The sequence below is a fragment of the Scytonema sp. UIC 10036 genome, assembly GCF_009725235.1.
Genome location: NZ_WJFC01000077.1, coordinates 1 through 56,840, shown reverse-complemented (window position 1 = coordinate 56,840; position 56,840 = coordinate 1). Strand labels below are relative to the sequence as shown.

Genomic DNA, 56,840 nt, shown 5'->3' with positions numbered 1-56,840 from the left:
GGGGAGTGAGGGAAGGGAAAGAAGTAACAGATTTTTTCTCGGCTAATTTTGCCATAAAATCTGTGACTAGTTGTTCCTGCGCTTTTTTGTGATTCCCGTTACCGTTACTTTCTTTGGGTACTGTTTCAGGCGGGGTTGTTTGCTTGGACTCAGTTGGAATGACTTCTTGGCTTGCAGGTAATGTCACTTTATGTCCATCTTGCAAAGCTTCTTGAAATGCCATCTTTGTTTTTTCTGACACGTAGTTAATGCCGTTTAAACGTACAGTCAATCCTTTGGTTTTCTTGGTTGCAGGTACGGCTGGTGGCAATTGATAGGGGTCAAGATTTTTTAATGGCATACCGACGACGCGCAATTGCACGACGGCTTCTCTCATTGAGCGATCGCTATTCTTTTGAGCGCTGGGATTTAAGGCTACAGTGATATGAGGGCGATCGCCTAAAATTTCTTGCACTAGCCCTGTTAAAATTTTCCTCGGACCAAATTCAACAAAGCAATATCCTCCTGCTGCATAAATATGTTCTATTTCCTGCTTAAACAGGACTGGATTACTGAGTTGGTTTTCGAGGATTGTTTGAATCGCCTGTGCTTCTTGAGGATATTGCTTTGCAGTGACGTTAGTGTAAACAGGTATTTTTGCGTTTTGGAACTTAACAGACTTAACCGCATTCGCAAAAGCTTTTTGAGCAAAAGCAATTGATGGAGTGTGGAAAGCTGCAGACACGGGTAGAGGGACAGCAGTTAATCCTTGCTCCTGTAACACCAGGTGGACTTTTGCAATTTCCGCAGCCGGACCTGCTAAGACAACTTGACGGGGAGAATTCAGATTGGCAACAGATACCTTTGGATACTGTTTTAAGATGCCTTCTATTTTGCCCACTTCTTCTTTCACCGCCAGCATCGCCCCTGCATCATAATCGGGGTCTTGAGGAGCTGCCATTGCTTGTCCTCTAGCTTTTACGAGGAAGCAGTAATCTTCTTCGCTTAACACTCCTGCAGCCCATAAAGCTGTCAGTTCTCCAAAGCTATGCCCTGCAGCAAAATCTGCTTTGAAACCAGCATTTTGTACAATTTTGTACAGACTAGCGCTTAGCATTCCAATCGCTGGTTGAGCATATTCTGTCCTTTGTAAAGCAGCGACTTGAGCATTCTTTTCCGATTCTTCAAAGGCAGGATGGGGAAAAATTATGCTCGACAGGGTTTGCAAATTATCTTTGAGCAAAAGGCTATCCATGTAGCCAAATAGACGCTGACCTTCCGGGAAATTCATTACCAATTCCCGACCCATGTTCAAGTACTGAGAACCTTGACCGGAGAACAAAGCAACGACTTTTCCTGCAAGATCTATACCTGTTTGACGGTAAAAAATACCTTGAGGATGTTCCCATGATGGAGCAGAAGCTTTGTTCTTGAGTAAGTCAATACTTGTTTGCAATAATTTACAAGCCTCAGCACATGACTCTGCAACAAACCCAATTCTAGCTGCATTCAAAGGAATTGCTTGGGATTTAGATGCTTCTACAAGTTCTGCATAATTTTTTGCCCCCGCCTCCGATTGGAGTTTAGCAAGCATTTCTTCACAGCTTGCTAATAACTGTGTGGGAGTTTGAGCAAACAACAAAATCTCGTTAGCAGTGCTGTGAACTCGATGTGTCCGTTCTTGTAGAGCTTCGTATTCTTCCAAGACAACATGATAGTTAGTTCCGCCAAAGCCAAAAGAACTGATACCCGCACGTCTTGGCGCTTCTCCTTCCACACGAATCCAAGGTCTGGTTTCTGTATTTAAATAGAAGGGCGAGTTTGTAATGTTGAGTTTGGGGTTTGGTTGAGTGATGTTGATTGTGGGGGGTAAAATTTTATGATGCAGTGCTAAAGCAGTCTTAATTAGACTTGCAGCACCAGCAGCCGCTTTAGTATGTCCAATTTGAGACTTAACGGTACCGAGTGCGATGTATTGCTTTTTAGAGTTGTTTTCTCCGAAGAACTCGTTTATAGATGCAAATTCTGTAGGGTCTCCAGCTAAAGTTCCCGTACCGTGTGCTTCAATTAAGGAAACAGTCTCAGGAGCAAAACCAGCATCGTCATAAGCACGCTGCAATGCTTTGACTTGTCCTTCTTGTCGGGGTGCGTAAATGCTCTTAAAGCGTCCATCACTGGAGGTGCCAATTCCTTTAATGACGGCATAAATTTTGTCATTGTCTCGTATGGCATCATCTAGACGCTTGAGAAGAACCATACCAACACCTTCGCCCAACATCATCCCATCTGATTTAGCATCAAAGGGTTTGACGTTATCGCTAGGAGAAACAGCTGGTGTTTTGCTGAAACACATATACGCCATGATAGTGTTGTCAGTGTCTACTCCACCAGTCAGCATCATGTCACAACGGTGTTCTACGAGTTCGCTAATCGCCATTTTTAAAGCAGCGAAGGAACTCGCGCAAGCCGCATCGACAACGCAATTGATACCGCCTAAGTTCAAACGGTTGGCAATTCTACCTGCAACTACGTTCCCTAACATTCCAGGGAAAGCGTTCTCATCCCAGTTTACGTAAGCACTTTTGATTTTCTTGATAATTTTTTGGGTATCCTCATCGGATAAACCGCTACTTTTCAGAACCTTTTCCCAAACCGGATACTCTAACCGTGCAGCGAGCGGTAATCCCAATTGGCTTCCTGCTACACCTAAGATGACTCCAACAGTTTCACGATTAAACTCGCGAGATGCATTGTAGCCAGCATCTTCCATTGCTTCTTTTGCAACAACCAAACTTAAAAGTTGTGCAACGTCAGTGACTTCTAAAATACTAGGGGGTATTCCAAACTCCATTGGATCGAAATCAACGTAAGGAATAAACCCGCCTCGCTTGCAATAGGTTTTTTCTTCTGGTGTTCTGGGGTTCGGATCGTAGTACTCGTCAATATTCCAGTGTGTTGATGGAACATCAGTAATACAGTCTTGTTTGTTAAGAATGTTTTGCCAGTACTCTTGTAGGTTTCTGGATTTAGCAAACACAGAAGCCATTCCCACGATGGCTATAGGGCTATTTTGTAATTTTCTGTTAATTTTATCGATTGACATAGATTGTTCTGGCATCATTTTTTTTTCCTCAATACACCTGTTGACAACCTTTTCAAACTGACTTATTTCGGCTGCTAACTCCGCCAAGGCATTATCAATTGAATGAGCAGACATAGGAAAAATCGTAATGGTTGGTAGCTTGAGTCCTTTAGTGTACGTGCTCTTTATCGGAAGGAATAGTTAACAGTTAACATTATGAATTGTGAATGATAAATTATGAATTATGAATTTTAATTTTCATAATTCATCATTCATAATTCATCATTCATCATTCATAATTTTGCATTAGATCGATAACATTGTTAAAGCTCGTAAAATAGTCATGTAGTGCGATCGCCGCTTGTCCGGTAAATTCAACCCATTCGTCCCGGCACAAATCCTGAGAATCTTGAGAAACTGTTTCCGGACTCAAGAGCGAAAACTTTGGAGTACTTATTAGAACAGAAATGCTGTTTTCTCCAATGCTAGTTTGATTATTTAACTTAACTGCGACCACATAGTTAGTGTTAATGATTACGTTTTGTATTTTGATAAATGCCATAGACAATTTTGACGTTTAAGACAACATATTCTATGGAATTTGTGCAAATTATATTTGACAAATTCGTTACACAAAGCGCACTCCTCTCTCTCCACAAAAGTAAATAACTCAAACCACTGATTGAAGTCTTACTCAGTCTCAGCAATTTCGGTGACTTTTAGTTTTTCGCTCTCTATAAACTAAAAAAAATACCTAATTAGCTAGAACCGTGATAATTACTAAAAACACTAGCACAACCAACAGAGATTGAATAGATTTTTTTAAATGTTTTTATAAAGAATGAATTTGTTGCAGATATGAACTTTTTATAAATTTGTAAAAGTATCGTGCATGACGAAGGCACTCTCCTCGTTACAAGGCTCTGCCTTGTAACGCAGTAATAGAGGCTCTGCCTCAAGTTATTAGAGGCGGAGCCTCTAGAAATGCATTCCCAGGCTCCGCCTGGGAACGAGTTAAGGGAGCTTGGGAACGAGTTAGTAAAGTAGGCATTGCCCACCCTACTGTTGAGTAAGAAAATAGTGGTTTTGTAAATTGAATAACTTTCTGGAAAACTTCTATAAGTTCATAAAAATCAATGTGAATTGAGAGGACGTGATACTGTGCAAGAGCAAGAAATGCGTCCTAGATTCTTGTAAAGACGCTTTCATAAAAGCGTCTCTACAACTAGTGATGCACATAACTTCGTGGCTCTATTCTCCGTGATTCTGTTTTTTGAGCTTGTTTTCCAGTCCATGCTTGCCAGCGTATGATTCCGCGACTCACTAAGTCAGGATTTTCATCTCCAATAAAACAGATACGTCCCATTCTTTCACAGGTAATGAGAATTTCACCTTGTCCCATAAAAGGGGCTATCACAGAGTTCGTTGGATTGGTGTACAAATGCAACAAATAGTTGACTATACCCTCTACTCCGTCAATATTGATTGGTGCCTGTGGTTTTGGTATCGATTCGCGAGAGAAAAGACCTACGTATACGTTACTGAGAATTAATTCATACTGGAAAGGCATTCTCTGACGGCGGTAAAATTCATAAATGTAACCTTCCGATCGCAGTACGGCGACGATTCTAGCCCTATCAACTAGATAATCGTGGTTCCAGGTTGGGGAAAGAGTTGCGATCGCAAGAGCGGCGCGATCGGGAAGCAGGTTTGTGAATTGTTCGCCAGATGTATGGCTGCAACAAGCGATATGCTGACCTAATTTCCATTCCTCACCAACTTTGACGGAAACCTGGTTGGTCATCATTGTGGCTTTCTGAGTTTGCTGCTCGGGTTGAACAGCATCGTGATTGAGAGCTAACTTAGCTTCTCTCTTTGCCTTTGCCATAGCGTTTTTCATGGCTTGTACTTGTATCTCTTGTTGCCTCAACCGCCAGTGTGCGGCACTTCTGGCTTGTCTGAGTGCTTCTTCTTCATCTCCCTTTGATTTAGCAGTTTCTAAAGCCAGTTCTGCTTGTTTTGCAAAGGCTCGTTCTTGACCTGCTGTTCGGGCTATTTTTAGTAGCTCCGTCTTCATGTTAGCAAGTGGCGTTCCCTTGATTTGTTCTTTAACTTCTGGGTGAATATCTCGCGCAATTTGCTTGTCATGCTGCAAACTGCGTTCGCTGTATCCAATTTCTCTTGCTAAATCTGTAGTTGTTTTAGGTACTTGCGAAACTGTTTCGCGTCCCTTGTAAGTGTATTGATTGTCTCCCGGTTTAGCCCTCAGCCCCAATCGGTCTAAAATGCGCTCGCGCTCCAATAACAATTCCGCACGCTCTAGAATTTCTAGTTCATTGCGGATAAAATTCTCGTCAATCTCCGCCAAGCGGCTTTGATCGACATCGTCATAATCCACAACGTTGCACTCGATGTTATCAAGCCCCAATTGCTTGCAAGCTGTCAGACGGTGCAGCCCAGCAATCAAGTTGAGCTTGCTATCCACTGTAATTGGGTTTAATAAACCGTTAGTCTGAATGGAATCCTTCAATTCCTTCACTTTTTCGTCATTTACGGGACGGCGGTTAGAACCATATTTGATCTTGTCTATGGATACTGATTTTATAGGCATAAGCACTGTTCTTGAGTATTGTTAGTAGTCAAAGTACCAACAATAAGACATCCCTAATATATTTCATCAGTGTTCTCAGAAACATGAATTTTGTGATAAGCCTGATGAAAATGTCTTATGAATCGCAACCGTTACTAAGAAGCAGATTCAATATGAAGTTTGGGTTGTAAAGTGCAAAATGAACTTTACAAATTCTTTGAAAACCATAGAATGAAGCTATTAGATCGGGATACAAGTTTCAAGAGCTAAAATTTTGAACTTGTCCTGTATAAATTGCATCTATTCACTTTTAAGGATCTATGCTTCATACTATTTACTGCTCTTAGTGTCAGTTGATTTAGAGTCAATGAAGGCACTTCTCGCCAGAAAGTTCCCCATTGAGGAAGTGAAATGATAAATAAAAATGATTATTGACTGTCAGAAAAGGTTTTTTAAAACTTTCTGTAGTTTAGGAAACATTTTCTCTGATTAAAAAATTTCAAATGTAAAGTTTATATAAAATTAGGAGTCATCGTTGTTGAAAAAATGGAAAAAATACACAGCAACACAGTCGTTTTAAAACATACTCGTTACAGGATCTGTACTTAGAATTATCACTCACAAGGTACGGATAAAAGGTACTTTAATCATATATGGATGTAATGCCTTGTAACTATGTATGGGCGCAAGGCCTTGTAACTATGCACGGGCACAATGCCTTGTAACCATGTACGGGCGCAATGCCTTGCGCCCCTACTAACTACTAACCACTAACTACTAACCACTAACTAAATAAATGAATTCGATTGACAAAAGAAAAGTTTTTTGCGAATATGGTGAACAAGTTTTTGCAATTTATCTCCAGCAGCCCTTCGTTTTGCTCGAGATCGGCTATTTGTAACAGAGTTCCAGATTTCACAAAAAAGTTATCAAGTTACAGCAATATGTCAAGGTTTATCAGTTTACCCAGTTAAGCAATAACTGATGGAATTTGATGAAGAACAGCCACTTATGAGTATTGAGTATTGATAACTATCCGCCAATAACGGAATGTAGACCAGCATAACAGAGAAAAAAATATGGCAGCAGACAAAGAAAGCCAGTTATACACCAAACCCCCATATCGCTGGCGATTCATATTAGCAGCTCTCGTCGCTTCAGCTACCGGATTAGTATTCTATTACAGTTTTGCACGGCGAGAAAATACCCCGACGACTCAAGCACCCAAAACTGTAAAAATTGCTCCTCCTAAAATTGAGGTAACCGCTTTAGGACGTTTACAGCCTCAAGGAAAAGTCACTAAATTGTATCCTCCGAGTTCCCTCAGCGGTGTTCGAGTAGAAAAACTGCTAGTTGAGGAAAGCGATCGCATTCAAACAGGACAAGTAGTCGCTTTGTTAGAAGGTTATGGTCGTGCTAAAGCAGCGTTACAACAATCTTTAGATAAAGTGCAAGTTGCTCAAGCCGAGCTAGCACAGATAAAAGCTGGGGCTAAAACGGGAGATATTGAAGCGCAAAAAGCAACCGTCACCCGTCTGGAATCGCAATTAAAAGGAGAAATTGCCTTACAACAAGCAACTATTGCTCGTTTGCAAGCGCAATTAGACAATGCTCAAACAGAAAATAACCGCTATCAACAGCTTTATAAAGAAGGAGCAATTTCTGCTTCCGCCGCAGATAGCAGGCGCTTGCAGCAACAAACAGTAGAGCAACAACTCAGAGAAGCTAAAGCAACCCTCGATCGTACTGTCAATACCTTAAAAGACCAAATCAAAGAGGCAAAAGCGAGACTAAACAGTATTCAAGAAGTGCGTGAAGTGGACGTTCAGCTAGCAGAAGCCCAAGTTAAAAGTGCTCGTACAAGCGTTCAACAATCAAAAGCAGACCTAGATTTAACAAAACTTGTATCTCCCATAAACGGTCAAGTTTTAAAAGTCCACGCCAAAACAGGAGAAGTCAATAGCAGCGACGGAATCGTTGAGATTGGAAAAACATCTCAAATGTATGTAGAAGCAGAAGTTTATCAGACCGATATTAATAAAGTCCGTGTAGGTCAAAAAGCTACAATTACCAGCACAGCTTTTCCTGGTGCTATACAAGGAACTGTCAGCAGTATTGGTTTGCAAGTTGACAGACAAAATATTTTAAGCGTTAATCCAGCCGCAGAAACAGACCGCAGAGTCATTCCAGTAAAAATCCGTATCGATAATGCAAAAGACAGCCAAAAAGTCGCAGGTTTAACTGGTTTACAAGTAGATGTCGCCATCAAAGTTCAGTAATCAGTGACACTTGACCAATGACAAATGACCACTGACACTTGACCAGTAACTATATTCAAAACTTAAACTATGATTGTCAAAACTCCTTTGGCGTGGCTACAACTTGCTCGAAATAAAATTCGTTCTTTAGTAGCTGTTGCTGGTATCGCCTTTATTGTTATTCTAATGTTCATGCAACTTGGTTTTCAAGATGCTCTTTATTCCAGTGCGACTCAAGTTCACCATCATCTCAACGGGGACTTATTTCTCATTAGTTCTCAATATAAAGCTTTGACAGCCAATCAAAGCTTTTTTCGGACTCGCTTGTATCAGTCCTTAGGATTTGATGGTGTAGAATCAGTTAGCCCCATGTATATAGGATTTGCCAAGTTTAAAAATCCAGATACAGGTCAAAAGTATTCAATATACGTTATTGGTTTTGAACCAGGAAAGCCCGTTTTGAACATACCGGACATCAAAAATAATTTAGATAAAATAAAAATTCCTAATGTTGTCCTCTTCGATCGCAATTCCCGACCAGAATTTGGAAATATTGCTGAAAGATTTAACAAGGAGAAGACCGAACAGATAGTTGAAGTTTATCCCTTTAATTCCATTGCTGGTTCTACAGTAAGAATCGGTGGATTGTTTAGCTTAGGTCCTTCCTTTGGAGTAGATGGTAATTTAATTGTTAGTGACTCAACTTTCTTAAAGATATTTCCCAACAGTCGTCCTGCGGAAATGATAGATATAGGCGCTATCACTCTCAAGCCTGGGGTCAACCCGCAGAAAGTGATGAAAGATTTACAGAAAAATTTACCTAACGATGTTATAGTATTTACCCGTCAAGGATTCATTGATTTTGAAAAAGAATACTGGGCTAATAGAACACCTATAGGTTTTATACTTAACCTTATGTTATCAATGGCTTCAGTTGTCGGCATAGTCATTGTCTATCAAATTCTTTACAGTAATATCTCCAGCCAATTAACAGCTTATGCAACTTTAAAAGCTATAGGTTATACCAATAATTATTTACTAGTTGTTGTTTTTCAGCAAGCTTTAATTTTAGCAGTCCTCAGTTATATACCAGGATGCATTCTTTCTTGGTGGTTATATGATTTTGCTATGGAAGCGACTAAACTACCAATCATGATGAGCTTTCATAATGGAGTGCTCGTCTTAATATCAAATATATTAATGTGTATGATTTCTGGAGCATTAGCTATTAACAAACTACGCTCTACAGATCCAGCAGATATATTTTAGCTAATGGCTAATGGCTAATAGCTAATGGCTTTTGAACAATTAGCAATTAGCAATTAGCAATTAGCAATTACCAACTATCAACTAACAACTAACAACTATCTATGACCAAAACTCTCCTCATTACTGGGATTAGTGGATTCATTGGCTTACGCGCTGCAGAACTAGCCATAGCTCAAGGAACAAAAGTCTGTGGTTTTCAAGATGCTTCTGATAAAACCAAAAAGGCACAAAATTTAGGTGCTAAGGTTACCTATGGTAACATTACCGATCCATCTGTTGCTCAAACGGCTTGTCAAGGAGTCGATGTAGTTTTACATACAGCCGAACTTTCTAAAGAAGGTGGTGCTGTAGATCAATTCCGCAAGATAAATGTTGATGGAACAATCAACATGGCAAAAGCTGCTAAAAGTGCAGGTGTAAAAACTTTCATTCATCTCTCTAGTGTTTTAGTGTATGGCTTTAACTATCCCGATCGCGTGACGGAAGATGGACCGCTTTGTGGAGAAAATAATCCCTATTGTGAAACCAAAATAGAAGCCGAAAAAGCGCTTTTAGAACTCAACGAGCCAGAGAATTTTGGAGTTATTATCATTAGACCGGGAGATGTATACGGACCAGGAAGCATACCTTGGATAGTCCGACCACTTCTGATGATGCGTCAAAGATTATTTGCATATGCAAACGATGGTCGAGGAGTTATTAACCATGTATATGTTGATAACTTAATTGACGCCATTTTTCTTGCCATAGAAAAAGAAACATATGGAGAAATCTTTAACGTCACAGATGGAGAAGAGACTTCATGGAAAGAGTATTTTACTCAATTAGCTGAAGTTGCAGGATTACCTGCACCCTTTTCTTTGCCAAAAGATGAACTCAAATTGTTTCTTAAACTACGTTACCAGGGACAAAAACTTTTCCGCAAACAAGCCGATATTCTTCCAGAAGCGGTAGATTTTATGACACGTCCTTATGCATATTCCATTGATAAAGCACAAACGTTGTTAAGTTATAAACCAATAATTAACTTAGAAGAAGGAATGCGCCGCACTCAGGAGTGGTTGAAAAGAACCGACCTTCAACAAATTATGAATTATGAATTATGAATTATGAATTGAAAGAAAGGAACGAAACCCAACTTCAACAAATTATGAATTGTTAATTCTAAATTATGAATTCAAAATTAGGAATTTTAGAATTCATTGATGATTTATGAAGTAGGTTGGGTTGAGGAACGAAACCCAACATTTAACCGAAGTATTGTGTGTCACTTTTTTCTAACCGACACACACAATACATTTGGCGATTTAAGACTTACTAAATAAATGACATCTTAATCGTTAGAAATCATGAATTGAAATTTTCAATCTTCATAATTCATCCTTCATAATTCATCCTTCATAATTCATCCTTCATAATTCATCCTTCATAATTCATCCTTCATAATTCAACCAAGATGAAAGTGAAAATAGCAAAATACAGTTCTTTGTTGTTTGTGGCTTTAGTCAGTGTAACCCTAATGAGAATGGCAAAAGCAGAGTCCACAGCTACACTTACAGTCATAGTAGATGGAATACGCCACAACAAAGGTCAAGTTTGCCTGCGGATTTTCTCAGGTGAACGAGGGTTTCCTTTTAACAATACTACTGAAGTGCAAAGTGGTTGTACTCAGATTACGGGTAAATCTATTAAAAAGCAATTCTCTGGTTTAAAACCTGGAAAGTATGCTGTTGCTGTAGTTGACGATCAAAATGGAGACAACAAACTCAACAAAGACTTTTTGGGTATTCCCAAAGAAGGTTTTGGCATTTCTAAAAATCCAACTGTTTCAATCCTCACAGGTACACCAAAGTTTAGTGATGCTAGTTTTTCATTAAGTAAAAACACAACCATCAACATCAAAATGAAATATTCTCTCGATCCCTAACAGAGACTGGGGACTGGGGACTGCCTCCCTTTTCTCGTTCCCAGGCGGAGCCTGGGAATGCAGATCTAGAGGCTCTGCCTCGCGAAGCTAGTGAAGATGTAGGGTGACCGGTGCCCACCCTACAAAAATCTGAGACACCAAGTTTTTTGCTAAAACAGATTGGCTAAACATGAAAGAACTGGCAATATTACTGTCAAGAAATTTACTAGGCTGGGCAGCTGTTCAAACGTTTTTTACACTGCTCTTCATATCGTACCTCCGCTCATCCCGCAAAAATTCATTACCAGACGAGCAGCTACCAAAAACAGCAGTGGTTCTCTGCTTGCGTGGAGCCGATCCTTTTTTGCCAAACTGTTTGCAAGCACTATTGAACCAAAACTATCCACAGTATGACATAAAAATTATCATTGATAGTCCGGAAGATCCAGCTTGGGACATAGTGACTGATTCAATTTACACGCAAGCTGCAAACAAAGTTCAAATTAGCCCTTTAAGAGTGCCACGGGACAATTGCAGTCTGAAATGCAGTTCTTTAATACAAGCAGTCTCAGATTTAGATGATTCTTACAAAGTTGTTACTTTCGTAGATGCTGATGCAGTTGTTCATCCAAATTGGTTGCGTGAATTAGTTAGTCCTTTATCTCATCCTAAAATTGGTGCAACAACAGGTAATCGTTGGTACTTACCTACTGGTAGATACTGGGGGTCACTAGTGCGTTATATTTGGAACATATCTGCGGTTCTGCAAATGTCTCTTTATAGGATTGCCTGGGGTGGAAGTTTAGCTATAAAAAGAGAACTGATCCATGAAACTGGGCTGTTAGAGAAATGGGGACAAGCCTACGGTGAAGATACTATGATTCGTAATGTCCTCGCCAAACATGGAAAGCAGGTGAAATTTGTACCCTCTGTGCTGATTCTCAATCGCGAAGAGTGCGATTTACCGAAATTATTTGGATGGCTAAAACGTCAGTTTCTCGCTTCTCGTCTTTATCACCCTTGGTGGTGGGCTGTTGTTGCTGATTCCATTTCCACCATCTTAGTGCCTAATCTACTCTTGGTGATATTTTTGGCAGCATTTTGGACAAAACAATGGATTACTGCTGCGTTTTGCCTTGCTAGTTTTAGTATCTATACAATGACGTTATTGCTGCTCGCGATCGCATTAGAAAAAGAAGTACAGCAAATTCTTCGCCACTACAATCCAGTTACAACAGAGTTATCTGCTGCCACAGTTTTAAAAATGTTAGTAGCTATTCCGTTGACACAATGGGTGTCTGGATTAGCAATGGTCATTGCCCTTGGGATGCGAAGAGTCAATTGGCGCGGCGTGACGTATCGTATCAAAGGACCTTGGGATATTTCTTTAGTTGAATATCATCCTTATCAGTTGTGCGATAAATTTGGCGATAGTAAGGTCTCAATTTGAGAATTACAGCAGCTTTCAAAATTTAGAACCACATTATGCTCTATTCAACTTTGGACAAGTCAAGCACTTGGTTAATCAGAGTTAACAAATGCTCTCCACTGCGATAAATAATGTCAAGATTCTCTTTTTGTTCGGTGGAGAGATTTGCGTCTTGGTTCATCAGTTGGGAAAAGCCGAGAATCGCATTCAGGGGAGTTCGCAATTCATGGCTCATGTTAGCAGGGCAATCAATTCCGTCTGGTCTTCGATAATACCAAGGTAGCGTGCCTCGCTCTGCCGCAACACCTCTTATGTAATTCTTTGCTCGCGAATTTCCTGTTCTAAACGGACATTCTCAATGAGTGTTTTCTCAGCGTGCTTGCGATCGCTTATGTCTTGAAAGGTTGCGATCGCATACTCTACGTTACCCGTCTCATCGAAAATTGGCGTGCTGGTGACTTCTAAAGGGACAATTCCCTCACTGTAGTGCAGAATGTCAATTCAGTCTTTCTAGTAAATGCTCTCCGACGCGCAATGCATTTGCCACAATCGTTAGCGTTGGATTCACTGCGGCACTAGATGGGAAAAAGCTACTATCAACAACATAAAGGTTATTAACATCATGCGTGCGGCAGTTTAAATCAAGCACTGAAGTTTGAGAGTCTTCTCCAAAACGGCAAGTACCACACTGATGAGCAACCTCTTTCAAAGACATTTTCATAGAAAAATATGATGAAAAGGCTCCTGACTGAAAATCTTTCGCAATTGATTTTAAGATTTGATTCCAGCGTTTTATTAATCGATTGAAAGCACGTTCATTGTTATTTGTATACTCAAGAAAGATTTTCTCTCCCTCAACACGCACGCGATTATTGGTGTTCGGCAAGTCCTCCGTGATGAGTAACCAAGCAACAGAATGATTCGCTACAGCCTTAGATAATATACCGGGTACGAAAGGGGGTGCATCAGCCGCAATTCTCTCTTTATTGAGATTACCTAGCAATTGGATGCTACCCATTGGATAAGGAAAATCTTTCTCTCCCCAATAAAAATCATTGATGCCAAGTGTCTTTTGATAAACTGTAGTGTTTTGTTTTGCAGTCAAAGCCAAGGCTACTGCAAATTTATGCGCCATGTAATTACGTCCGACAAGATGGGAACTGTTAGCTAAGCCGTTAGAGTGTTTGTCATTAGCCGATCGCAGTAACAATGCGGCTGAGTTCACTGCACCACAGGCAACAACAACAATATCGCCTGAGAATAAATGGTGTTTGCCACCAATTTCTGCTTCCACTCCAGTCACTTCAAGACCCGATGCACTAGTATACAAACGCAGTACTTTTGCATGAGTTATTAGAGTCAAATTAGAATAGACAATTGCCGGACGTACACCGTCAATATCGGCATCCGCTTTAGCATTGAGGAAACAAGGGAAACCATCACAAGTGTTACAACGAATACAAGAACTCTTAAAGCGGTCAACTTCATTGAGTTTGATGCCAAGAGGTAAATAAAATGGTCGTAATCCCTTATCCTTTAAAGCATCATGAATTTTTTGAATGTAGGGTTCGTGGCTGACAGGTGGGAAAGGATAGTTTTCACTGCTGAGGGGTTCGGTAGGGTCTAAACCTCGTTGACCGTGAACTTTATAGAGTCTCTCTGCTTGGGTATAGTAGGGAGCAAAATCTTGGTACTTCAAAGGCCATTCCGGAGAAATGCCATCTTGATGAATAGTTTTTTCAAAGTCCCCCTTGCGAAATCTGAATAATGCAGCACCATAAAATTTAGTGTTACCGCCAACATAATAATATGTTACTGGACGGAATGATTTGCCATGTTTGTCGTACCACAACTCGGAATTGTAATAACGTTGTTTTTGAAAAATTTGCTTGGCATCCCAATTTTCTTTCTCACGAGGTAAAAAACCACCTCTTTCTAAAACTAAAATTTTCTTTCCACTAGATGCCAGTACATTAGCTAAAGTTCCACCGCCAGCACCTGTGCCAATAATAATTACGTCATAATGATCGCTACTCATTCTTCCTCCATCTTGTAGCTATTAGCCATTAGCCATTAGCCATTAGCTAATAGCCATTCACTATTGATGATTCTCGTTACGCATTTGATTTTCTGCACAGGTTTGATTTAACTTTGTTAAACCAATCCATCGGTAAATGCGATCGCCAAATTTTGGAAAAAGTTGTATGTTTGAAAACAAGAGCCTTGTCAAAATACCATCAATTATGACTTCGCCTTGGTTTTGCTTGATAGCTTGGATGACTGCGAGCGCAACATCGTTTGCCTCAGAAACACGTGCTAAGCTAGGCGCTGACAAGCCAAATTTGAGAAACATTCCTGCTTTTGTATATCCCGGACAAACAACTGAAATCCCAACATTAGTATTCGTTAATTCCTGACGCATGGAGTCTGTCCATACAATCAAGCCAGCTTTACTAGCAGAGTAAATGCTGTTATACGGTGCTCCTTTTTTACCAGAACCAGATGCAATATTTACAACATGACCGCTGTTTCGGTTTATCATATTTGGTAATATCAACCGAGTCAACTCCATTGGCGCTAGTAAGTTAGTTGTTAATATTGAGTGAATATCGTTCAAAGCATAATTTTGGAAAGGTCGGTATTTTTCTATTGCAGCATTGTTAATTAAGATATCAATTGAACCTGCAAGTTCATAAATTCGCTGCACTAAATCTGATAACCCTTCCAAATTGCTGATGTCAAAGGGTATACTTATCCCTCTACCGCCCAATCTTTCGACTTCAGCACATATTTGCTCTAAACTTTCGTGAGAACGAGAAATAGCGACTACAGTTGCTTTCTCTCTTGCCAAAGCACGGGCTATAAATACTCCAATACCACCGGATGCTCCAGTCAAGACCACTGTCTTACCTGCTATTGTTTCCATAACTACCCACCTGTATTTTCTTGAGTTGCTAACAAATGCTTATCTGGCTTATTCGCATTTTTCTGTTCAAAGTAGCGCTCTCGTAGAGGTGCATTACTCCCTGTCCGCTCTAAAATTACCAATCTTTGTAGGGTGGGTACTGCCAATCCTACGTGTTTATAGCAGTTTTCACTTGAATGAAGTACAGATTTATCCGCGTTCGTCTGCGTCGAGGGTGCGGTTCCATAACTTTTTTTATGTATTGCACCCAACTGAAAACGCTATAAATTACATTCCGATGGGAAGAGAGTAAATGAAAGCATATCTAAAAATCTTGCAGCGCTAAAAGAAGTCAGAAATTAATTGCTAGAGTAACCTAATTTAATAATCTATTTGGTAGATATAAAACACTTTTAAGATTTTCTTTTATGTTTCACAAATTTAAAAAAAATCTGTTATTTTTATACCCATATTTTAGTCATTTAGTTACAAGTGATTCAGTTATATTTTCCTGGGAAATATAAAATAGCAAGACATTCAACTGTATCAGCGTTAACAGGAATTTTTTCAATAAAAAACCTGTTTATAGAAAAAAATACAGTACAGTACATAAATTATGAACAATCAACCTCTTCGCATTGCGATTTTTACAAGTTTGTATGCACCATACTTAACAGGAGTCTCTACTGCAGTACACCAAAGAGTGCGTTGGTTGTTACAGCAAGGACACGAAGTGTTTCTCATTCACCCTCAAATTAACGACAAGTATCCCGAATATATTGGCAATCGCCCCATGCCGGGACTAGATGAGTTAAAACCTTTTCCCAATTTTTCGGCTTACGCATTTCCAACACAGCCATTGATATTTTACAAATCTCTTCCCCAACCATTACACTACCGTCATTGGAGCGATACAAAATTATTAGAAGAGTTTCAGCCAGATATTATAGTGGTTGAAGAAGCACCTCAATTGAGAGGTTTTTACTCACTTTATTTACAAGGTTACGGTCGCCCCATTGGATCTGAATACGCAAAACGAACTGGCACACCCATAGTATCTCTTTTTCATACTGATATTATCGCTTATATACGGTATTATTTAGGCGATCGCGGATTCAATTTGATTCGTCCCATCCTACCTTTCTTAGTAAAGCAGTTTAGTGAAGTTTACGATCTCAATTTATTTCCTTCTCGCGAACAGCTTGTAAAGTACCAAAATTTCAAATCTCAACGCAGTGAATACCTTCCCTTTCAAGGAATTGATTGCCAAAAATTTAATCCAACAAACATTTGTTACGACCCTATTCCCGAAGATAGCAGACCAACCCTGCTTTTTGTAGGACGCATCACTGCAGAAAAAAACGTTTTCCAGCTTCTAGAAGCATATCCCATTATCGCTGCTAAAATTCCAAATGTTCATTTAATCGTTGTAGGTAGAGGACCCCAAGAAGAAGAATTTCGCAAGCAAGCAGAAAAGTTTAAATCTGGTGTAACCGTGTGGGGAGAGTCTCACGGTCAGGAACTTTTAGGTTTGTACGCCCGTGCAGATGTATACGTCAATCCCTCAATTACTGAAAACTTTTGTACTGCAAACAACGAAGCACTCGCTTCTGGAACCCCTGTTGTAGCGGCTATGGCAACTTCCACCTCCGAACAAATCATACCCGGTCATAATGGCTTGTTAGCTGAGCCTAACAACCCAATGGATTTAGCACATCAGGTCATTACGATTCTTGAAAATGTCAATCTTAAAGAACAAATGTCACAAAATGCTCGCCTTTCTATACTTGAATTTGATTGGTCAGCATGTATGGAAAGGTTTGAGAAAAAACTTTATGAGGTTGTGGAAAAATCAAAGAAATTAGAAGCCATACCTGTATCTTGATTAGGTATCTTCTGGAGAAAAACTCATACAAGACGATCGCCTAAAAATTGCTCTCTATTTCCGGCGATTTGCCTTCTTGACTATTTTACAACATTTTTCAAATAAATACACCAAGAATACACGGGAGGCAGGTAGCCCCGTAACTTTAGTTCGGGGCAAGGAACTGTAACTTGATTCCTACCCATAGTGACCCATAGCTAGAAAACGTTGACCAGATAGTCATCCTATGCAAATAGGTTAGGACGAAAAGTTAGCGCCAACTTCTAGCCTGAATCCACCAAATAGAATTTGGTGGTGTGGCTCAAAAAAGCGTTTTCTTTTGAGCCACACCCGTGTATAAATAAAAACTCGCTTTTGGGATAGCGAGAAAGGCAGAATTATTATTTAAAGTTTCAGACTATACTTACAACTTAATCAATGCCTCATTCAGGTTAGCCCCATTCAGGTTAGCCCCATTCAGGTTAGCCCCATTCAGGTTAGCCCCATTCAGGTCTGCCCAACTTAGGTCTGCCTTACTCAGGTCTGCCCAACTCAGGTCGGCATTACTCAGGTCTGCTCTTCTGAGGTTTTGTCCACAGAGGTTTTGTCTACAAAGGTTAGCCCCACTGAGGTTAGTCCCACTGAGGTCTGCCCCATTGAGGTTAGCCTCACTGAGGTCTGCCCCGCTGAGGTCTGCCCAACTCAGCTTTGCTCCACTGAGGTTAGCCTCACTGAGGTTAGCCCCACTCAAATCTGCTCTTCTGAGGTTTTGTCTGCTCAGGTCTGCTTTTCTGAGGTCTGCTCTTTTGAGGTTTTGTCCGCTTAAGTCCGATCTTCTAAGGTTTTGTTCGCTCAGGTTAACCCCTCTAAGTTTTGCCCCACTGAGGTTAGCCCCTCTGAGTTTTACCCCACAGAAGTCTGCCCAACTGAGGTCAGCGTCTGTGAGGTTAGCGTCTGTGAGGTTAGCGTCTGTGAGGTTAGCTCCACTAAGGTTAGCCCCTCTAAGGTCTGCCTTACTGAGGTCTGGTTTTACTTGAGGATTTTCCAACCGCCACCTATTCCAAACTTCTACTCCTTGTTTGAGGATTGCGAGACATCGTAGATTATCCATCTGAAATTATTTGGGAAATTTCATATCAAAACACAGATACAAACTAAGTCTTTAGGTTTCCGTATGGTCAGTTAAGTAGTTTACTTCTGACTTTGTCCGGATACTTTTTGAATCTGTTGGGTAAAGTACTCTTCATCATACTTGAGTTGTTGAGCAATTTCTAACCCCTTCTTAAAAGCTTGAAGTGCTTGCGGATAATCTTTACGTTGAATGTAAATTTGTCCAATTTGGTCATAGGCGGTCATTAAACCATAAGAATTGGAAGATAATTGTTCTGCTTGTAACAAAATTTGGCTTGCTTGTAAAGCTTCTTCCACTTGTCCTTGAGAACGGTAAAGCGCAATTAACTTCCGCAAAATCTCTCCAGCACGAACATACTGCTGCAATTCCCAGGCAGTGATATACGCTACTTGATAGTTCCTGAATGCTTCTTGCAGTAAAGCGGGATTTTCTTTTGCCAGGGCTTCGTAATCTGTAGCAATTTCCTGCTTCAAATCTGGTAACTGGGTAAAGTTATTTTCGTTTTGATAGATTTTCGCTAGCTGATTGCGTACTTTCAGGGAGTTTTCTGGTTGTTTCGCTTGCTCGTAGATATACGCTAGCTGTTGTAGATATAATAACTCATTTGTGCGATCGCCTTGAGTTGAAGCCATAGCCAGTAATTTCTCATAGGTTGCGGCAGCTGATGGATAATCAAACCAGCCCATGTGAATTAACCCAATTGTCTTTAGGGTATCAACTTCTGAGGCGGCATCTCCCTGCTGCCGTACTGATGCTAAGATTTGGTCATACACTGCCAACGCTAATTTGGGAGAGCGTACTTGTTGGTAAGCTTGACCTAAAGCTTGTAAAAATTCTAAATCCGCAGTTTTTTGAGTTTGTGACTGTTTTTGAACAGTTTGCAAGCGCTGTGTAATATACTGAACTTCCTGACGGTCATTTGCATTCCATGCGATCGCCCCCACCCGTGACAGTGCTTGCACCTCAGCCAACTGTCCTAAAAAGCGACGCAAGCGCAATTCCCGATTCCAGATTTCAAAGGCTGATATCTTGTCCCCAGCTGCCAGTTTAGCAGCTGCTTGTTGGTTCAATTCCTCAAGAGCAACCTCTAACGTTTGCCGTTCTTCAGAAGTTAGGGGTCGAGTGTCCTTTGGCGAACGGGGACGGAGGGGGTCTGGTGTAGTAATTTCTAGGGGATTGGGAGGGAATTTATCTGGCGGTTGCGGTTTTTTAGTAGCCGCAAATGTCAGCGAGCTAGAGAGAACTAACAATGTAGCAGTCGCAGTTATTGTAACACCTAAGCGCCGGAACATGACTGTTTTACCTTTGGTAGGGGTAGGGGTAGGGGGTAGGGAGTAGGGGTAGGGAGTAGGGGGTAGGGGATTGGTATTTGTAGTACTTCTCCCTTGTCTCCCTTGTCTTCCTTGTCTCCCTTGTCTTCCTTGTCTCCCTCATACCATGTGACTATCTGACGAGAAACAGCAAAAAATTCTCCTGAAAAACGAGTAACTCTAAGTTTTACAATACCTTTATAAGGTTTTGGCTTTCCCAATCCAAAATCCAAAATCTAAAATCCAAAATCAAGTTAATGACCAATTCTACAGATATTGCTACTTTAGCCCGTTTAATGGCAGCTGACTTCAGCAATCAACAACAAGCTTTTGAAAACCCGCCTTTTTTCGCCCATATTCGTGTTTGTATGCGCCCTCTCCCCTTATCCTTATTATCAGGAGTTAGTTTTTTTGTCGAGCAAGCATACGACTATCTGCTTGATGACCCCTACCGCCTGCGGGTGTTGAAGTTGATTCAAGTGGGAGACCATATTGAAATTGAGAACTACAGTGTTAAAGAAGAAAAAAACTTTTATGGCGCATCCCGCAATCTCGAACGCCTGAAAACCCTAACAGCAGATGATTTAGAAAAACTCCCCGGATGCAACATGATTGTAGAATGGACAGGTAAAAGCTTTCAAGGCAAGGTAGAACCGGGAAAAAATTGCATTGTTTATCGTAAAGGACAAAAAACTTACCTTGATAGTGATTTTGAAATAGACGAGCATCAATTTATCAGTCGCGATCGCGGACGCGATCCAGAAACTGACGAGCACATTTGGGGGTCTGTCGCCGGTCCATTTTATTTTGTTCGCTGGGCTAGTTTTGCAGACGAAGTCACAATATAAGAATGATGAATGATGAATTATGAATTATGAATTATGAAAAGTTGGGCTTCATTCATAATTCATAATTCAATTTGCTTTCCTCTACTCTATTCGCGGTATTCGTGCAATTACAAATAACTTATAGCCTTTCTCAGTCTAATGAGGTACACCCCCCTTTCATCCCCCCTTGGTAAGGGGGGACAGAGGGGGGTAATTTTTGTACCTCACTAGGTTGGAATTTGCTGTATCCCATAACAACAGAATACGAAAAGCAGAATTTTTTAATAAATTTAATGATGAAATTAAAACAAATTTCCGCGTTCGAGATGTAATTTTAGGCGGAGGAATTGAATTAATTAAAATCCTTTGTCCACCATTAGGTATCCCGATTGAAATGGGTAAAAGGTGGTTGGAAACTGCCCAGAAACAGAAATAATACGGAGTTACATTCTAACAGATATCACTTGTTTACATTGTGCGAGCAGTTGGCATTTGTGGCGAACGACCAACTTTACAAATACACGCGCATTTAAATCACAGGCGTACTTGAACGACTAGCGGCTGGCGAGAGTGTTGATGCGATTGTACAGGGATTTCGTGGGCGCGTTTCTCAAGCAGCTATTGCCGAAGCCGGACAAATTGTAACAACTCAGTTTCTTGAAAGTTTACCTCCTCTAGAACCAGCAGCACGATCGTTTTTGACGAACAGCTTTAGGGGCGCGATATCATTTCATAATTCATAATTCATAATTCATAATTCAATATCCTGTTGCTGCCAAGTCCAGTTTGTAGGAAAAAGGAACTCTTTCAACCGAAGATTCCCAAGTTCCATTAGGGTAAAGTTTCAGCAAACGAAATCCAGGTGATTTTTCGTCAAGAGAAAACTTTGAGCTCAGGGGCGCAAACTGTATACAGGTTGAGGGAGTACCAAAATAATCCACAGAGTGGCGCTGACAGTGGAATTCCTGATGTATGTGACCAAATAAAACTAACTTGACTTGTGGATGGCGATCGATTATCGCAAATAAATCTTGTGAATTTTGGAGGGTGCTAGTATCCAGCCACTTCGAGTCTACCTTAAACGGTGGGTGGTGTAAGGCTAATAGCGTTGGCTTATGACCTCCCATCGATAACTGGAAATCCAGCCAATGCAAAGTTTTTGCTGAGAGATCACCGTGTACGCATCCAGGTACAGTCGAGTCAAGTAATATAAAATTCCAGCCGCCACGCTCAAAAGACTTCCGTCGAGAAACTAGCCTTAAATTGAGAACTTGTTCCATTGCGATCGCACTGTCATGATTTCCCGGTAACCAGTGGGTGCATATTTCCAGTGGACGCAGCAGATTTTGCACCATTTCATAAGATTCAGGGCTACCGTCACCAGATAAATCTCCGGTTAGCAGTAATAAATCAAGCTCGGAACGCAATTGTTTCAACCGCCCGATAACAGCTTGAAAAGATAGATTCGTAGGAATTCCAAGCAATTGTTCATTTTCATCCGCAAACAGGTGCATATCTGACACTTGTGCGATTGACAAGGGAAAAACTGGATTCATCTTTAGCGATCGCAATTTAAAGGTTATAGTATAATCTCTACGAAGATAACAAATTGTAACTAAAGTTGCTCTCTCCCTTTAAATCATACATAAGTACTATAAGCTCGAAAGAGCAATTCGCTAACTATTTTATAGGCTTTCTGCCACTAATGTCGCCTTTCGTTATATCCGTAAATTCCACAAAAAATTATATACTTTTTTACTAAAAATCTGTGGTGAAGTTGTCAAAGCTCCTACAGTACTACTGTACTTAAAACTTTTTATAAATCGTTTATAGAAAATAGTGGGAGTCGGCGGATAGCTGAATTTCAAGTCTTACCAGGATTAGAAATTTCTTTCCTCAATGAAGCGTTCCGACGCACTCATCAAACAGATCGGAGCCAAGTTCTTGCTTGGTTGTTAACACAGTTCCAGTTGTAAAGCTCTCATTATAAATAATTCGTAACTCATCAATTACGAATTACGAATTACAAATTACACCACTTTGAACAAAGAATGCGACAGATAGTTGGTTGAAATCAAGTCTACACATGACTTTCCCAATCCAAAATCTAAAATCTAAAATTCAAAATGGTATTCCGAGTTCTCTAAGGTTTTTGAGTGGCGATCGCTAATTTTGCTCCTTCTACTTGCCGGACTTTATCCATCACACCCACAACTTGACCGTGATTGACGCCTTCATCTGCATTAATGACAACCATAACCTGCTGTTGTGGCTGGACTTGTTGGCGCACCTCATTTTCCAACTGTTCCAAAACAATCGACTTCTTATCCAAAAATATCTGTCCCGCCTTATTGATAGTTATAGTTAGTTGTGCGGGACGTTCTGCTTGTCCGGTAGCTGCTTTAGGTAAATTGACTGGCAACCCTTCCGATCTGGTTAAAAACAGTGTTGACATAATAAAGAAAGTCAGAATCGCAAATATCACATCTATCATTGGAACGATATTAATTTGCGCTGGGATATCAGGTTCATCTTGCAGACGCATAAGTCTTCCCTCCACGTTCGTAGCGACGGCGATAAAGCAATTCCAATTCTCCACCGTACTCCTGAATTCGTGCAATTTCTCTTTGGTAAAGACCTCGGAAAGTATTGGCAAACAAAAGTGTGAAAATAGCAACAACCAAGCCCGAAGCAGTAGAAACCAACGCTTCACTAATACCTGCCGTCACACCCGCAGTTCTTGAACCTCCCACATCACCAATGTTGAGAGAAGCAAAAGAAACAATCAGCCCCAACACAGTTCCCAAAAGCCCCAAAAGAGGAGCCAGAGAGATGATAGTATCAAAGAGATTCTGAAAGCGCTTAAGTAAAGGAATCTCAGCTTGTGCTTCACTTTCTAAAGCCAAACGAAATTCCTCAGGAGTTGGTTCTTCCAATTCCAAGGCGGTTAGAAAAATGCGTGACATTGGTAAATCTGCATTTTTCCGCAGTTTATCGATTGCACCAACAACATTATCAAGACGGTAAAGGTTCAGAACTTCCCTTACCACGCGGCTTTGACGGGTATTGACCTTTACCCAAAATCGCACCCGCTCGATAATTAATGCCACTGCTAACACAGAAAACGCTAGCAGGGGCCACATCACCACACCACCAGCCACAAACAGATCTTGAATTCCCATGTGCTATCTCTCAAGCCTCTAGATTTTGTCAGACTACCAGATTAGGGGATAAAGCTGATAGAAGTTCTCAATATAAATTAAAAGAAATGAAAATATATGTCAAACGACAATCGGTAATATAGTATGGAATTCATGATTTTGAATCCATAATTTTGGTTAAAAACCTTACAAAGGCTTAATTAGAGACCTATTTTTCTTTATCTTACATGACTGATTATCTTTATTCCTTGATTGACTTTTTTTTCTAAATGTTTTAATCTTCCAGAGTTACTGATAATGGGTGGCAACAAACTATGAGCTTTTCTGGTACGGCTCTAGAGCACAGAGAGAAAGAGTCAAAGGCTCTTAGGACTTTTTTAACTTTTAGTCTTGTTGGATCGTTAGGGCTGCATATCGGTGTCCTAGCTTCTGGTGTAGCGAATCTTGTAATGAGAGTGCAGCCAATGGAAGACGAACCGATTGAATTGATCGTACTCGATTCGCCCAAGCCGATTCCACAAAAGACAAAACCACCGGAACCCCCAAAACAAGTCAAGCTACCAGAACCTCCAAAGCCAGTCAAACCACCGGAACCCCCAAAACCGACGAGATTGCGGTTGCAACCCCAAGCGCCTGTTGTGTCCAAAGTAGTTAAAACACCACAAGGTGGTGGTGGCAAAACCGCTGCACCCGCACCAAAAGCCCCTCCTGTTCCGCAACCAGTGCCACCTCAGCAAACAGTAGTGACTCCAGAAGAAAAGCCTATTCTTCCGCCTCTAAGAGATGAAATAAAAAAACCGCAGCGAATACTGACACAAGTCAAGCCAAACTTAGAACCTCAACCAGAAGTTCCTTTACCTTCCAAACAGGAAGTTCCAGTTACAGAACAGAAAACTGAAAATTTACAACCTCCACTCAGGCGACCCAGAATCATTCCAGAAGTTGCTAAGAATACAGTGCCTGCACCAAGTACATCCAGTGAAAGCAACGATTTTTCCAATCGGACCAGACGTTTGAGAAGTACCGCAGGCACTCCTGGAAGTACTGGAGAAGGTACTGGTGGTGGCAGTGGAGGTGGGATTGGTACTGGTACTGGAAGTGGTACGGGCTCGGGTACTGGAACACAAGTAGCGACAGCTCCAAAACCAAGACCAGCTGTGACAAAATTTGATTTTGTAGATTGTCTAAAATGCGATCTTAAATATCCAGAAAGAGCAGAACGGCGAGGTATAGAAGGTAAGCCCGGTATCACTTTTGATGTCGATGAAAACGGCAATGTTATTAATATCAAACTTACCCGTTCTAGCGGACACAAAGAACTGGATGAAGCATTGGTAAGTCAAGCCAGAGAATTTAAATTAAATGCTGCGGCGGCTGGAAAACAAAACGTACAGTTGATAGCAAATTTTACTAAGTCAGGATCGCGGGAGAATCGAGAAGCCTTGAAGCGTCAACAAGAAAGAGAAGAACGCAGACGACAACAACAAGCAGAAGCCGAGAAGAAACGCGAAGCTGAAGCTACAGCTACAAATGAGACTGAGGCAACCCCCGGACGCAGACGGCGGAGAATGATATCAGATTCTCCCGCTACCCCAACTTCTCCAAGTTTACCCTCCCGAAAGCCAGAAAGTACGGTAACACCAACTTCTCCAGTAATACCCTCCCAACAACCTGAAAGCACGGTTCAGCCTCTAGAACAATCTCCTTCTGCTAGCCCTAGCCCAAGCAATTTGGAGCAAACACCACCTAGTAATGAGAACGATTTACTCGATAGTTTGCGTCGTTCTCAAGAGCAACCTCAACCTTAAGCCCTCGCCTCGTTCCCAGGCTGAGCCTGGGAATGCCTTAAGAGAGGCTCCGCCTCCTATCCTCAGCCAGAGTTGCCAGACAGCAGCCCACCTCAGTGCATTCACAAGCCTTGGCAGCAAATCAAAAGACGAGAGAGACTGTTACCATGAATCTTAAAGTTGGGCAACGGTACAGAAGTAGGCGTGGCGAATGAGCTGGTGGAACTAGGAGTACCCAAACAGGACATTGTGCTAGCATATCATGCCCCATTTATGCGACAGTATGATGGATTCGCAGTAGGGTAAAAATGGTAACAAATGTTCCCCCCAAGCCTCCCTTAAAAGGGGGGCTATGCGTAAGTTCTACCCTCTGCCTTCGCTTATATTCCCAACTTTTCCAACACGGGTTTAGTAGAAACAATATGCCTTTGCAAACCCAGTTCTTTTGGACTGACCCCAACAGCTAAAGCAATTAGCTGAGGCAAATGCAGAACAGGTAAACCTAACTTTTGTCCAATAACCTTTTCCACCTCTGGTTGACGGGAATCCAAGTTAAGGTGACACAAAGGACAAGGTGTAACCATACAATCAGCACCAGCGTCTATGGCTTCTTGGATGTGCATCCCTGCCATTTTAAAAGATTGTTCGGTGGCATAACTTGCAAGCGGCCAACCACAACATTGGGTACGTCCTCTGTAGTATACTGGCGTAGCCTGTAGCGCACGAAACACGTTTTCCATTCCCTCTGGTTGGAAGGGGTCATCGTAGGGCATTGACTTTTGAGCGCGGAGAAGGTAGCAGCCGTAAAAAGCAGCGCACTTCAGTCCTGTTAACTTCTGGGTCACTCGTTTTTTGATTTCCTCTAAACCGTAATCTTTAATTAGGGCGTAAAGGAGATGTTTCACTTCTGTGGAGCCACGGTAGGGGGAACAGCCTTCTTTACAAAGAAAGCCATTCACTTGTTCCAGGTATGTCGGATCGGTGCTTTGGCACTCTTTTAAACGTTCATCTACATGACCGATGACACCCTGGCAAGTGCTACAGTGGGTTAATAGCGGTAAGTTTAACTCTTCTGCAAGAGCAATATTCCGGGCATTAACCGTATCTTCTAGCAGTTGGGAATCTTCCTTAAAAGTTCCAGAGCCGCAGCAAGAAGCTTTTTTTAATTCTACCAGTTCAATATCCAATGCTTTACTAAGGGCAACTGTAGACTGGTGAAGCTCGCGGCAAGCTCCCTGAGCAACACATCCGGGGTAGTAAGCGTATCTCAAAGTATAGGTTAGCATAGTATCTTGGTAACAAAGAGGGCTTTCCCCTCGTCAATCATCCATAACTGTTTTATCATCGCTTTTAGTGCTGGTCGCAAATTTGTAGGTACAGATAAAAAAATGCACATACTCAAACAAAATTTCGTAAGAATTACAAAACAGAGTTTTTTACGAGGTCTATGCGTCCACACTTTCCGATAATATAAATATGCTCAAAATCACATCCCCCAAAATATCGGATTATAGCAACTCGTTGAGGAATTTTATCTATGAGTCAAACGGAAATTTTTGAAAAGGTCAAGAAAATCGTTGCGGATCAGCTAAGTGTTGAGGGCGATACCATTACACCACAATCCAATTTTGCCAACGATTTGGGCGCTGATTCCCTTGATACTGTTGAACTAGTCATGGCTTTGGAAGAAGAGTTCGATATCGAAATTCCAGACGAAGCTGCCGAAAAGATTACAACCGTTCAAGAGGCAGTAGACTACATCAACAACAAAGTTGCTGCATCCGCGTAAAAGAGGGAATGGGGAGTAGGGAAAGACAAGGGAGACAAGGGAGACAAGGAAGAAGTGCTACCCCTACCCCCTACCCCTTACCCGTCCGCTACAATACCTTAAAGATTGATTAAATAAAACGACAATTCGCAATTTTATGACTTCTGCTGCTCCAGTCAAAACTGAGTACGAGGCAATCATTGGTCTGGAAACTCACTGTCAACTCAGCACCGAAACCAAGATTTTCTCCACCAGTTCTACAGCGTTTGGTGGTGACCCCAATACTAACATTGACCCGGTTTGCATGGGTTTGCCCGGAGTTTTACCAGTTCTTAATGAAAAGGTGCTAGAATATGCCGTCAAAGCTGGTTTAGCGCTCAATTGCCAAATAGCCGAATACAGTAAATTCGATCGCAAACAATATTTTTATCCCGATCTCCCTAAAAATTACCAAATTTCTCAGTATGACCTGCCTATAGCCGAACATGGTTGGTTGGAAATTGAGCTTGTTGATAAAGATGGCAATCCCACCCGCAAGCGAATTGGTATTACCCGCTTGCATATGGAAGAAGATGCAGGGAAATTAGTCCATGCAGGAAGCGATCGCCTTTCAGGTTCCGCTTATTCTTTAGTAGATTACAATCGTGCAGGTGTACCGTTAGTGGAGATTGTTTCCGAACCAGATTTGCGTTCCGGACAAGAAGCTGCCGAATATGCCCAAGAGTTGCGCCGAATATTACGCTATCTTGGTGTCAGCGATGGCAATATGCAAGAAGGTTCTCTACGCTGCGATGTCAATATCTCCGTGCGCCCCGTTGGACAAAAGGAGTTTGGCACAAAAGTAGAAATTAAAAACATGAACTCCTTCAATGCCATTCAACGGGCGATCGAATACGAAATTGAACGGCAAATTGCAGCCGTAGAAGCAGGAGAGCGTATTATTCAAGAAACTCGCTTGTGGGAAGAAGGGAGCCAACGCACAATTACTATGCGGGTTAAAGAAGGTTCTAGCGACTACCGCTACTTCCCCGAACCCGATTTAGCTCCCATTGAAGTGACTCCAGAGCAATTAGAGACATGGCGCAACCAACTTCCCGAACTACCAGCACAAAAGCGTCATCGTTATGAAAGCGAACTAGGGCTTTCTGCTTACGATACACGAGTCCTGACAGAAGAACGTGCGGTCTCTGAATTTTTTGAAGCAACCATCAGCGCAGGAGCAAGTCCCAAACAAGCTGCCAACTGGATTACTCAAGATATCGCCGCCTATCTCAACAAAAACAAACTTAACATTACTGAAATTGCCCTGACACCTGCAAATCTTGCTGATGTCATCACTCGTATTGAAACAGGCAAAATCAGCAACGCCATAGCCAAAGAGAACTTACCAGAGTTGCTCAACGGTCGTTCTCCTAACGAATTGTTTAAAGGAAAAGAACTGATTAGCGATCCTAATGTACTGGAAGCCATCATTGATGAAGTCATGGCTGCCAATCCCAAAGAGTTGGAAAAATATCGCAAAGGCAACACCAACCTTAAAGGTTTTTTCGTCGGGCAAGTTCTCAAAAAGACCAATAAACTTGCTGAACCCAAATTGACCAACGAATTGGTTGAGAAGAAGCTTAATGGTTAGTGGTTGGTGGTTGGTGGTTAGTGGTGCAGACGAATTTCTTAACCCTAACAACTCTAAAACCAAAAGGTTAGCCACAACTAACAACTGTACGGGGGCAAGGCAATGCGCCCCTACTAACGACTAACGACTAACGACTAACAACTAACAACTAACCCCATGTTCACAGTAACTTCATAAAAATACACATGAGGGGTCTTACCCCTCAGTGCAAAAATGATATACTGTGATAAGTAGATGCACCCTGATGATCTGGAGAGCTACCCAAGTGGCTCTCTTTTTTTTTACCTATTTTTCTGAATATTTCTTTAGATTTTTTTTAGATTTTAATTGGATAGGGGGTCTTGCCCCTCACCGCAAAAATGATATACTGTGATAAGTAGATGCACCCTGATGATCTGGAGAGCTGCCCAAGTGGCTCTCTTTTTTTTTGCTTATTTTTGCGAGCGTTTATAACAGTGACCAGTGTAGGTAGGGCTAAAGCCCACCAATATTGAACGTGCGGCATAGCCCTACCTACTTACGTTTTGTGTGTTGACTTATGTATGAGAATGTCTAATGTAAAAATTTAAATGAGGGGTGTCACCATTCATCCCAAATGTGTTATAAAATGGTAAACAGATGCACCCTGATGATCTGGAGAGCTACCCAAGTGGCTCTCTTTTTTTTGTCAAGTGTCAGTTGTCAAGTGTCAGTTGTCATTTGTAATTAAGGATGACCAATGGCTAATTGTTAATGGCTAATGGCTAATTGTTAATGGCTAATGGCTAATGGCTAATGACACTTGACCAATGACACTTGACCAATGACCAAAGCTTGATATAATCGCCAATCGAGCGAATATATGGTCATGGGGAAAAAGAAATGGCAGACTGGCAGGAAATTAGTGGCGGTGTCACTGCACCTAGGGGATATCAAGCAGCAGGAATTACAGCAGGTTTGAAGCCATCGGGACTACCAGATTTAGCGTTGATAGTATCAGAGGTAGAAGCTATTGCCGCAGGTGTATTTACCACGAGTCAGGTAAGAGCTGCTTGTGTAGATTACTGCCGTCAGCAATTGCAAGCCAAGCATAGCGCTCGTGCTATCCTCTGTAATGCAGGACAGGCAAATGCTGCAACAGGGAGTCCCGGTTGGTTTGATGCTCTAGAATCTGCAATGGCTCTGGCACAAGCACTTAATATTCCCTCCGACTCGGTGCTTTTAGCTTCCACTGGAGTCATTGGCAAACGCATTCCCATGGAGACTTTAAAAGCTGGAATTCCCAAACTCGTTGCAGCTCTTTCCGCTACAGGTTCCGATGCTGCTGCAGGTGCAATTATTACCACAGACTTAGTGCCAAAATCTATTGCTCTGGAGACAACAATTGGCGATCGCCCTGTCCGAATTGGTGGTATTGCCAAAGGTTCTGGTATGATTCATCCAAACATGGCAACAATGCTAGCCTTTGTCACCTGTGATGCTGCGGTGTCTCCTGTCCTATGGCAGCAAATGTTAAGCCGTGCTGCTGAGAAAAGCTTTAATTCCATCACTGTTGATGGAGATACCAGCACTAACGACAGCTTAATTGCTCTTGCAAATGGTCAATCTCGGACTCCGGCTATTACTGAAATGGGTACAGAAGCAGAAAAATTAGAAGCAATGCTCACAGCAGTGTGTCAGCATTTAGCTAAAGCAATAGCCCGTGACGGTGAAGGCGCAACTTGCCTTGTGGAGGTACAAGTCACGGGAGCGCATGACGAACATAGCGCCCGACAAGTCGCTAAAACCATTGCTGGTTCATCACTTGTCAAGTCCGCTATTTTTGGGCGCGATCCAAATTGGGGACGTATCGCCGCCGCAGCTGGACGTGCTGGAGTTCCTTTTGAGCAAGAAAACCTCAAGATTAAATTAGGAGATTTCTTGCTTATGGAGAACGGTCAACCACAATATTTCGATCGCGCTGCTGCAAGCGAGTACATGAAAAAAGCTGCATCGGGTGCTTATTTAAAAGAAGATACAGTTCTTATCTCAGTTAGTCTTGGCAATGGTACTGGTGTCGGTACTGCTTGGGGCTGCGATCTGAGTTACGACTACGTGAAAATTAACGCCGAGTACACAACTTGAGATGGAATTCATTCACTAGCGCCTGCTTCCAAAACCTGCGCTACAGTCATTTCTAGATCGGGAAAAGTCGTTGAGGTGATGCGTTCGCTCCCCTGAAACACAGATTCTTCGTACAATCCTTCTACCAGAGTAAGCACGGTAACTCTTGCATCACCGGGATCGACGATCCAGTATTCGGGAATCCCTCGTGCTGCATACTCAGAGCGCTTGTAGCGGTAGTCGCGATCTTCGTTTGCTTTACCAGGGGATACGACCTCAACCACTAAAGCGGGGGGTGGCATATCTGGAGTAATTGTTGCTCGTTTGCCACCAATCGCCGCACGTAACTCTTCAGTTAATATCATCAAGTCTGGGAGGCGGACGCGAGTGCGATTCCCTGTTACCACAATTTCCGTATCTTTGTGACAAATGAGATCTAGAGATACCAGAGTGAGAAATTTTGATAGCAAGTAGATAGCAATCAAATTATTTCTTTTCGTTTCTGGTGGCATTTCCACTAATTCTCCATCCACCAGCTCGTATCTGGTCTCTGTCCCATCATCGTAAGCAAGGTATTCTTCAAGGGTCAGTTTTTTGCTAACTGCGGTCATGGCGATCGCCTCACTAGCCGTGTATCTGAAATTTTACGCCCAAGGAAATCATCAAGGCTCCGTATCAGATGAAGCTTCCTCGTTATTAAAAAACAATAGGCGAATGGCGAGTATAGCAAACCCTACAGCAGCGATCGCTTTCAGCAATTTTGTTGGTAAAAACTCTGCCACAGCCCCTCCAGCTAATACTCCTAAAAAGGAAGTCAATAGCAATGCGCCAGCCGTCCCAAAAAATACTGCACGAGTAGATTGACCCCGCCCCGAAAGTGCGATCGCTGCTAGCTGGCTTTTATCCCCCAGTTCTGACAGAAATACTGTTATAAAGCTTAATCCCAAAAGATGCCAATCCATTATTTGTCCTTAGTTAGTTGTTAGTTGTTAGTTGTTAGTTGTTAGTGGTCACTGGTCACTGGTCACTGAATTAAATCCCAAAACAGCATGACGGAGATGAACAGCAGCATGATTCCGGATGCTTTTTCTACAGTTTTAGGAGATAATCGATTAGCCATCCAACTTCCCAAAAGAACACCCAGTAAGCTAGTCATGACAAGCGCACTTGCAGATCCTAAGAAAACTACCCACGGAGATTGTGATTGTGCGCTCATTAATAAGGTTGATAACTGTGTCTTGTCGCCTATTTCTGCCAGGAAGATGGTTACAAAGGTTGTTGTAAAGATAACCATTCCCTTTTGTGGTTTTGGGGATTCGTCAACGACTAAAGATGATTCTACTAGAGCAGTTTTTGAACTGTAATCCTTATCTTGTTTAACTTCTAGTTGGCTTTCAATGTCTGACAGGTGAGAAAGAGTTGGAAGTGCGGAGTCAAGTTTCACGAGTAGTATTTGTGTCACTAATTGGTTTTCATATTTTTCTCATTTTCTCAATCTTTTTTACAAATTGCAACCTATTTTAAATTATTCGGTCGTCACTCTTGACTGAAAGCATAAAAAAGAGTGCAAGGGGGTGTTACTTGTTAGGGATGAATACTCGTAAGTACGGGTTCTTCTTAAATTTGGAGGTTGCGCCTTGGTATGCGATCGCCAGTAAGGGTGCTAGGTGCTGTCTAATCGCCGCAGTCGTATTGCAGAGACTTGTATTCTCTGTAAAATCCACTCTCGCTCAAGCTCTCAAGCCTGTAGCTGATAATAAGCTAGGTGTAGAGAGTTCTGTAGTCACACCAATTGCCAATAATATAAACATTAGAATTGGAAAGTTGACTGTCCGGGATGAGGATAAAATCCCAAAGGCGAAGTGATATTGACAAGCTTTAGGAGACAGGCGAGCAGCGTTAGGATTAGCTGGAGTGGCTGTGCGGGCAGGCGCACGCAGTACTTTGGCAAGTTTATGGTCGGTGGACGACCAGTCTACCGCAGATGTAATGAGCGAGTTCTACCGACAGTTAAAGACTGCGGTAAGTAAAGCCGAAGCAATCCAGCGTGCTCCACTTGCAGTTTTTGCTAAGGATAAAAGTCCATATCATTGGGCACCTTATGTGTTATTAGGGAATTGGTTATGATAAAAATTTAGTTTTATCTCTAAATAAGTGAAAATTAGAGAATAAGAATAAGATAAAGAATTATAGTTAACTAACTAATGGTACTGCTATATGTCTAACATAAGTTCTTTTTGGAACTGGTTGATTGGAATTACAATCACAGGTGCCTATAGTTTTTTTGCGAATAGTATTCAAGCTCAAATTACGCCTGATGAAACTTTACCAAACAATACTATAGTTACACCAATTGGTAACACCTTCAATATTACAGGGGGAACTCAGGCAGGAGCCAATTTATTCCATAGTTTTCAAGAGTTCTCTGTTCCAACCGGAAAGACAGCTTTTTTTAACAATCCTGTTGACATTCAAAACATTATTAGTCGGGTAACAGGTGGATCTGTATCTAACATTGATGGGTTGATTCGCAGTCAAAGTACAGCCAACTTGTTTCTGATAAATCCTAATGGGATTATTTTTGGACCGAATGCACGGTTGGATGTTGGTGGCTCTTTTCTGGCTACAACAGCGAGTCGTCTAAAGTTTGCAGACGGTTTTGAGTTTAGCACTAGCAATACTCAGTCTGTCCCCCTGTTGACTATCAGTGTGCCAACTGGGTTGCAATTCGGTTCCAATTCAGAAAAAATTACACTTAAGGGAGTGGGACACGATATTAATTATGAAGAGATTACTACTAACCCAAATTCATCCATACCCCGTGGCAGAGTGAACACCAAAACTGAGGGATTGCAAGTCAAATCCGGGCGAACTTTAGCACTTGTAGGAGGAAATGTTGTCCTTGAAGGTGGTATTCTCAAAGCTCCATCCGGACGGATTGAAATTGTGAGTGTTGGAAGCAATCAATCCTTCAACCTTCAACAACCTTGGAACTTTAGCCATGAAGAGCTAACCAGTTTAGGTAACATTCAGTTTTCCGATCGCTCTTTCGTAAGTACTACAGGAGATGGAGGAGGGGGAATAGCGATCGCAGGTAGGAACATAAGTCTCACTGAGCAATCGCTTCTACTAGCAGATACCCAAGGTAGTATAGATGGTGAAGCGATCGGTATAAAAGGGGACTCTATAATTCTGAATCAATCTACTCTGAGTTCTAATACTTATGGTACGGGTAAGGGCGGATTCATTAGACTAGATGCCAAAAACATGACGTTTGAAAATAAGACTGAGGTAAGCGCTGCTGCTGAAGAGAGCACAGGGAACGCTGGAGAAATCCAGATTAATGCAGACTATTCGATCTTCATGAATCAAGCAGGTCTTAATACTAAGACTTATAGCCAAGGAAATGCAGGAAGAATCAACATAGTAGCAAATTCTTTGCAGCTAGAAAGTGGAGGGATTAGTAGTTTCGCAGCCTTTGGAAGCACAGGGAATGCAGGAGATATCAAAATCGACGTTGCAGGTGCAATAGTGATGAAAGGTGGAGGTATACAAACCGACACTGTAGGAAAAGGGAACGCCGGAACAATCGACATTCGGGCGAATTCTTTAAGGATGGAAAAAGTGGGTACATATAGCCGTGGTTTCAATCCAGGTCAACCAGGAGAAATCAAAATTAACATTGAAGGCTCTTTGGAACTTTTAAATACAACTATAAATAGTGATACATTTGGAGAGCAAGATGGTGGAAATATCAACATTCGTGCCAATTCTGTCCTCATCCAAAACGGCTCGGAAATTTTCAGTAAGGCAAATGAAAATAGCACAGGGAATGCTGGAGAAATCCAGATTAATGCAAGCTCTTTGATCTTAAAGAATGGAGTAGGTATTAAGACGGATGCCTGGGGTACTGGTAATGCCGGAAAAATTAACATAACTACGAATTCTTTTCATCTTGAAGGTGGAGCGGTCACGAGTACGATGGGGAAAAATAGCTTGGGGGAAGGAGGAGAAATTAATATTCAGGTTACAGGACTCCTAGAGATAAACTCAGCAGGAGTTAGTACTACCTCTGAGGGTGCAGGTAATGGCGGAAAAATAAACATAACAGCTGATTCTGTTCGACTAGAAACGACGGGAATTGATAGCAAAACGGAGACAACGAGTAGTGGTAGAGCTGGAGATATCAACATTGAAGCCAGAAAATCTGTGGAAATCAATACAGCAAGTATCAATACAAACTCGTTAGGTGGAGGGAAAGCCGGACAAATTAGTGTCACAACTGAATCTTTGAAAATTAATAATTTTGAGCCTGGTAATGATTCGGTTGGAATTTTTGCAACCTCCACAGCAGGTAAGGGCGGAGACATTCAATTAAATCTAAAAAACTTACTGTTGTTACGCGATCGGAGTTCGATCTCCACCACGGCGGGAAGAGATGGTGCAGGAGGAGATGGTGGTAATATTACTATCAATGCGCCTAAAGGTTTTGTTGTCGCAGTCCCTAATAAAAATAGCGATATTACCGCCAATGCATTTAGTGGTAGTGGTGGGCGAGTCTCAATAAAAGCTACTGACATTTTTGGAATCGTGCCACTGAGTCGGCAAGACCTTGAGGAGAGATTAGACCCTAATGATTTAGATCCCAGGAAATTACAGACAAACGATATTACAGCTATTTCGCAAACGAACCCAACATTAAGCGGCACTATAGAACTGAACAGACTTGAGGTTGATGCTAATAGTGGTTTGGTTGAGTTGCCAACAATACCAGTTGACACTGAAGTAGCCACTGGTTGCTACAGTCCGAATGGCACCCAAAGCAGTTTTATCATCACCGGTCACGGCGGCTTACCCCCGAACCCTAAAGACGTACTCACGCCTGATGCCGTAGTGGTAAACTGGGTAACTCTCAACCCAAAAATTGGCAACCGTAAGAGTCTATCTATCTCCACAAATCCGACAAAACACACACCAGAACCTATAGTAGAAGCGACTGGATGGGTGTTCAACGCCAAAGGCGAGGTAGTCTTCACTGCTAATGCACCCACTGCAAGGGATAAGGAAATTGTAGGTTGGGTTTCGTTCCTCAACCCAACAAACGTGTTTTCGTGTTTTTAGACTTAACCGACAAGTATTGAGTTCACGTGGAGACTCACGGCAAATTCAGTTCCAATTTGGAAAAAACACCTTTATAAAACTTCATTAAATAAAAATTTAAGTACGGCACTGTAGTGATTTTTGCCAAGAACTGGCAGGCGTGATGGTGGTTGTATCGGCTGTGAAGACAACTTCGCCTTTAGCATTCAACACCCACCCAGTCGCTTCTACTATGGGTTCTAACGTAGAATTTGTTGGTGTGGCAACAGTTAGCATTGACTGTTAGTAAACCTGCATTCCCTGACCCTTCACTGTTGACAATGACTTTAGCCCCACTCAGAACATTGAATTCTCCAGTCTTAACTGTGATGCTTCCCCCCTGTCCAGTAGACTCTGGAACAGTGGAAGCTGAAATTTCTGCCCCGTTCCGAACGGTTAACTGCCCAGTTTCTATCTCTATGTTTCCAGCATCTCCAGTATCTGTAGTCTCAACAAATAAACCGTCGTAATTGTATCTTTATGATTCCAAATCGCTTAACTAAGGTGCATTTTCACGTCTCCCTCCCCTCTTACCGTGGCGTAATGATTTCATGCAATCGCTCTTGTTAATGAATTAATCACACAATCATTTTAACTCCTACACGGAGACTAAATCAACTTATGACAATTTATGAGAATAACTATCTCCATTTTATTTGATTCGGGTATGGGTTGCGATCGCGAAAACCAGCGATCGCAACCCATACTTGAAGATTGATTCTGTCACTAATTCATTTCAGTTTGAATTTATCACTTTTTCAAAAACTTCCAAATTAGCCGAGCCGTATTGAGTTCAAATTTGCTCTTGAATACCAATTTTGATGCCGTGATTTTTTCATCACAGATCTCTGGCAGTAGCGCTTGGCGATTCTCCTTCGGAGACGCTACGCGAACGCAACCCACATTCGCAATTGATTCTGTCACTAATTCAAATTCGGCTTCAGCAACAAGTCTAAAAGCTAGTTCATAGAGTGCTTTTCAATTATTTTTCAAATCTTCATAGTATTAGTTGTGTCCACAATTAAATATCGGAATAATTCTCTTTGATTCTACCAGATACTGAATTAATCACATAATCAAGCTGATGCTGCCCTAGCCGCTAAATCTCCGACCACCCATTCCTGCATATACACGCTTTTTTGTCAAGTTTATTCTTGACAAATTTTAATGCGTTTGCCCTATCTTAACAACTGACACTTAAATAGTAGAAAGTACAACAGGCGATAACAATACACTTTTTTTTGTTCACAACTCCGCTTTTTTTTGATATAGCACTCCTAAATGATTTACAAACACCTCTTCCTTGTCCTCCTTGTCTTCCTTGTCTCCCTTGTCTCCCTTGTTTGGATCTCAAATAGGATTGCTATATCTATTATTGAGTTTGGTTAGGATAATCTCCTAAAAAATAAAAAACATTGCTATATTAGTCAGTGACTCAAGTCGCTAGCTTTTATTATTTGTGGCAACCTAATTGCACGCCGTGCCCACTAAGCAGAATAAAAAAATTGTTAGTTTTTACAAAAAATTGTGGATTGTTATTGGGAGTTAATATTTTTAAGCTACAGCTAGTAATTAGTGCTTGTTCATAACGTTCTAATTTTTTCTAACACTGAATCTCGCCGGTCCAAAACCCAAGTATTATCTGGCTGCAAATCAATTGCTTTGTTGTAATTAACAAGCGCTTGTTCATAACATTTTAATTTTTCAAGCACCCAACCTCGCTGACGCCAAACCCAAGCATCTTTAGACTTTAATTCAATCGACTTATCGAAAGCAGCTAACGCCTCTTCATAACGTTCTAATTTTTCTAACACCCAACCTTGCTGACCCCAAACCCAAGCATCATCTGGCTTCAATTCAATCACCTTATTGAAAGCGGCGCTCTCCTCTTCATAACGTTCTAATTTTTCTAACACCCAAGCTCGCAAAGACCAAAACAAGTGACTGTTAGGGTTCAATTCAATTGCCCGATCGCAAGCGGCGATCGCTTCTTCGTAACGTTCTAATTTTCCTAACACCGTACTTCGCAGTATCCAAGCCCAGGAATCGTTCGGCTTTACTGCGATCGCTTTATCAACAGCAGTTAACGCTTGCTCATACTTTTTGAATTGACTCAGTAGCACAAAACCAAGACAATTCCATATCAACTGTGGCTGACGCATCAGGACAAAAATCCCGAATGCTCCCAACAGCAAAGTACAGTACCACCGATTGAACAACTTGAATCCATCTGCTGCTAGTGTCAATGTAACACCAAACCATTGGGCGATTTCAAAGCCTGATACAGCTAGGACCATACCAAAAGATGGTATCAGCCAGGGCAGTGTGTAAATCCCAATCAGCCCCACGAGCGCAAACTTTCGTATCTTAGCTTGAAGTTTATTGGGTAGCCATGCTTCAATGATGCCATAACCATCTAAAGGTGGAATAGGTATCAAATTAAATAGCACAAAAAAGAATTGTAAACTAATAAAACCAGCCAGGGTAGCTGGAAGCCAGTATGGACAATTCCAAGCCAAACTTACCCGTAAAAATACAACCAGCACTCCGGCGACGAGAAAGCTAGCTAATGGTCCTGCGGCTGAAACCGCACTTTGCCACAAACGATTCCGTAATTGCTGGCGTTCTATATAAACTGCGGCTCCTGGTAAAGGAAACTCACCTATTAGGAAGAACAATCCGGGCAAAATGATACTCACGAGCGGGTTAATGTACTTAAGAGGATTGAGGCTCAAATATCCTTTTTGTTTGACTGATTTATCTCCACCCAAGTAAGCAACAATTGCATGCCCAAACTCATGGAAACTAATTGAGATAATCCAAAGTAGACATAAAATAATAGAGACAAGCAAAGTAATTTGAAATTTTTGTTCTGCACTGTACGAATTGATAGGATTCGTGTCTTTTGCCCGCTCCCGGTTTTTGTAGGCTGCAACTAACTCGGGATTCAGTCGCTTGGCTTGGTTGTAGTCTGTGAATGCACCCCTGAGGTCACCCAATTTAGCACGGGCATGACTGAGGTGAATGTAAATTTTGGCATCATCGGGATTAATACGCAATGCTTGATTGAAATCTTCAACTGCCTGCTTATAGTCTTTTAAGTGAGCGCGGACAAGACCTCGGTTGAAGTATGCCATCTCATTGTTGGCATTTATCCGCAGGGCTTGGTCGTAATCTTCTATTGCCCCCTCATTATCTCCCAATTTGTAACGGACAAGACCTCTGTTATTATAGATATTGGCATAGTTAGAATTGTAGCTAATTGCTTTAGTATAAGCAACGAGTGCGCCTTCATAGTCTCCTTGGTCATACTTATCATTACCTTGGATAAAGAAACGTTTAGCCTTTAATACACTACTGGTGTAAACTGCTTCATCTTCATTATGAGTTGGTGTCTCTACCCTATCACTGGCAATAAGGACAGGATAAGTCTTAATTTCTCGTTTGATAATCAGTTCAGAACCAAGGGATTGACTCTCGCTTGGCACTGTGACTCGTTTGGTAATAGCAATTGCATCTGAGTCAGGTATTGCTGTTAATTGTGGTTGAATAAGCAGGAGTGATACACAGACCAATATTGATACGAAGGCGTAGTAAAACTTCATTTTTAGCAAATTCACTAACTTTACTGATAAATTCCTCAAAAATCAAACTTCAATCGGCAAATCCCACTTCCAACTACTAAAAACTACAAGAGTTGCCTGCTAATTTTCGGATAAATCAAATCAGATTTTTGTCTAATTAACTATTTTTTCTCTCTTGCAGATAGCCCTGACGGTAATCTTTCTTCCTCAAATTTAACGCTTGACCATATGACCACTGTTTCATAAAAGTCACTTTCGCTACATCTATTAGCCTCTGTGAATAAGTATCAATACTGGTCAATTGTGCAACTACATCCTTGTTACAGTCTGCATCTGCAAAACCCGAAAAATTGCGAGTTTTACAGAAATATTGTGCATTGAGCAATACCTTTGCCAACGATCCGTCGTCAACTCAGTGGCAGGACGCTTATAAATCTTATTAGCAGTCTCTTTGCATTATTTTACTTGGGGCAGTTGTTTTACTACAATTTCAAGTTAGCTTTAGTTGCGGTTGCTGTGGCTGTTGTCACCATCGCTGTCACTACATTCTCTGGTTTACTACTTGTCCGCAAAGTTCATCCACTGCTGGAATTACAGGGAAATATTTTTGGACAAACAGTGCAGTTAATTAATGGGATTTCTAAACTGCACGTTGCTGGTGCTGAGGATCGCGCCTTTGCCTGTTGGAGTAAAAACTACAGTCGGCAAGTTAAGCTTGAACTCAGCACGCAGCGAGTTGAAGATCTTGTTGCACTTTTCAATACAGTAATGCCCACACTGACTTCTGGAATACTCTTCTGGTTTACCATCAGACTGCTTGAAGAGGCTCAGACTTCAGGAGGTATCGGGCTATCCCTTGGCACTTTCCTAGCTTTCAACACAGCTTTTGGTAACTTTATTAAAGGAAGTACAGAGCTAAGCAATACAGTGACTATCGCCCATCGACTGAGCACTATCCGCAATGCCCATCGCATTTACGTACTCTCTATGTGCTTCTCTCAATTGAGCTCGTTGCGATTAGGTGCCGACATTCGAAGCATCTCAGAAAAACGTGAATACTTAACCGCATCGGTAGGAGGATTATCCGCCGACACTGCAAGTAACCCAATTTTGAGATCCTCGAAATAAATCACACCCCCAATACGTCCATCAACTTGGAAAGGTCCATGAAATAACCGATACTGTGCAATGTAGATCGGGAAAAAGTTTGTAATCTTTATTGCAGAGCCAAACATTTGCTGACAAGTTTTGTGGAGGACAGCATCTAGGTATTCACTATAGGCAGGCTCACCCAGGTCAGTAAATTTTGGATCGTCCGCAAAATGATCCATATAATATAACCATATATCGGACAAGTCTGCTTCAAAAGTCAGTTTTCGCTTAAGTTCTTGCAATCGGTCGATTTTCATAATGTGGATATTGAGGAGATGGAGCGGGCAGAAAGTACTGTTAAAAATCTACCACAGCCCTCGTAATTTTTCTCTCCTCCGCCGTTTTGCTCTCAACTCTTTGAGCTGCGAACAATCTTACAAACGTTACGTTTAAACTCTAGAAACCAACAGCTTGGTTGAAACGCATTATTTCCAAACTGCGATCGCCATAAACTCCCCCTATTTGCTGGCGACAGCATTCTATGGCAAAATCATTTAATTCTTCCGGTTCTATACCGTACATATCCTGAAACACTTCTGTTTCCACCCGACAGATGCGCGGACGATTGGGGTAGATACGGCATTCCCGATTCTCCTTGTCGTAATTCACACACCACCCGTCGTCACCTACCATACTTAGGTAAAGTTCTATTTCCTCAGGTGATAGAAACTCATGTAAGTCTGGACGCTCTGCTGGATCGAGATAACAGCACGCTCCACATTGCTTCACACATTGCCAAGTTGCCACTGTTCAAACCTTTATTTTTTATTTCTTATACTTTTGTTAAGTTACTTAAAGTCTACCGCCAAATGCCAGATATGATTATTGGCAAGTATTACACCTGTATTTAATCTCTTAGGTCAATTGGGAGGAAAAATGGAAGCATTAGCCAATATTAACTGGGAAGTGATTTTCCAGCTGACATCTGTTGCACTCATTATGTTAGCCGGTCCTGCGGTAATTTTTGTTCTAGCATTTCGCAACGGTAACCTTTAATAGTTGACCCCCGGTTGAAGCACCGGGGCTTTCGCCTTGGCACTCTCAGCATGGTTAGCTTTGAGTCCCCTATAAGTCACTTTAGCAGGACTTGAGACTTTGGAGAGCGCGGATGGGTAGGTGTTGGAAAATTGAGAAAGAATAAAATAGCTTCAGTTCATTGCCATACAAGACTTTTAAGCGATTTGAAGTGCCAACCTATCCGCGATCCTTACAAGATAAGCGTTTCGACATTTTCCTCTTGTCATTACCGCAGGCGATCGTGCTGTCAGCACCCCGCACTCTTCGTGACGGGGCTTCGTGCCTCGGTATTTTAGTTAGTTGACCAGACAAGCTTTAGGAACTAACGAAGTTACAACTAATAAGAATCCCTATTAGGGATTGAAACTTCTAACTTTAGCTCTTGCGATCGCTGCTTCGCAGACGTTACAACTAATAAGAATCCCTATTAGAGATTGAAACTCGACTCCCAAAAAGAATTCAATTAATATCCCCAGTGGAAGTTGCAACTACTCCTTCCCCGCTAAAAGATTACCGATCTGCTTTTCCTCTTTCTTCGTGCTCTTTGTGTCTTTGCGGTTCATTTAAATAGGTAATCTTCGGGCGGAAAGAGAGTAATAAGAATCCCTATTAGGGATTAAAATAGTGCGACTCGTTTTAGAGTAAAAATATAGAAAGATTACATGGATGGTGTGGCAATACTACAAGGGATAGGAATTTTTGTAGGTTGGGTTGAGGAACGAAACCCAACCTACTTACCAATACCACCTTACCCAGAGGCGCGGAGTATAATATCTCGCATCGACTCCACCAAGAGCAAAAAATTTTTTATTCTTAACTACCAAGATTCTTTTTATAATAAATTGATGAACAAAAATTACTGCTATACGCGCCTGGATGATATAGCGTATTTCATCTTGGCGAGGTGCAGTTGGAGAATCAGGGATGCCCATCTTACAACATTTGTATTGATGAGCGCTTTGTACTTCATTGACTTAAAATCTGCTGTAGTCGTTATTAGCCAAATGTAGTGCAAGGAGAGAATATGGCAAGAGTCATGATAGTGGGAGCGGGTGGTGTCGGTAGGGTAGTTGCTCACAAATGTGCCGCACAACCAGAATTTTCTGATATTCTGTTAGCAAGCCGCACGTTGGAAAAGTGCAATCAAATTGCCAAAGATATCAATTCCCCGAAAATAACCACCGCTGCTTTAGATGCAGATGTTGTAAGTAATACGGTTAAACTCATTCAAGAATTTCGCCCCGAAATTCTTATTAATGTAGCGCTTCCTTATCAAGATTTAGTCTTGATGGATGCTTGTCTTGAAACAAAAGTCAATTATCTCGATACGGCTAACTATGAACCTCCTGATATAGCCAAATTTGAATATAGTTGGCAATGGGCGTATCAAGAAGGGTTCAAAAATGCTGGAATTACAGCCATTCTTGGTTGTGGATTCGATCCTGGCATGACAGGAATTTATACAGCCTATGCTTTCAAACACTATTTTGATGAGATCCACTATTTAGATATTATCGATTGTAATGCAGGCAGTCATGGACAAGCTTTTGCAACCAATTTTAATCCAGAAATTAATATTCGTGAAATTACTCAAAATGGTCGCTATTATGAAAATGGGCAATGGGTAGAAGTGCCTGCTCTTTCCGTTCATCGCCCAATTTCTTACCCAGAAATAGGGTTTCGAGAGTCTTATCTCTTGTACCATGAAGAGTTAGAATCTTTAGTAAAAAATTTTCCTACAATTAAAAGAGCCCGTTTCTGGATGACATTTTCAGAAAACTATATTACTCATTTGCGCGTTTTAGAGGCTGTAGGGATGACACGAATCGATCCTGTTAATTATGAAGGGACACAAGTCATCCCCCTCAAATTTCTAAAAGCAGTTTTACCGGAACCTTCTTCTCTAGCGGAGAACTATACAGGACAAACTTCTATTGGTTGTCATATTCGCGGGTTAAAAGATGGAAAAGAACGTCAATATTACATCTATAATAATAGCGATCATGCTGCATCCTATAAAGAGGTAGGTTCTCAGGCAATTTCCTATACGACAGGTGTTCCGGCAGTAGTTGGTGCATTAATGTTAGTAAAAGGACTATGGAAAAAGCCTGGAGTTTTTAATGTAGAAGAGTTCGATCCAGATCCCTTTATGGAATTGGTAGCAAAACTGGGTTTACCCTGGCATGAAGTCATCGATGGAGACTCACCCTTTGAGGTATAGTTTATAATGACCCAAACTAGCGATTTATTCAAAAATATCCCTTCGCCCTGTTTTGTGTTGGAAGAGGCACTTTTAGAACGAAATCTGGCTATTTTTGAAAGAGTGCAACGGGAAGCCCCTATCAATGTATTGCTGGCATTAAAGGGGTTTTCTCTGTTTCATAGTTTCCCCATGATTCGTAAAACGCTTCAGGGTATATCAGCAAGTTCACTATGGGAGGCGCAATTGGGGGCGGAGGAATTTGGCAAGGAAGTTCATGTCTATTCCCCTGTTTATCGAAATGAAGATTTACCGCAGATTTTACCCTTAGCTTCTCATATAACCTTTAATTCAATAACGCAGTGGGAAAGATTTGCACCTACTATTGCGAAATCATCGTCTCATCTATCGATAGGCTTGCGGATTAACCCTGAATATTCTCCAGTGAAAACCGCGCTGTATAATCCATGTGTGCCTCATACACGTCTTGGGGTTTCACAAAATCAGCTGGGAGATACTCTACCAAAAGGAATTGAAGGGTTTCTGTCTCACAATTTATGTGAAAGCGATTCTTATGCGTTGGAGAAAACCTTATTACAAATAGAGCAGTTATTTGGGCGTTTTCTACCTCAATTAAAATGGCTAAATCTTGGCGGGGGTCATTTGATGACTTGTAAAGATTACAATGTGGCTCACGCGATTGAGGTGATTAAGGCTTTTCACGATCGCTACCCCCATATTAAGTTAATTATGGAACCAGGTGCAGCGATCGCTTGGGAAACTGGGTTTTTACTGAGTACAGTGCAAGATTTAATTCCTACTCCTGCACTGATTCATGTTATGTTAGACATCTCTTTTACTGCTCATACACCAGATTGTTTGGAGATGCCCTATAAACCCGTAATTCGAGGAGCACACGAGCCTCAAGACAGCGAAAAAGTATATCGCATGGGGGGATCGAGTTGTTTAGCAGGAGATTTTCTTGGAGATTATGCTTTTGCTGAAGATTTATCAATCGGCGATCGCTTAATTTTTGAAGATATGATGCACTATACAATGGTGAAAACTTCCATGTTTAATGGAGTAGTGCATCCTTCCATTGGCACGATCAAAAAAGATGGTAGTTTCGTTTTATGGCGACAGTTTTCCTATCAGGATTATCGTGCTAGATTGGGATAAGTTGCTACGCTTTAGCCCTACCCACGCATATTTCAAAAATCAAATCGGAAATCAATACTGCGTGGGTAGAGAGATTCTCTGCAAAAACTTGGCAATAAACGTCAATATTCAATATCACCAAGTTTTTGTATATATACCAAAAACGGTTTAGAACCTTACTTTCTGAAAATTGTCAAAAACTCGTAGGGGCGCAATGCCTTGCGCCCCTACAAAACCATTTGGAAAAAGAACAGTTGTTAACCGTTGACAGTGTAGATGGAATGACTTTCAATTAAACTACTCAAACCGCGCCAACAAATCTTCGCGTGACAAGCTCGACAACTGCAATAGTAAAAGTGCATACTCAGTGGCGGGTAAGTTCGATATTGGCTGAACAATTGCTGCTAACTGTGAGTCCAACTCCCCAAAACGCGCTAAAAGGAAGTTTTCCACAATTTCACGCCGCTCCTGCTCCTTACCGATCTCCTTACCGATCTCCTTACCGATCTCCTTACCGATCTCCTTACCGATCTCCTTACCGATCTCCACACCCCGAAGTTCAGTCTTTTGTTCCCATTCTAAGTAAGCTTGTGATAAGTTCATAATTAATTCCCTTTCTTCGGCATCAATAGAGCTACTTACTTCTATACTAACTTTCCAAGTTGCGAGCATCTTGACAACAGCACTGCGTCTGGTGTCTTCTTTGGGTAAAGCGATGACTTCGGCGATCGCTTGTTGCTGAATTAGCCCTTTGCCTAAAATTCTCAACCACAGAGTTTCTGGAGTAGGGGGTAACTTATCAATTGCAATAATCCCAGTTAAAAACACTTTTGAGGGAAAGTAAATACCTCTTAGCCAAGTTTCATCCTCCCTCGCCATCAATTTATTGAGTAAGTTATCCGAGCAACTCGCAGCAATAATCCATAATCTTGGGAGTTCATCAGGCGCAATTGTTTCTTCATCTCGATTCGCTTGACGGTGCAAATCCGCTTCGAGGTGAATTAACTTTCCCAAACAACTGCGAATTTCTCTTTCTGTTGGTTGTTTGCGAAACGGTTCTAGTAAACACGGTGTTGCTGCTATTCGTGCTAAAATGCCTAATTCTGGCGAAGCAGTTGTCTCCGGAGTTGATGGCGTAAACCAAATATCCACAAACCTCGGTTCCCCTGGAATTTCATAATTTATTCTCACCTCACCTAAGGGAGATAAAAATTCTTCAAAATACTGTTTTGAAAATTGGTCAAATGGGTTTTTAGTCATTGAACTTACGTCACGTCCCGTTAGCTTTTGTCTACTTTGGAGAAATAATTCCTCACGACTGAGAAGCTCCAAAGAAACATTGTAAAAGGATGTGACAAATTCTCAGAAATTTTCGGGTCTCGATTGAATCTGGTACCGTTGATGTTGTGTCCTATTCTGCTCTGAAAACCGCTAATTTAGATGGGGATGCCTTCAGTAAGATCGTGAAACCCAAGCAATTCCTGTAAATGTTGGGTTTCGTTCCTCAAACGCCAGTAAAGGTGCGGAGGGAAACCCTCCTATGGCGCATTCGCGCCACGCACACGGTTCAGGGCTGGCTCCCCAACCTACGTGTTTTCGGATTTTTACGCTTAACCGACAAGTATTGAATTCACAAGGCTTTTAGCTATTTATCGCGGAGCGACTGACAATGCTTGAAAAGCTGCTTGAATGAGACAAGCGTATTGGGGCTGAGAAATATCAACTTCTCTAGCCTCTTGACGACTTGTTCCGAGTAAACCAATGGATTGTCCTAATGGAACAGCTAAGATGACTTTTTCAGGATACATAATTCTTAACTCAGGTAAAGCAGAGTTGTCATAAATACCGCAGTCGTAGTAACGCTCGTTGTACTCAAAAGAAGTTCTTGCTGGAGTGGTTTGAGCGACTGAATAATGGTTTTGACTGGGGAGTCTCACACCAAGCAGTTCCAACTCAATGTTTATCTGACCGTTAAACTCATTTTCTCTCAGTTTATAAGCAATATCGACTTGTGACGGTAGGGGAAAATAGTCGCGCCATCGCCAAGCGATCGCTTTAATTCTGTAGGAACGCTCGTTAATAGTCTGACTGAGTGTCAATTTAACGTGATTTTTGCCAACAATTTCCTGCTCAACAACACGGACATTCGGTGTCCAAAGTATGGGATCTGGGTTGTCAATCCCGCAGGGTTCCAAAACATTCATCTGTTGGTAGAAATAGCGATCGATCTGGTTGAAATTGACTAGCGTATCAATTTTGACCAAAGGTTTGAGGTGGCGTTGTTCGAGGCACTGATTGGCAAACTCGCTAAGACGCGATCGCAAAGCATTTAGATTTTCCGACACTAGAGAGAAACCACCCGCCGCCTTATGTCCCCCAAACTTACCCAACAAGTCACGACAATAATCTAACGCTTCAAATACGTGAAATTCAGGTATTCCCCGCGCCGAACCACGGATATGCTCTTCCCCTTCATAAGTGCCAATAAAGACTGGAGCACCATAGCGTTCCACCAAGCGAGAAGCAACAATACCAATAACTCCATGATGCCACTCAGGTTGTACAAGAACCAGCACGCGATCTTCTGGAAGAGAGGTAAGATATTCTGCTTCCACAAGTGCGATCGCCTCTTTCTCAATTTCCTCGCACAGTTCTTGACGCCGACGATTGATATCCTCGCATTGCATTGCTCTTTCCAACGCTATGCCCATATCGTCAGTTGTCAGCAACTCAATCACAATTTCGGGATCGGCGAGACGACCAATAGCATTAATTCGCGGTCCCAGGCGAAAACCAATATCCTCTGGCTTGAGGGATTTTGGATTTTGGATTTGGATTTTGGATTTTGGATTGAGGATTGGGTAGACAAGGGAGAGGGGGGAGACAAGGAAGAGGGAAGAAAGTTCTACCTGTCCCCCTTGTCCCCTTGTCCCCTTGTCCCCTTGTCCCCCCTCTCCCCTAACCCTGTTCCCCTCACCTGCACTCCAGACATCTGAATAAGCGCTTGCACTCCAGTCAGTTTGGATTTGCGGTAACTGCTGCCAAACCATTTTCACCCAATGGCGATTCACTCCTGTCAAAGGTGCTAAATCCGCAATGGTTCCTAGTGTAAACAGTTCCAGGAGTGGATCGAGTATGCTGCTCTGCGCTTTTCCCAATTGATGTGCCAGGGATACCGCTAAAATATAGGCAACTCCAACCCCAGCCACACCTCGGTATGGTGAGGATTCATTTATAAGTTTGGGATTGAGAATGGCATCAGCTGGTGGTAATTGCTGGGGAATATCATGATGGTCGGTGACAATAACTTTTAAACCCAGTTCTCTTGCTCTAGCAATTGGTTCAAATGCTGAAATACCATTATCTACAGTTAAAACCAAGCTGACACCTTCGCTATGAAATTCTTCAATGATGCGTTTGTTGATACCATATCCCTCATGCATTCGACTGGGAATGGCATAATTGACTCGAGCACCCAACCATCGGAGACTGCGTAAAAGTAATGCAGTGCTTGTCATACCATCAGCATCATAATCCCCGCAAATCGCAATTTTTTCTTGAGAGGCAATGGCTTGTTGCAATAACTCCAGAGAGACAGCCAAGTCGGGAAAGTCATCTAAGGGTGAAGGGAGTGCCAAGGACTCCAGATTTAAAAAAGCTTGTGCTTGTTCTGGTGTTTCAATTCCTCGATTTATAAGAAGTTGGTTAATAAGAGGAGGTAAATTCGTAATTGCTGCGAGCTTTTGTGCTAAGTCATTTTTCTGAGGGTAAATTTGCCATCGCTGTGATGGTAGTTTTTGCCCGAGACGAGAGAATTGAGGAGTGGATCGATCTAGCACAATAAAAAATTATGAATTATGAATAATAAATTATAAAATAATTCATAATTCATAATTCATAATTCATAATTTAAAGAATATTAACGCGCCCATCATCGCGAATATACACGGAGCGATCGCCAGGAGATTGCCAACTAGGACGAAGTTCGACTCGCAGCGTACCAAAATTTGGTTTGGAGACAATAGCTTTCAAAGGTCGTCCGGTGTCATCCCAAAATACAACAGATATGTTAGGTTCCGTACCATCCCCCTGCTCTAAGCGTATTTGCTGTCTCGCTCGTACAGAAATTTGACCAACACCATACGGCTTTTCTACTTTAATTATCCTTGGTGTAGCATTAAACACTTCCACCCGCACGTGCTGACCGGGTGTAAATTCAATTGAACTCCGACCGCAGTTTGAGGCACAAGTTCCAGCAAATGTCACAGTGTTGTGGTTAGTTCCTCCCAAGAAAAGAGCCATTCCTAGTAAAGTTACAGATAAAAATTTAGACATAGAATTAGATTGATGCAGCTTGGTAAAAGTATGTAGGTTTTGATACCTAAGCCTAACATCACAATCTGTATTTTGAGTAGTGCTTGTATGACACTTTTGTTACTGAAGAAGGGCAGAGGGTAGAAGGTAGAGGATAACACTTATCCCGGAACAGCAGGCACTTCTCGGAGCAAGTCGGGTTCGTTATGTACAAACGTAATTTGCAATGTCCCTACTAGCTGTTTCTCTTTCAACTTCCAGTCATTAGGAGGCATGAGTTGCTCGAGGCTCTCTTGGCTTAAATGCAAACCTGTCTCTTGCAGAGATGCAGCAAGTCTGTCCAAATTGGCGCTCGACACCTCAAAGTTGATGCAGATTAAGATGTTCGAGTACAGGTGGAAGTCAGTTATCCAAGCTCCTGCTTGGTTAATCGCCTCACTCACACGAGCAGTCATCTGAATCCGTTCTGCTTTGGTAAATCCATCCAGGCGTAGAAACTTTTGCTCAAACACAAACTAACCTCCCAAGTGAATCAGCTCCAAATATAGGGGAATGACGAGAGAGCCGTCTTCATCCTGTAAGCTCACCCACTTGGGTGATATGAGGACAGCACTCAATAAAGTAGTAAGCTACTCTTTGACAACATCCTGTTCTAAAACTAGCACCAATCTTAGTTTATCTGTTTTACTGACATAGCACATTGTTGAAAAGTCTCCTCAGCTTAAATATGTTTTAATATCTTCAATTCTATGGTTTTTATCTTTTTGACATTTATATAACTCCTCGTAGAATTTGATATCTACTTCCCGCCAACTTATCCAACCAGTATTTGAATATTTATTATCTGTAAAACTATAAGCTACTAATTTAGGATTGTTATTGACTGAAATTATACAAAAATCGTCCTGAGGGCTAACTATGTTCTCAATATTGTCTTGATAAACCATAATTTTAAATGGAGAACGGTCGCTTAAAGCCAATTTATGTTCATCATCAAGTGAATCGTAAAACTCCTGAAACTCATCTTGTTGATATTCTATTAAATATCTTTCATGTACTTCAATTTGAACGAAATCATTCAATTTATTATTTTTTATTAAATTCCTGAGAAAATGCAGGGTACAAATTGCATGAACCATAACATGAGGCTGTCTGTATAGCTCGGTTAAAGTTTCGACTTCTGAAAAAACAATCTTTCCTTGTTTTAAATATAAACTGCTCTTTATTATTTTTTTGAGGCTATCTATTTCTGTAAGAAATGAAGGGAGATTTTGGCGCTTGGTATAATTAGTATCTAAAACAGCTACTAATTCTTTCTCATCGCTTATAAGTACATGTTCGCGTAATTGCTCTTTAATAAGACTTAAATATTTTTCATATTCTTTTTCCCAATATATAGACTTTATATCTAGTACCTCTTCAATGGCTGCGCTATTATTAGTATTCCATTTTGCCACAAAAAAACCTATTTTTTGAGTTTTTCCTGATTGAGATTCTAAGACAACTTTCCAAGTTTCAATACATCTATATTGAGGCTTGCTCTGGCTCATATTAAGATTGTATTCATTAATAAACTCATACTTAGTACTCGCTTCTTTTTGTCGTGTATAATTTTGATTATTACTAACACCGAATTGTAGATTCTGTATATTAAAAGACCATTTTGCTTCCATTGATTGTGCGCTTTGATTTATTTCTTTAGTTTCTCCTTGAACAGTAAATTTTATTTCTCCTTCATCTTTGCTAGCATAATGTTTACTGTCTAGTTGCAACTTGATTTTTAATAAATCATTGGTTTGAAATTTAGAGATTCTTAATATAATATTTTTGATTTTTAACTCATATATAGAATATAGGCATAAAGCCATGATAAAGCTGATGCCTAATAAATATATCCAAGGATTGTCATTTTCTTTTAAATTAAACCCATACTTTATAGATTGTTCTGATAAATTTAGTAAATTTCCTTTTTGTAAAATGTGGCTACTTTTATCAAAAAACAAATCTATACATAAAATATATTCTTCATTTTTATTAGAAAGTTTAAACTTATACCATAATGTTCTAATCACGTTAGGCTTGGTTTCATCATTTATATCTATATAGACACCAGTCAGCCCTAAATCATTACTAAAATCATCTTTGGCTCTAAAATTTGAAACGTAATAGTTATCTTGTTGAGTAGTTCTAAACCAAGGTCTTATTTTAAAGTTTATATCTTGTTTATAAGCTTCATTAGTAAATGGATAAGACATCATAAAACCTGTTTTTATATTAGTAATATAAATGTTATTAATTCTTAAATCGGGGATTATATCCGAATATCTATCATCACCTGTTAAATATTTGACGACAACTTTACTGAAATTCTGTAAATTTTGTATATCATTTTGATTTCCTGTTGTTTTACTATCCAAACTAGGTTTAATTTTACTTGTCATCATATAAGTAAAATTTTGAAAAATTTTATTATCAGCGTTACGCTTTTTTTCTTGCTCTCTATCAGTTGGATTGCTATTATTATCTTGGGTGGAATTAAAATTATTTAAACCTGTATAATCATAGTAAACTTCAACAGTCTCTCCTGTCTTTTCTATCTTCCATTGAACAGAACCTTGCTTTGGTGAATTCTGTCCAAGAATGATTTTTTCTTTTATGTCACTAGGAAGTTTTTTGCTTTCAGGTTTTTTAAAATATGTTTGATAATCTTCTTTTAATTTATGTTGTGCTTTTTTTATAAATGAAGAAAAATTATTTGTATCTTGAGTTTCTCTATTTGGATTTTGCTCCTCTTGTGGATCGAGGTTTTCATACCATAAAGTTAGTAGTTTGTATTCTTCTATTTCCCTATAATTTTTGACAATATATCCAAAGCTTACAAGAATTACAATTGATACTATATAAAGGGAAAAAAATGGTATGGCAATTTTCAAGAACTTATTTTTTAAATGAAGCATAATATATGGCTCTAAAAACAATGACTAAAGTTAAGTAAGCTCTAACAGCCTACAGCCCAACAGACGTCAAGATTATGGTTCTAGATGCAGCAAGATTCTGGATACAACAGAACAAGTTCTAAGACAGTTTCATCAAAATTTTTCCTGTCACCCGGACGACAATTTGTCCGGATTTAGAAGCATTAGCTAGCAGTTAAGTGCCTAAAACCCTGATTATTAAGTGAGGCTATTGTTAATGATTCCTGGTTGGGAAACGATAACTAGACTGGGGAATTGACTTAATTCATTATTCTATCGTTCCCAAAATAATCCCTTCTTAATTAATCCCGAACCAATACTTGTCGGTTAAGCGTAAAAATACGAAAACACGTAGGTTGGGGAGCCACTCGCGTGCTCTGGTTCCCAGAGTTGAGCGATGTGGCGTTTGAGGAACGAAACCCAACATGAATTTTTGCCTATGTTGGTTTTCTCCACGGGTTTGCCTAACGAGTATTGATAAATTTTATTATCAGTCATCACCCAAACTTGATATAAAGTCTAGTTAGCTTTTTTAGAAAGATGGACAGTACATTCTTGATGGAAGTCATTGAGCAAACACCAGATTCTCTCAAGTTAGGGCGGAAGGTATCTAGATGGTTGCGAATAATTTTTGTTTTGGTGGCAGGAATAGGGCTACTATTTTTAATTGCAGGTTGGAGACTAGAGCCAACTGATGGCAATTCTATAGTTTCTCCGACTTATTCTCACATACCTCAGATGTTTAAGGGCATACTTATAGCGATCGGCAGCGTTTGCGTTATTGCTAGTCTTTTGATGAAAGTAATGATTTGTCCATTGATTACCTGTACTTTTGATAAAACTAGCGGTAATCTGATAATAGAGTACTCAGCCACAAATATTGTTCATCAGCCAGTTGCAGAGATTGTAGACGCTTTTGTGGAGGCATGGGATGATACCTACCGCGTTAACCTGTTCCTAGCTTCTAATGAGAGCTTACCTCTCACATATATATACAGTTCTGGTCAGAGAGATAAGCAGCAATTAGTTAAGAGTATTCGCAGATTTTTGGCTTTGGAGGATGCGAATTCAACTAACAGTTAAAAGTTCAAAAAGTATATAGCGGTTCTCACGTGAATGAAGTACATCTTATCTGTGTTCATCTGCGTTCATCTGCGGTTCTTTAATTATTTGGGTGTATTGCAACCAAATGAAAACCGCTAGATTTTAAATTTTTAAATGATACAGAAAAGGTGCGAGGCTCAGCCTCAGCTGCCTGCATTCCCAGGCGGAGCCTGGGAACGAGAGAAGGGTGCGAGGCTGAGCCTCGCTCTATGCATTCCCAGGCTCCGCCTGGGAACGAGAGAAGGCTCCAGTCGCCAGTTGCCAGTCCCTAGTCAACTGAACTTAACTTATCTCGCAGTTCTGACCAGCGAACGCCTGCTAAACTTGGTAAAACAACATGGGCTTCACCAACTCGTTCCGCAGGACCAAGCCCTACTGCTAACATCCCTGCTGCAAGTGCAGCTTCAATTCCTGATGCTGCATCTTCCACAACGACGCATTGTTGTGGTTCAAGCCCTAACTCGCGGGCGGCAAACAGAAATAAATCGGGTGCTGGTTTGGGTTGTTGCACGCTGTAACCATCGGCGATGACATCAATGCGATCGCCAATTCCCAATTTCTCAATCACTGTCCGCGCATTTTTACTAGCCGAGCCAAGGGCTATTTTAATACCTGCAGCCCTTAATTCATCTAACAAAGCCAGCGCACCGGGCAACAAATCTGCTTTTGTTATATTATGGATTGAATCCACGTAGTAGCGATTTTTGCGCTCCATCATTTCCTGAAGTTGCTCTTCAGAGTATTGTCGCCTGTTGGCAATAATCTTTAACAGCGAATCTCGACGCGAGACTCCCCGCAGTTCTTCGTTTGCTTCTCGATTAAAGGGTAACCCTTCATCATCTGCTAGCTTTTGCCAACCTAAATAATGGTATTCTGCCGTATCTGTCAAAACACCATCCAAATCAAAGATGACTCCTCGAATATCGCGCATAATCTCTTTTTCATCAGAACGTAAGTCAAACTCGTGCCATTTGCCGTGCCACATCAGTTTAAATTTTAGACGTTTCCAGCCGTAGGGCAGGTGTGGTGTCGATGTCGGTGCATCTCCTGCTAATTGCACGCCACCAAAACCCAATATTACGGCTTGCCAAACTCCACCAGCACTTGCACCGTGGATTCCTTCATGGGCGTTACCTCGAACATCTTCTATATCTACTAACGCCGCTTGCATAAACCGTTCGTATGCTTCTTTTTTGTTACCTATGTCTGAGGCTAAGATGGCGTGAATAGCAGGTCCCAAGGATGAACCGTAAGTAATGTCAGTACGGGGTGCGTAGTAGTCCCAGTTCTTCTGTAATATTTCTGGAGTGTATGGAAATTCTTTTGACTGGCGCATTAAGTAGAGAAGCATCAACACGTCTGGCTGCTTCAGTACCTGACGCTTGTTAGCGCCTTCAATGGTTAAGATAGTTTGCATTGATTTGGTACGCGGTTCGTAATCAGCCAAGTTGATATCTTCTAACTTAAAGAATCCCTCGTACTGCTCGATTAAGTTTGTTGATGGATCGAAAGGAATCCATATATTGGTAATGATATCTCGCCAACGGGAAAACCTTCCGGCTGTCAGTTGCAGTTTTTGGGTGAGTTCGTTGGCTTGCTCTGGGTAAGTGTTACGCAACCATTCATGTATAAAGAGTGCTTTTTCCAAGTGCCACTGCACCATCCGGTTTGTAAAAGCGTTGTTGTCTGAGTGTTCGTGGTACTCATCCGCGCCAATCACTTCCCGAATTTCATACCGCTCGTACTTGGTGTTATACTCTACCCGGCTTCCCCAAAATACAGCCGTATCTAGAATAATCTCAGCACCATAGTCCCGCATCCATTCGTGGTCGTTTGTTGCTTGCCAGTAATACCATACGGCATAAACAACATCGGCACTGATATGGATTTCGCGATCGCGACACCAAATCCTGATATCTTCTCCGTAAAAATCATTAGGAGGCAACCAACGAGGTGTCACTTCATCACCTGTATCAGCGCTTTCCCAGGAATACATTGCCCCTTTATACCCGTAGTGAATCGCCTTACGCCGTGCCCCATTTAAGGTATGGTAACGATAGGATAGCAAATTCCGAGCCAGTGCGGGTTGCGTATATATGAAAAAGGGAAGGATAAAAATTTCAGTATCCCAGAACACATGACCCCGATAGCCAAAACCCGAAAGAGTTTTTGCAGCAATACTGACCTTATCATCGTGCTGTGCGGCACATATCAGCAATTGAAAGAGATTGTAACGAACAGCTAATTGAGCTTTGGTATCACCTTCTATAACAATGTCGCTTTTCTCCCAAGCTTCTTGCCATGCTTGTTCGTGAGCATTCAACAATTCTTCATAAGCAGGTAACTGAGCGAGTTTGTCACAAGCGGCTTCTAAGGGTTTTTCTTTATCTCGTGAAGTAAAAAGAGTCACTAACTTATCCACCGTCACTGTTGTTCCCACCCCAGCTTGAAACGTAGTCGTAAAGGTGGGGTAACCGGGTGGATTGCTCACTTGTACCGGAGCATCAATTCCCGATACTGTTACACCAGACGCTACCCCCAGTTCTATACCGGTACTGCGAGTGCGGAGTTGCAGCCAAGATCCTTTATCAGTTTTTCCCTGATCTAGTAATTCCCAGTGATTAAAACCCTGATTTTCAGGATAACCATTGATGCTCGCTTGAACTTCAATAACACCTTCAAAATCTACAGGTGTCACCTGACATCGCAATACCAGCACGTGTTCGTCCGCCAGACTGGCAAAACGCTCAAAATAAAGGTCTACAGTTTTCCCTCTTGGACTGCGCCACCGTACCTTGCGACTGAGAACACCGCGACGCAAATCGAGCTGTCGTTCATAGCTCAAGATTTCACCCCGTTCCAACCGGAAGCGATCGCCATCAACAATGACAACTAGAGGTATCCAATCCGGACAATTTGCGAGTTCAGTGTAAACAATCGGAACATTATCGAAAACCCCGTGAATAAAAGTCGCTGGTTGAGCGTGGGTATAACCTTCTTCAAAAGTTCCTCGCGTTCCCAAATAACCGTTACCAATTGTAAAAACGGTTTCTCTATGGTGAACTTTACTGGGGTTGAACTGGTTTTCGACGAGTATCCAGTCCTTATAAATGAATTGCTGAGAATAATTTTGTGTATCCATTGGCAAGTTGTTAGTTGTTAGTTGTTAGTTGTTAGTTGTTAGTTGTTGGTGGTTAGGGGTTAGGGGTTAGGGG

At 41.3% G+C, this 56,840-nt stretch carries 46 protein-coding genes and 3 pseudogenes; 21 read left to right on the top strand and 28 right to left on the bottom strand.

The features are described 5' to 3' along the window. From F7734_RS30585 to F7734_RS30575, 3 genes are all read right to left on the bottom strand, one after another. Positions 1–3,196, bottom strand: a 3,196-nt coding sequence (locus F7734_RS30585; protein ID WP_243147176.1) for a type I polyketide synthase, incomplete at its 3' end; no start/stop codon positions are given. 154 nt (positions 3,197–3,350) lie between these two features. Next, positions 3,351–3,623 (bottom strand): hypothetical protein, encoded by a 273-nt coding sequence (locus F7734_RS30580; protein ID WP_155748334.1) that lies wholly within the window; start codon positions 3,621–3,623, stop codon positions 3,351–3,353. Between the two features lie 663 nt (positions 3,624–4,286). After that, positions 4,287–5,672, bottom strand: coding sequence for a ParB N-terminal domain-containing protein (locus F7734_RS30575; protein ID WP_155748333.1), 1,386 nt, complete (start codon positions 5,670–5,672; stop codon positions 4,287–4,289). A 1,058-nt stretch (positions 5,673–6,730) separates the two neighbouring features. Here F7734_RS30575 and F7734_RS30570 point away from each other — a divergent pair. From F7734_RS30570 to F7734_RS30550, 5 genes are all read left to right on the top strand, one after another. Further along, positions 6,731–7,930 carry an ABC exporter membrane fusion protein gene (locus F7734_RS30570; RefSeq protein WP_155748332.1) on the top strand — a complete coding sequence of 400 codons (1,200 nt, stop codon included), beginning with the start codon at positions 6,731–6,733 and terminating at the stop codon, positions 7,928–7,930. Positions 7,931–7,999: 69 nt separating this feature from the next. Further along, complete coding sequence (gene devC, locus F7734_RS30565; protein ID WP_155748331.1) at positions 8,000–9,178, top strand: ABC transporter permease DevC; 1,179 nt, start codon at positions 8,000–8,002, stop codon at positions 9,176–9,178. Between the two features lie 101 nt (positions 9,179–9,279). Next, positions 9,280–10,284 carry an NAD-dependent epimerase/dehydratase family protein gene (locus F7734_RS30560; RefSeq protein WP_155748330.1) on the top strand — a complete coding sequence of 335 codons (1,005 nt, stop codon included), beginning with the start codon at positions 9,280–9,282 and terminating at the stop codon, positions 10,282–10,284. Between the two features lie 350 nt (positions 10,285–10,634). Beyond that, positions 10,635–11,105 carry a DUF2141 domain-containing protein gene (locus F7734_RS30555; RefSeq protein WP_155748329.1) on the top strand — a complete coding sequence of 157 codons (471 nt, stop codon included), beginning with the start codon at positions 10,635–10,637 and terminating at the stop codon, positions 11,103–11,105. A 169-nt stretch (positions 11,106–11,274) separates the two neighbouring features. Then, a complete protein-coding gene (locus tag F7734_RS30550; RefSeq protein WP_155748328.1) occupies positions 11,275–12,534 on the top strand; it encodes a glycosyltransferase family 2 protein in 1,260 nt (419 codons plus the stop codon). 40 nt (positions 12,535–12,574) lie between these two features. Here F7734_RS30550 and F7734_RS30545 read toward each other — a convergent pair whose 3' ends face one another. From F7734_RS30545 to F7734_RS30525, 5 genes are all read right to left on the bottom strand, one after another. Continuing rightward, positions 12,575–12,748 carry a histidine kinase dimerization/phospho-acceptor domain-containing protein gene (locus F7734_RS30545; RefSeq protein WP_207714250.1) on the bottom strand — a complete coding sequence of 58 codons (174 nt, stop codon included), beginning with the start codon at positions 12,746–12,748 and terminating at the stop codon, positions 12,575–12,577. 74 nt (positions 12,749–12,822) lie between these two features. After that, the gene (locus tag F7734_RS30540; RefSeq protein ID WP_347566310.1) at positions 12,823–12,987 is read right to left on the bottom strand and encodes a PAS domain S-box protein; all 165 of its coding nucleotides are present in this window, start codon (positions 12,985–12,987) and stop codon (positions 12,823–12,825) included. A 22-nt stretch (positions 12,988–13,009) separates the two neighbouring features. Further along, the gene (locus F7734_RS30535) at positions 13,010–14,551 is read right to left on the bottom strand and encodes a GMC family oxidoreductase (RefSeq protein ID WP_155748327.1); all 1,542 of its coding nucleotides are present in this window, start codon (positions 14,549–14,551) and stop codon (positions 13,010–13,012) included. Positions 14,552–14,611: 60 nt separating this feature from the next. Further along, positions 14,612–15,439: an SDR family NAD(P)-dependent oxidoreductase gene (locus F7734_RS30530; protein WP_155748326.1), complete on the bottom strand. Its 828-nt coding sequence runs from the start codon at positions 15,437–15,439 to the stop codon at positions 14,612–14,614. A gap of 2 nt (positions 15,440–15,441) precedes the next feature. Next, a complete protein-coding gene (locus F7734_RS30525) occupies positions 15,442–15,585 on the bottom strand; it encodes a hypothetical protein (protein ID WP_155748325.1) in 144 nt (47 codons plus the stop codon). A gap of 449 nt (positions 15,586–16,034) precedes the next feature. On the opposite strand from F7734_RS30525, the gene F7734_RS30520 reads away from it, so the two are divergent. Continuing rightward, on the top strand, positions 16,035–17,303 hold the full coding sequence (locus F7734_RS30520; RefSeq protein WP_155748324.1) for a glycosyltransferase: 1,269 nt from the start codon (positions 16,035–16,037) through the stop codon (positions 17,301–17,303). Between the two features lie 403 nt (positions 17,304–17,706). On the opposite strand, the gene F7734_RS30515 is transcribed toward F7734_RS30520, so the two are convergent. From F7734_RS30515 to F7734_RS30505, 3 genes are all read right to left on the bottom strand, one after another. Next, positions 17,707–18,393 carry a pentapeptide repeat-containing protein gene (locus F7734_RS30515; RefSeq protein WP_155748323.1) on the bottom strand — a complete coding sequence of 229 codons (687 nt, stop codon included), beginning with the start codon at positions 18,391–18,393 and terminating at the stop codon, positions 17,707–17,709. 80 nt (positions 18,394–18,473) lie between these two features. Then, the gene (locus F7734_RS30510; protein WP_155748322.1) at positions 18,474–19,706 is read right to left on the bottom strand and encodes a tetratricopeptide repeat protein; all 1,233 of its coding nucleotides are present in this window, start codon (positions 19,704–19,706) and stop codon (positions 18,474–18,476) included. After that, complete coding sequence (locus F7734_RS30505) at positions 19,691–19,957, bottom strand: hypothetical protein (protein ID WP_155748321.1); 267 nt, start codon at positions 19,955–19,957, stop codon at positions 19,691–19,693. The genes F7734_RS30510 and F7734_RS30505 overlap by 16 nt, the downstream gene beginning before the upstream one ends. Positions 19,958–19,981: 24 nt before the next feature. Here F7734_RS30505 and F7734_RS30500 point away from each other — a divergent pair, with 24 nt between their 5' ends. Then, the gene (locus F7734_RS30500; protein WP_155748320.1) at positions 19,982–20,572 is read left to right on the top strand and encodes a chromophore lyase CpcT/CpeT; all 591 of its coding nucleotides are present in this window, start codon (positions 19,982–19,984) and stop codon (positions 20,570–20,572) included. 211 nt (positions 20,573–20,783) lie between these two features. After that, positions 20,784–20,987 carry a hypothetical protein gene (locus tag F7734_RS30495; protein ID WP_207714249.1) on the top strand — a complete coding sequence of 68 codons (204 nt, stop codon included), beginning with the start codon at positions 20,784–20,786 and terminating at the stop codon, positions 20,985–20,987. 322 nt (positions 20,988–21,309) lie between these two features. On the opposite strand, the gene cpdA is transcribed toward F7734_RS30495, so the two are convergent. The 3 genes from cpdA to F7734_RS30480 all read right to left on the bottom strand — a co-directional run bounded on the left by cpdA (position 21,310) and on the right by F7734_RS30480 (position 23,733). After that, complete coding sequence (gene cpdA, locus F7734_RS30490) at positions 21,310–22,107, bottom strand: 3',5'-cyclic-AMP phosphodiesterase (protein ID WP_155748319.1); 798 nt, start codon at positions 22,105–22,107, stop codon at positions 21,310–21,312. A gap of 587 nt (positions 22,108–22,694) precedes the next feature. After that, positions 22,695–23,096 carry a biopolymer transporter ExbD gene (locus tag F7734_RS30485; RefSeq protein ID WP_155748318.1) on the bottom strand — a complete coding sequence of 134 codons (402 nt, stop codon included), beginning with the start codon at positions 23,094–23,096 and terminating at the stop codon, positions 22,695–22,697. Beyond that, on the bottom strand, positions 23,080–23,733 hold the full coding sequence (locus tag F7734_RS30480) for a MotA/TolQ/ExbB proton channel family protein (RefSeq protein WP_155748317.1): 654 nt from the start codon (positions 23,731–23,733) through the stop codon (positions 23,080–23,082). Before F7734_RS30480 ends, F7734_RS30485 begins: the two co-directional genes overlap by 17 nt. Positions 23,734–24,026: 293 nt before the next feature. On the opposite strand from F7734_RS30480, the gene F7734_RS30475 reads away from it, so the two are divergent. Beyond that, a complete protein-coding gene (locus F7734_RS30475; RefSeq protein WP_155748316.1) occupies positions 24,027–25,520 on the top strand; it encodes an energy transducer TonB in 1,494 nt (497 codons plus the stop codon). A gap of 165 nt (positions 25,521–25,685) precedes the next feature. Next, a pseudogene (locus F7734_RS30470) lies at positions 25,686–25,805 on the top strand (element excision factor XisI family protein); the annotation flags it as partial. A gap of 74 nt (positions 25,806–25,879) precedes the next feature. Here F7734_RS30470 and F7734_RS30465 read toward each other — a convergent pair. Then, positions 25,880–26,785 (bottom strand): CoB--CoM heterodisulfide reductase iron-sulfur subunit B family protein, encoded by a 906-nt coding sequence (locus F7734_RS30465; protein WP_155748315.1) that lies wholly within the window; start codon positions 26,783–26,785, stop codon positions 25,880–25,882. Between the two features lie 251 nt (positions 26,786–27,036). Between F7734_RS30465 and acpP the strand changes: the two genes are divergently transcribed. The 3 genes from acpP to argJ all read left to right on the top strand — a co-directional run bounded on the left by acpP (position 27,037) and on the right by argJ (position 31,003). Beyond that, on the top strand, positions 27,037–27,288 hold the full coding sequence (gene acpP, locus F7734_RS30460; RefSeq protein ID WP_038091387.1) for an acyl carrier protein: 252 nt from the start codon (positions 27,037–27,039) through the stop codon (positions 27,286–27,288). 136 nt (positions 27,289–27,424) lie between these two features. After that, on the top strand, positions 27,425–28,900 hold the full coding sequence (gatB, locus tag F7734_RS30455) for an Asp-tRNA(Asn)/Glu-tRNA(Gln) amidotransferase subunit GatB (protein WP_155748314.1): 1,476 nt from the start codon (positions 27,425–27,427) through the stop codon (positions 28,898–28,900). An 861-nt stretch (positions 28,901–29,761) separates the two neighbouring features. After that, a complete protein-coding gene (gene argJ / locus F7734_RS30450; protein WP_155748313.1) occupies positions 29,762–31,003 on the top strand; it encodes a bifunctional ornithine acetyltransferase/N-acetylglutamate synthase in 1,242 nt (413 codons plus the stop codon). 8 nt (positions 31,004–31,011) lie between these two features. Here argJ and F7734_RS30445 read toward each other — a convergent pair whose 3' ends face one another. The 3 genes from F7734_RS30445 to F7734_RS30435 form a co-directional block, all read right to left on the bottom strand. Beyond that, the gene (locus F7734_RS30445; RefSeq protein ID WP_155748312.1) at positions 31,012–31,593 is read right to left on the bottom strand and encodes a Uma2 family endonuclease; all 582 of its coding nucleotides are present in this window, start codon (positions 31,591–31,593) and stop codon (positions 31,012–31,014) included. A gap of 51 nt (positions 31,594–31,644) precedes the next feature. Next, positions 31,645–31,944 carry a TMEM165/GDT1 family protein gene (locus tag F7734_RS30440; protein ID WP_155748311.1) on the bottom strand — a complete coding sequence of 100 codons (300 nt, stop codon included), beginning with the start codon at positions 31,942–31,944 and terminating at the stop codon, positions 31,645–31,647. Positions 31,945–32,006: 62 nt separating this feature from the next. Next, a complete protein-coding gene (locus tag F7734_RS30435; protein WP_166482249.1) occupies positions 32,007–32,426 on the bottom strand; it encodes a TMEM165/GDT1 family protein in 420 nt (139 codons plus the stop codon). Between the two features lie 146 nt (positions 32,427–32,572). Between F7734_RS30435 and F7734_RS30430 the strand changes: the two genes are divergently transcribed. From F7734_RS30430 to F7734_RS30420, 3 genes and pseudogenes are all read left to right on the top strand, one after another. Next, entirely contained in the window at positions 32,573–32,848 is a 276-nt protein-coding gene (locus F7734_RS30430; protein WP_155748310.1) for a hypothetical protein, read from the top strand. Between the two features lie 9 nt (positions 32,849–32,857). After that, positions 32,858–33,109, top strand: a pseudogene (locus F7734_RS30425) (CHAT domain-containing protein); the annotation flags it as partial. 90 nt (positions 33,110–33,199) lie between these two features. After that, positions 33,200–36,103: a filamentous hemagglutinin N-terminal domain-containing protein gene (locus tag F7734_RS30420; RefSeq protein WP_155748309.1), complete on the top strand. Its 2,904-nt coding sequence runs from the start codon at positions 33,200–33,202 to the stop codon at positions 36,101–36,103. 96 nt (positions 36,104–36,199) lie between these two features. On the opposite strand, the gene F7734_RS30415 is transcribed toward F7734_RS30420, so the two are convergent. The 3 genes from F7734_RS30415 to F7734_RS60915 form a co-directional block, all read right to left on the bottom strand. Further along, positions 36,200–36,358 (bottom strand): hypothetical protein, encoded by a 159-nt coding sequence (locus F7734_RS30415; protein ID WP_155748308.1) that lies wholly within the window; start codon positions 36,356–36,358, stop codon positions 36,200–36,202. Between the two features lie 1,346 nt (positions 36,359–37,704). Further along, complete coding sequence (locus F7734_RS30410) at positions 37,705–39,726, bottom strand: tetratricopeptide repeat protein (RefSeq protein ID WP_155748307.1); 2,022 nt, start codon at positions 39,724–39,726, stop codon at positions 37,705–37,707. Positions 39,727–39,862: 136 nt separating this feature from the next. Then, on the bottom strand, positions 39,863–40,102 hold the full coding sequence (locus F7734_RS60915) for a hypothetical protein (protein WP_166482248.1): 240 nt from the start codon (positions 40,100–40,102) through the stop codon (positions 39,863–39,865). A 2-nt stretch (positions 40,103–40,104) separates the two neighbouring features. On the opposite strand from F7734_RS60915, the pseudogene F7734_RS30405 reads away from it, so the two are divergent. Continuing rightward, positions 40,105–40,638 (top strand): annotated as a pseudogene (locus F7734_RS30405) (NHLP bacteriocin export ABC transporter permease/ATPase subunit); the annotation flags it as partial. A gap of 615 nt (positions 40,639–41,253) precedes the next feature. Here F7734_RS30405 and F7734_RS30395 read toward each other — a convergent pair. Beyond that, positions 41,254–41,604, bottom strand: a complete 351-nt coding sequence (locus F7734_RS30395) for a YkgJ family cysteine cluster protein (protein WP_166482247.1) — start codon at positions 41,602–41,604, stop codon at positions 41,254–41,256. Between the two features lie 129 nt (positions 41,605–41,733). Between F7734_RS30395 and F7734_RS30390 the strand changes: the two genes are divergently transcribed. The 3 genes from F7734_RS30390 (at position 41,734) to nspC (ending at position 45,253) form a co-directional block, all read left to right on the top strand. Next, on the top strand, positions 41,734–41,853 hold the full coding sequence (locus tag F7734_RS30390; protein WP_017740085.1) for a photosystem II reaction center protein Ycf12: 120 nt from the start codon (positions 41,734–41,736) through the stop codon (positions 41,851–41,853). Between the two features lie 1,045 nt (positions 41,854–42,898). Then, positions 42,899–44,095, top strand: a complete 1,197-nt coding sequence (locus tag F7734_RS30385) for a saccharopine dehydrogenase family protein (protein ID WP_155748305.1) — start codon at positions 42,899–42,901, stop codon at positions 44,093–44,095. 6 nt (positions 44,096–44,101) lie between these two features. Further along, positions 44,102–45,253, top strand: a complete 1,152-nt coding sequence (nspC, locus tag F7734_RS30380; protein ID WP_155748304.1) for a carboxynorspermidine decarboxylase — start codon at positions 44,102–44,104, stop codon at positions 45,251–45,253. Between the two features lie 276 nt (positions 45,254–45,529). On the opposite strand, the gene F7734_RS30375 is transcribed toward nspC, so the two are convergent. The 5 genes from F7734_RS30375 to F7734_RS30355 form a co-directional block, all read right to left on the bottom strand. Then, positions 45,530–46,492, bottom strand: a complete 963-nt coding sequence (locus F7734_RS30375; RefSeq protein WP_155748303.1) for a hypothetical protein — start codon at positions 46,490–46,492, stop codon at positions 45,530–45,532. A 389-nt stretch (positions 46,493–46,881) separates the two neighbouring features. Beyond that, positions 46,882–49,071 carry a DHH family phosphoesterase gene (locus tag F7734_RS30370; protein WP_347566309.1) on the bottom strand — a complete coding sequence of 730 codons (2,190 nt, stop codon included), beginning with the start codon at positions 49,069–49,071 and terminating at the stop codon, positions 46,882–46,884. A 70-nt stretch (positions 49,072–49,141) separates the two neighbouring features. Beyond that, positions 49,142–49,567 carry a hypothetical protein gene (locus tag F7734_RS30365; protein WP_155748302.1) on the bottom strand — a complete coding sequence of 142 codons (426 nt, stop codon included), beginning with the start codon at positions 49,565–49,567 and terminating at the stop codon, positions 49,142–49,144. Between the two features lie 140 nt (positions 49,568–49,707). Beyond that, on the bottom strand, positions 49,708–50,058 hold the full coding sequence (locus tag F7734_RS30360; RefSeq protein WP_155748301.1) for a hypothetical protein: 351 nt from the start codon (positions 50,056–50,058) through the stop codon (positions 49,708–49,710). 204 nt (positions 50,059–50,262) lie between these two features. Further along, the gene (locus F7734_RS30355; protein ID WP_155748300.1) at positions 50,263–52,503 is read right to left on the bottom strand and encodes a hypothetical protein; all 2,241 of its coding nucleotides are present in this window, start codon (positions 52,501–52,503) and stop codon (positions 50,263–50,265) included. A 558-nt stretch (positions 52,504–53,061) separates the two neighbouring features. Here F7734_RS30355 and F7734_RS30350 point away from each other — a divergent pair. Then, positions 53,062–53,604: a hypothetical protein gene (locus tag F7734_RS30350; protein WP_155748299.1), complete on the top strand. Its 543-nt coding sequence runs from the start codon at positions 53,062–53,064 to the stop codon at positions 53,602–53,604. Between the two features lie 289 nt (positions 53,605–53,893). Here the strand turns inward: F7734_RS30350 and pgmB are convergent, their stop codons facing one another. Continuing rightward, a complete protein-coding gene (gene pgmB, locus F7734_RS30345) occupies positions 53,894–56,767 on the bottom strand; it encodes a beta-phosphoglucomutase (protein ID WP_155748298.1) in 2,874 nt (957 codons plus the stop codon). Positions 56,768–56,840: the final 73 nt, after the last annotated feature.

Excerpts from the sequence above, each read along its gene's own strand:
- nspC (WP_155748304.1), top strand. The coding sequence starts at position 44,102 with ATGACCCAAACTAGCGATTTATTCAAAAATATCCCTTCGCCCTGTTTT.
- cpdA (WP_155748319.1), bottom strand. The coding sequence starts at position 22,107 with ATGAATCCAGTTTTTCCCTTGTCAATCGCACAAGTGTCAGATATGCAC.
- F7734_RS30510 (WP_155748322.1), bottom strand. The coding sequence starts at position 19,706 with ATGTTCCGGCGCTTAGGTGTTACAATAACTGCGACTGCTACATTGTTA.
- argJ (WP_155748313.1), top strand. The coding sequence starts at position 29,762 with ATGGCAGACTGGCAGGAAATTAGTGGCGGTGTCACTGCACCTAGGGGA.
- F7734_RS30515 (WP_155748323.1), bottom strand. The coding sequence starts at position 18,393 with ATGGATAATCTACGATGTCTCGCAATCCTCAAACAAGGAGTAGAAGTT.
- F7734_RS30500 (WP_155748320.1), top strand. The coding sequence starts at position 19,982 with ATGACCAATTCTACAGATATTGCTACTTTAGCCCGTTTAATGGCAGCT.
- F7734_RS30385 (WP_155748305.1), top strand. The coding sequence starts at position 42,899 with ATGGCAAGAGTCATGATAGTGGGAGCGGGTGGTGTCGGTAGGGTAGTT.
- F7734_RS30555 (WP_155748329.1), top strand. The coding sequence starts at position 10,635 with ATGAAAGTGAAAATAGCAAAATACAGTTCTTTGTTGTTTGTGGCTTTA.
- F7734_RS30410 (WP_155748307.1), bottom strand. The coding sequence starts at position 39,726 with ATGAAGTTTTACTACGCCTTCGTATCAATATTGGTCTGTGTATCACTC.
- F7734_RS30475 (WP_155748316.1), top strand. The coding sequence starts at position 24,027 with ATGAGCTTTTCTGGTACGGCTCTAGAGCACAGAGAGAAAGAGTCAAAG.
- F7734_RS30465 (WP_155748315.1), bottom strand. The coding sequence starts at position 26,785 with ATGCTAACCTATACTTTGAGATACGCTTACTACCCCGGATGTGTTGCT.
- F7734_RS30355 (WP_155748300.1), bottom strand. The coding sequence starts at position 52,503 with ATGCTTCATTTAAAAAATAAGTTCTTGAAAATTGCCATACCATTTTTT.
- F7734_RS30375 (WP_155748303.1), bottom strand. The coding sequence starts at position 46,492 with ATGACTAAAAACCCATTTGACCAATTTTCAAAACAGTATTTTGAAGAA.
- F7734_RS30485 (WP_155748318.1), bottom strand. The coding sequence starts at position 23,096 with ATGCGTCTGCAAGATGAACCTGATATCCCAGCGCAAATTAATATCGTT.
- F7734_RS30545 (WP_207714250.1), bottom strand. The coding sequence starts at position 12,748 with ATGAGCCATGAATTGCGAACTCCCCTGAATGCGATTCTCGGCTTTTCC.
- F7734_RS30530 (WP_155748326.1), bottom strand. The coding sequence starts at position 15,439 with ATGGAAACAATAGCAGGTAAGACAGTGGTCTTGACTGGAGCATCCGGT.
- F7734_RS30415 (WP_155748308.1), bottom strand. The coding sequence starts at position 36,358 with ATGCTAACTGTTGCCACACCAACAAATTCTACGTTAGAACCCATAGTA.
- F7734_RS30445 (WP_155748312.1), bottom strand. The coding sequence starts at position 31,593 with ATGACCGCAGTTAGCAAAAAACTGACCCTTGAAGAATACCTTGCTTAC.
- devC (WP_155748331.1), top strand. The coding sequence starts at position 8,000 with ATGATTGTCAAAACTCCTTTGGCGTGGCTACAACTTGCTCGAAATAAA.
- F7734_RS30570 (WP_155748332.1), top strand. The coding sequence starts at position 6,731 with ATGGCAGCAGACAAAGAAAGCCAGTTATACACCAAACCCCCATATCGC.
- F7734_RS30440 (WP_155748311.1), bottom strand. The coding sequence starts at position 31,944 with ATGGATTGGCATCTTTTGGGATTAAGCTTTATAACAGTATTTCTGTCA.
- F7734_RS30365 (WP_155748302.1), bottom strand. The coding sequence starts at position 49,567 with ATGTCTAAATTTTTATCTGTAACTTTACTAGGAATGGCTCTTTTCTTG.
- F7734_RS30480 (WP_155748317.1), bottom strand. The coding sequence starts at position 23,733 with ATGGGAATTCAAGATCTGTTTGTGGCTGGTGGTGTGGTGATGTGGCCC.
- F7734_RS30535 (WP_155748327.1), bottom strand. The coding sequence starts at position 14,551 with ATGAGTAGCGATCATTATGACGTAATTATTATTGGCACAGGTGCTGGC.
- F7734_RS30550 (WP_155748328.1), top strand. The coding sequence starts at position 11,275 with ATGAAAGAACTGGCAATATTACTGTCAAGAAATTTACTAGGCTGGGCA.
- pgmB (WP_155748298.1), bottom strand. The coding sequence starts at position 56,767 with ATGGATACACAAAATTATTCTCAGCAATTCATTTATAAGGACTGGATA.
- F7734_RS30350 (WP_155748299.1), top strand. The coding sequence starts at position 53,062 with ATGGACAGTACATTCTTGATGGAAGTCATTGAGCAAACACCAGATTCT.
- F7734_RS30390 (WP_017740085.1), top strand. The coding sequence starts at position 41,734 with ATGGAAGCATTAGCCAATATTAACTGGGAAGTGATTTTCCAGCTGACA.
- F7734_RS30520 (WP_155748324.1), top strand. The coding sequence starts at position 16,035 with ATGAACAATCAACCTCTTCGCATTGCGATTTTTACAAGTTTGTATGCA.
- acpP (WP_038091387.1), top strand. The coding sequence starts at position 27,037 with ATGAGTCAAACGGAAATTTTTGAAAAGGTCAAGAAAATCGTTGCGGAT.
- F7734_RS30580 (WP_155748334.1), bottom strand. The coding sequence starts at position 3,623 with ATGGCATTTATCAAAATACAAAACGTAATCATTAACACTAACTATGTG.
- gatB (WP_155748314.1), top strand. The coding sequence starts at position 27,425 with ATGACTTCTGCTGCTCCAGTCAAAACTGAGTACGAGGCAATCATTGGT.
- F7734_RS30430 (WP_155748310.1), top strand. The coding sequence starts at position 32,573 with ATGAATACTCGTAAGTACGGGTTCTTCTTAAATTTGGAGGTTGCGCCT.
- F7734_RS30575 (WP_155748333.1), bottom strand. The coding sequence starts at position 5,672 with ATGCCTATAAAATCAGTATCCATAGACAAGATCAAATATGGTTCTAAC.
- F7734_RS30420 (WP_155748309.1), top strand. The coding sequence starts at position 33,200 with ATGTCTAACATAAGTTCTTTTTGGAACTGGTTGATTGGAATTACAATC.
- F7734_RS30560 (WP_155748330.1), top strand. The coding sequence starts at position 9,280 with ATGACCAAAACTCTCCTCATTACTGGGATTAGTGGATTCATTGGCTTA.